The organism is Flavobacterium xueshanense (assembly GCF_900112975.1).
Taxonomy (GTDB): domain Bacteria; phylum Bacteroidota; class Bacteroidia; order Flavobacteriales; family Flavobacteriaceae; genus Flavobacterium; species Flavobacterium xueshanense.
The window spans coordinates 57,672-112,026 of record NZ_FONQ01000012.1 but is presented as its reverse complement, the minus strand read 5'-3'; the positions used below and the strand labels follow the sequence as shown (position 1 = coordinate 112,026).

43 protein-coding genes, 1 other RNA gene and 1 pseudogene (1 of these 45 running past the window's edge) are annotated in these 54,355 nt (G+C 33.9%); 25 read left to right on the top strand and 20 right to left on the bottom strand.

Annotated elements, in window-relative coordinates; genetic code table 11:
* From BMZ76_RS11755 to BMZ76_RS11745, 3 genes are all read left to right on the top strand, one after another.
* A partial coding sequence (locus tag BMZ76_RS11755) for a T9SS type B sorting domain-containing protein (protein ID WP_143071088.1) occupies positions 1–2,655 on the top strand: 2,655 nt, incomplete at its 5' end.
* Positions 2,656–2,810: 155 nt separating this feature from the next.
* Positions 2,811–3,728 carry a PorP/SprF family type IX secretion system membrane protein gene (locus BMZ76_RS11750; protein WP_091206632.1) on the top strand — a complete coding sequence of 306 codons (918 nt, stop codon included), beginning with the start codon at positions 2,811–2,813 and terminating at the stop codon, positions 3,726–3,728.
* 10 nt (positions 3,729–3,738) lie between these two features.
* Positions 3,739–5,679: an OmpA family protein gene (locus tag BMZ76_RS11745; RefSeq protein ID WP_091206629.1), complete on the top strand. Its 1,941-nt coding sequence runs from the start codon at positions 3,739–3,741 to the stop codon at positions 5,677–5,679.
* 344 nt (positions 5,680–6,023) lie between these two features.
* Here the strand turns inward: BMZ76_RS11745 and BMZ76_RS11740 are convergent, their stop codons facing one another.
* From BMZ76_RS11740 to pyrR, 6 genes are all read right to left on the bottom strand, one after another.
* Positions 6,024–6,527, bottom strand: coding sequence for a CAP domain-containing protein (locus tag BMZ76_RS11740; protein WP_091206626.1), 504 nt, complete (start codon positions 6,525–6,527; stop codon positions 6,024–6,026).
* Positions 6,528–6,691: 164 nt separating this feature from the next.
* Positions 6,692–7,336: a pyridoxamine 5'-phosphate oxidase gene (pdxH, locus tag BMZ76_RS11735; protein WP_091206623.1), complete on the bottom strand. Its 645-nt coding sequence runs from the start codon at positions 7,334–7,336 to the stop codon at positions 6,692–6,694.
* A gap of 98 nt (positions 7,337–7,434) precedes the next feature.
* Entirely contained in the window at positions 7,435–8,340 is a 906-nt protein-coding gene (locus BMZ76_RS11730) for a ribonuclease Z (protein ID WP_091206620.1), read from the bottom strand.
* A 73-nt stretch (positions 8,341–8,413) separates the two neighbouring features.
* Positions 8,414–8,746 (bottom strand): ribonuclease Z, encoded by a 333-nt coding sequence (locus BMZ76_RS11725; protein ID WP_091206616.1) that lies wholly within the window; start codon positions 8,744–8,746, stop codon positions 8,414–8,416.
* Positions 8,747–8,819: 73 nt separating this feature from the next.
* Complete coding sequence (locus BMZ76_RS11720) at positions 8,820–9,746, bottom strand: aspartate carbamoyltransferase catalytic subunit (RefSeq protein ID WP_091206612.1); 927 nt, start codon at positions 9,744–9,746, stop codon at positions 8,820–8,822.
* 46 nt (positions 9,747–9,792) lie between these two features.
* The gene (gene pyrR, locus BMZ76_RS11715; RefSeq protein ID WP_091206609.1) at positions 9,793–10,332 is read right to left on the bottom strand and encodes a bifunctional pyr operon transcriptional regulator/uracil phosphoribosyltransferase PyrR; all 540 of its coding nucleotides are present in this window, start codon (positions 10,330–10,332) and stop codon (positions 9,793–9,795) included.
* 210 nt (positions 10,333–10,542) lie between these two features.
* On the opposite strand from pyrR, the gene BMZ76_RS15915 reads away from it, so the two are divergent.
* Positions 10,543–10,716 (top strand): hypothetical protein, encoded by a 174-nt coding sequence (locus BMZ76_RS15915; protein WP_167547457.1) that lies wholly within the window; start codon positions 10,543–10,545, stop codon positions 10,714–10,716.
* Positions 10,717–10,810: 94 nt separating this feature from the next.
* Here BMZ76_RS15915 and BMZ76_RS11710 read toward each other — a convergent pair whose 3' ends face one another.
* The 3 genes from BMZ76_RS11710 to nagB form a co-directional block, all read right to left on the bottom strand.
* Positions 10,811–12,430: an ABC-F family ATP-binding cassette domain-containing protein gene (locus BMZ76_RS11710; RefSeq protein WP_091206605.1), complete on the bottom strand. Its 1,620-nt coding sequence runs from the start codon at positions 12,428–12,430 to the stop codon at positions 10,811–10,813.
* Positions 12,431–12,612: 182 nt separating this feature from the next.
* Positions 12,613–14,640 (bottom strand): beta-N-acetylhexosaminidase, encoded by a 2,028-nt coding sequence (locus tag BMZ76_RS11705; protein ID WP_091206601.1) that lies wholly within the window; start codon positions 14,638–14,640, stop codon positions 12,613–12,615.
* A gap of 24 nt (positions 14,641–14,664) precedes the next feature.
* Positions 14,665–16,602 (bottom strand): glucosamine-6-phosphate deaminase, encoded by a 1,938-nt coding sequence (nagB, locus tag BMZ76_RS11700; protein WP_091206598.1) that lies wholly within the window; start codon positions 16,600–16,602, stop codon positions 14,665–14,667.
* Between the two features lie 350 nt (positions 16,603–16,952).
* On the opposite strand from nagB, the pseudogene BMZ76_RS16515 reads away from it, so the two are divergent.
* Positions 16,953–18,614: pseudogene (locus BMZ76_RS16515) on the top strand (MFS transporter).
* A 112-nt stretch (positions 18,615–18,726) separates the two neighbouring features.
* Here the strand turns inward: BMZ76_RS16515 and fsa are convergent.
* From fsa to ffs, 3 genes are all read right to left on the bottom strand, one after another.
* Complete coding sequence (fsa, locus tag BMZ76_RS11690) at positions 18,727–19,383, bottom strand: fructose-6-phosphate aldolase (RefSeq protein WP_091206595.1); 657 nt, start codon at positions 19,381–19,383, stop codon at positions 18,727–18,729.
* Positions 19,384–19,522: 139 nt separating this feature from the next.
* Positions 19,523–20,326, bottom strand: a complete 804-nt coding sequence (locus BMZ76_RS11685; protein ID WP_091206591.1) for an SDR family oxidoreductase — start codon at positions 20,324–20,326, stop codon at positions 19,523–19,525.
* Between the two features lie 81 nt (positions 20,327–20,407).
* Positions 20,408–20,505, bottom strand: an RNA gene (ffs, locus tag BMZ76_RS11680) — signal recognition particle sRNA small type.
* 87 nt (positions 20,506–20,592) lie between these two features.
* On the opposite strand from ffs, the gene BMZ76_RS11675 reads away from it, so the two are divergent.
* The 5 genes from BMZ76_RS11675 (at position 20,593) to BMZ76_RS11655 (ending at position 29,468) form a co-directional block, all read left to right on the top strand.
* Positions 20,593–21,666, top strand: coding sequence for a glutaminyl-peptide cyclotransferase (locus tag BMZ76_RS11675; RefSeq protein ID WP_091206588.1), 1,074 nt, complete (start codon positions 20,593–20,595; stop codon positions 21,664–21,666).
* A 12-nt stretch (positions 21,667–21,678) separates the two neighbouring features.
* Positions 21,679–22,917, top strand: coding sequence for an imidazolonepropionase (hutI, locus tag BMZ76_RS11670; protein ID WP_091206584.1), 1,239 nt, complete (start codon positions 21,679–21,681; stop codon positions 22,915–22,917).
* An 814-nt stretch (positions 22,918–23,731) separates the two neighbouring features.
* Positions 23,732–24,271 carry an IS1096 element passenger TnpR family protein gene (locus BMZ76_RS11665; RefSeq protein WP_091206581.1) on the top strand — a complete coding sequence of 180 codons (540 nt, stop codon included), beginning with the start codon at positions 23,732–23,734 and terminating at the stop codon, positions 24,269–24,271.
* Between the two features lie 86 nt (positions 24,272–24,357).
* Positions 24,358–25,416 carry a nucleoid-associated protein gene (locus BMZ76_RS11660; protein ID WP_091206578.1) on the top strand — a complete coding sequence of 353 codons (1,059 nt, stop codon included), beginning with the start codon at positions 24,358–24,360 and terminating at the stop codon, positions 25,414–25,416.
* 317 nt (positions 25,417–25,733) lie between these two features.
* Entirely contained in the window at positions 25,734–29,468 is a 3,735-nt protein-coding gene (locus BMZ76_RS11655; RefSeq protein WP_091206574.1) for a metallophosphoesterase, read from the top strand.
* On the opposite strand, the gene BMZ76_RS11650 is transcribed toward BMZ76_RS11655, so the two are convergent.
* Both BMZ76_RS11650 and BMZ76_RS11645 read right to left on the bottom strand, forming a co-directional pair.
* Positions 29,451–30,326 carry an SdiA-regulated/phytase-like domain-containing protein gene (locus tag BMZ76_RS11650; RefSeq protein WP_091206571.1) on the bottom strand — a complete coding sequence of 292 codons (876 nt, stop codon included), beginning with the start codon at positions 30,324–30,326 and terminating at the stop codon, positions 29,451–29,453. The genes BMZ76_RS11655 and BMZ76_RS11650 overlap by 18 nt on opposite strands.
* 54 nt (positions 30,327–30,380) lie before the next feature.
* Complete coding sequence (locus BMZ76_RS11645; protein ID WP_091206568.1) at positions 30,381–31,445, bottom strand: hypothetical protein; 1,065 nt, start codon at positions 31,443–31,445, stop codon at positions 30,381–30,383.
* A 454-nt stretch (positions 31,446–31,899) separates the two neighbouring features.
* On the opposite strand from BMZ76_RS11645, the gene BMZ76_RS11640 reads away from it, so the two are divergent.
* The 8 genes from BMZ76_RS11640 to BMZ76_RS11600 all read left to right on the top strand — a co-directional run bounded on the left by BMZ76_RS11640 (position 31,900) and on the right by BMZ76_RS11600 (position 40,950).
* A complete protein-coding gene (locus tag BMZ76_RS11640) occupies positions 31,900–33,729 on the top strand; it encodes a sensor histidine kinase (protein ID WP_091206564.1) in 1,830 nt (609 codons plus the stop codon).
* Complete coding sequence (locus tag BMZ76_RS11635; RefSeq protein ID WP_091206561.1) at positions 33,719–34,120, top strand: response regulator; 402 nt, start codon at positions 33,719–33,721, stop codon at positions 34,118–34,120. The genes BMZ76_RS11640 and BMZ76_RS11635 overlap by 11 nt, the downstream gene beginning before the upstream one ends.
* 66 nt (positions 34,121–34,186) lie before the next feature.
* The gene (locus tag BMZ76_RS11630) at positions 34,187–35,083 is read left to right on the top strand and encodes an ABC transporter ATP-binding protein (RefSeq protein ID WP_091206656.1); all 897 of its coding nucleotides are present in this window, start codon (positions 34,187–34,189) and stop codon (positions 35,081–35,083) included.
* Between the two features lie 49 nt (positions 35,084–35,132).
* Positions 35,133–35,969 (top strand): ABC transporter permease, encoded by an 837-nt coding sequence (locus tag BMZ76_RS11625; protein ID WP_091206557.1) that lies wholly within the window; start codon positions 35,133–35,135, stop codon positions 35,967–35,969.
* 655 nt (positions 35,970–36,624) lie between these two features.
* Positions 36,625–37,932: a CPBP family intramembrane glutamic endopeptidase gene (locus BMZ76_RS11615; protein WP_091206550.1), complete on the top strand. Its 1,308-nt coding sequence runs from the start codon at positions 36,625–36,627 to the stop codon at positions 37,930–37,932.
* A gap of 206 nt (positions 37,933–38,138) precedes the next feature.
* Positions 38,139–39,554 carry a 23S rRNA (uracil(1939)-C(5))-methyltransferase RlmD gene (gene rlmD, locus BMZ76_RS11610; protein ID WP_091206545.1) on the top strand — a complete coding sequence of 472 codons (1,416 nt, stop codon included), beginning with the start codon at positions 38,139–38,141 and terminating at the stop codon, positions 39,552–39,554.
* Positions 39,555–39,635: 81 nt separating this feature from the next.
* Entirely contained in the window at positions 39,636–40,157 is a 522-nt protein-coding gene (locus BMZ76_RS11605; RefSeq protein WP_091206542.1) for a DUF6452 family protein, read from the top strand.
* Entirely contained in the window at positions 40,129–40,950 is an 822-nt protein-coding gene (locus tag BMZ76_RS11600) for a DUF6048 family protein (RefSeq protein ID WP_091206540.1), read from the top strand. The genes BMZ76_RS11605 and BMZ76_RS11600 overlap by 29 nt, the downstream gene beginning before the upstream one ends.
* 87 nt (positions 40,951–41,037) lie before the next feature.
* Here the strand turns inward: BMZ76_RS11600 and BMZ76_RS11595 are convergent, their stop codons facing one another.
* Both BMZ76_RS11595 and BMZ76_RS11590 read right to left on the bottom strand, forming a co-directional pair.
* Positions 41,038–41,274, bottom strand: coding sequence for a hypothetical protein (locus BMZ76_RS11595; protein WP_091206537.1), 237 nt, complete (start codon positions 41,272–41,274; stop codon positions 41,038–41,040).
* Positions 41,275–41,319: 45 nt separating this feature from the next.
* Positions 41,320–42,525: a THUMP domain-containing class I SAM-dependent RNA methyltransferase gene (locus BMZ76_RS11590; protein ID WP_091206534.1), complete on the bottom strand. Its 1,206-nt coding sequence runs from the start codon at positions 42,523–42,525 to the stop codon at positions 41,320–41,322.
* Positions 42,526–42,619: 94 nt separating this feature from the next.
* Between BMZ76_RS11590 and BMZ76_RS11585 the strand changes: the two genes are divergently transcribed.
* Together BMZ76_RS11585 and BMZ76_RS11580 are read left to right on the top strand one after the other, a co-directional pair.
* Positions 42,620–43,384 (top strand): class I SAM-dependent methyltransferase, encoded by a 765-nt coding sequence (locus tag BMZ76_RS11585; RefSeq protein WP_091206530.1) that lies wholly within the window; start codon positions 42,620–42,622, stop codon positions 43,382–43,384.
* Positions 43,385–44,053: a ZIP family metal transporter gene (locus tag BMZ76_RS11580; RefSeq protein WP_091206527.1), complete on the top strand. Its 669-nt coding sequence runs from the start codon at positions 43,385–43,387 to the stop codon at positions 44,051–44,053.
* Positions 44,054–44,110: 57 nt separating this feature from the next.
* On the opposite strand, the gene BMZ76_RS11575 is transcribed toward BMZ76_RS11580, so the two are convergent.
* Together BMZ76_RS11575 and BMZ76_RS11570 are read right to left on the bottom strand one after the other, a co-directional pair.
* Complete coding sequence (locus BMZ76_RS11575) at positions 44,111–46,501, bottom strand: TonB-dependent receptor (RefSeq protein WP_091206522.1); 2,391 nt, start codon at positions 46,499–46,501, stop codon at positions 44,111–44,113.
* Between the two features lie 156 nt (positions 46,502–46,657).
* Complete coding sequence (locus tag BMZ76_RS11570; protein ID WP_091206517.1) at positions 46,658–47,800, bottom strand: helix-turn-helix domain-containing protein; 1,143 nt, start codon at positions 47,798–47,800, stop codon at positions 46,658–46,660.
* A 213-nt stretch (positions 47,801–48,013) separates the two neighbouring features.
* On the opposite strand from BMZ76_RS11570, the gene murQ reads away from it, so the two are divergent.
* From murQ to BMZ76_RS11545, 5 genes are all read left to right on the top strand, one after another.
* The gene (gene murQ / locus BMZ76_RS11565; RefSeq protein ID WP_091206513.1) at positions 48,014–48,829 is read left to right on the top strand and encodes an N-acetylmuramic acid 6-phosphate etherase; all 816 of its coding nucleotides are present in this window, start codon (positions 48,014–48,016) and stop codon (positions 48,827–48,829) included.
* A gap of 59 nt (positions 48,830–48,888) precedes the next feature.
* Entirely contained in the window at positions 48,889–49,110 is a 222-nt protein-coding gene (locus BMZ76_RS11560) for a DUF6095 family protein (protein WP_091206510.1), read from the top strand.
* Positions 49,110–49,682 (top strand): pentapeptide repeat-containing protein, encoded by a 573-nt coding sequence (locus BMZ76_RS11555; protein ID WP_091206506.1) that lies wholly within the window; start codon positions 49,110–49,112, stop codon positions 49,680–49,682. Before BMZ76_RS11560 ends, BMZ76_RS11555 begins: the two co-directional genes overlap by 1 nt.
* Before the next feature lie 169 nt (positions 49,683–49,851).
* Positions 49,852–50,226: a DNA topoisomerase IV gene (locus BMZ76_RS11550; RefSeq protein ID WP_091206653.1), complete on the top strand. Its 375-nt coding sequence runs from the start codon at positions 49,852–49,854 to the stop codon at positions 50,224–50,226.
* Between the two features lie 26 nt (positions 50,227–50,252).
* Positions 50,253–51,023, top strand: a complete 771-nt coding sequence (locus BMZ76_RS11545; RefSeq protein ID WP_091206504.1) for a TerC family protein — start codon at positions 50,253–50,255, stop codon at positions 51,021–51,023.
* Between the two features lie 45 nt (positions 51,024–51,068).
* Here the strand turns inward: BMZ76_RS11545 and BMZ76_RS11540 are convergent, their stop codons facing one another.
* Positions 51,069–53,762 (bottom strand): DNA gyrase/topoisomerase IV subunit A, encoded by a 2,694-nt coding sequence (locus BMZ76_RS11540; protein ID WP_091206500.1) that lies wholly within the window; start codon positions 53,760–53,762, stop codon positions 51,069–51,071.
* Positions 53,762–54,355: the 3' portion of a PDDEXK nuclease domain-containing protein gene (locus tag BMZ76_RS11535; protein ID WP_091206497.1), read on the bottom strand. It continues 534 nt past the right edge of the window; the window shows 594 of its 1,128 coding nt (coding positions 535–1,128); the start codon falls outside the window, past its right edge; it ends in the stop codon at positions 53,762–53,764. Before BMZ76_RS11535 ends, BMZ76_RS11540 begins: the two co-directional genes overlap by 1 nt.

Below are 54,355 nucleotides of genomic sequence, written 5' to 3'. Positions count from 1 at the left end.
ACTGATAATTGTGGGGTGAAATCTGTAACCAACGATGCGCCTAACGTTTTCCCTATCGGAAACACAACCGTAACTTGGACCGTAATAGACAATGCAGGAAATACCGCTACTTGTACTCAAATCGTAACTGTAGTAGGAGAAATTATAGCTACTGATGACACAGGAATACAAATAAATGGACTAGCAGGTGGAATATCAGTAAATAATGTTTTAATAAATGATTTACTGAATTGTAAAGAAGCTAAAACAGAGGATCTAATAACAACTTTTATTTCCTCTACAAATATAGGTATAACTCTTTCTGGTACTAATGTTCTTGTTGCTTCGGGTACGCCTGCTGGTAACTATACGTTGCTATACCAAATATGTGAAATACTCAATCCAACCAATTGTGATACAGCTATGGTTAGTGTTACCGTTACAGCTCCTGCTATTGTCGCTAATGATGATACCGGAACTGCTATAAATGGCTCAAACGGCGGAACGGCTTTCACTAATGTCTTGGTTAATGATACCTTAAACGGAATTCCTGTTTTGGCTTCGCAAGTGAATACAACTTTTGTTTCTTCTTCAAATGCTGGAATCACGCTTTCTGGTACTAATGTTCTTGTTGCTCCGGCTACGCCTGCTGGTAACTATACGTTGGTGTACCAAATCTGTGAAATACTCAATCCAACCAATTGTGATACTGCTACGGTTAGTGTTACCGTTTCAACTCCTGCTATTGTCGCTAATGATGACACCGGAACTGCTGTAAATGGTTCAAACGGCGGAACGGCTTTCACTAATGTTTTGGTTAATGATACCTTAAACGGAATTCCTGTTTTGGCTTCGCAAGTGAATACAACTTTTGTTTCTTCTTCGAATGCTGGAATCACGCTTTCTGGTACTAATGTTCTTGTTGCTTCGGGTACGCCTGCTGGTAACTATTCGTTGGTATACCAAATCTGTGAAATACTTAATCCAACCAATTGTGATACTGCTATGGTTAGTGTTACCGTTTCAGCTCCTGCTATTGTCGCTAATGATGATACCGGAACTGCTTTAAATGGTTCAAACGGCGGAACGGCTTTCACTAATGTTTTGGTTAATGATACCTTAAACGGAATTCCTGTTTTGGCTTCGCAAGTGAATACAACTTTTGTTTCTTCTTCGAATGCTGGAATCACGCTTTCTGGTACTAATGTTCTTGTTGCTCCGGGCACGCCTGCTGGTAACTATACGTTGGTATACCAAATCTGTGAAATACTCAATCCAACCAATTGTGATACAGCTACGGTTAGTGTTACCGTTACAGCTCCTGCTATCGTCGCTAATGATGATACTTTTTCAATCGGAAATTGTACATCGTCTGGATTGTTAGGAAATGTATTAGTAAACGATTTAATTAATGGAAACCTCGTAGTAGCTTCAGCGGTAAATATCACTTTAGTTTCTGGACAAAATCCAAACATTCTATTGGATAACCTTGGAAACATCAAAACATTAAACGGAACAATTCCTGGAACTTACGTTTTAATGTACCAAATATGTGAAAAATTAAATCCGAAAAACTGTGATACCGCTTTAATAACAATAATCATTAAAGATAGTACTGCACCAGTCTTTGCTTCATTACCAGTGCCATCAACGATAAGTTGCAATGCTACTCCTAATTTTGCTCAAGCAACAGCAACTGATACCTGTAGTGCTGTGACGTTAAAATTCGTTGACACAATTGTTCAAGGAAGTTGTATTGGTTCCTACACTGTAACAAGAACTTGGACCGCGACAGATTTAGCAGGAAATTCGACTACTGCTTCTCAAATCATAAGTAAACAAGATACTAGTGGTCCAACTACTACAACTGAGTTTGCTGCTACTATCAATGTGAATTGTGATGCTATTCCTTTGAAACCAGAACTTATTTTTGCTGATAATTGTTCAACGGCTTCTCCGGCAATATATACTGAGACAATCACTAATAGTTCTCAGAACTCTTATTCAATTGTAAGAAAATGGTCTGTTTCAGATTCTTGTGGAAACATCTCTATATTTACTCAAACGGTTAATGTCTCTGTGGCAAATAGCGGAATATCTATTGCTAGCTCTGCTTGTAGTGGAGACTCGTCAACAATTAATATCTTTAATTTATTACCTGCCGGAACACCAACAAACGGAACTTGGGTAGATGTTGATAATACAGGAGCATTACAAGGAAACATCCTATCCCCTTTTGGATTAAGTTTAGGCAACAAAGTTTTTGAATATCAAATCAATGACGGAGATTGTCCAAGAAAAATAGTACTGACTGTAAACATAAACGATGATTGTATTGTTTTAGGATGTGGTGATATAAAAGTACATAATGCTTTTTCACCAAATGGAGATGGTATAAACGAAGTGTTTGTTATCGATAATATTGATGATACTGCTTGTTATTCTGAAAATACCGTTGAAATTTATAACCGTTGGGGTGTATTAGTTTTTGAAACTAAAAATTACAATAATCAAACTAATAATTTTGACGGAATCTCTCGCGGAAGAACAACTGTTAATCAGTCTTCTGGTTTACCTACCGGAACCTATTTTTACATCTTAAATTACAGTTCTATTGATGGGAATGGTAAAGTGGAAATCAAAAAATTAGAAGGGTATTTATACCTTACTAAATAATTTTGAATTAATTTAAATCCTGAGGACAGTTAAAAGTCCTCAGGTTAAAAAATGAATTAGCCCTATTCTTTAATATAAATAGTATTGACATTTTTCGAAACAGATCTTTTGAATCTAAAAAAAGAAGTAATTCAATCACAACAAAAAAATCTACTATGAAAACAAAAATATTTTTAATCTTGTTAATGTTTACAGCATTTACTGGTTTTGCACAACAAGATGCACAATATACTCAGTACATGTACAATACCATTAACATCAATCCCGCTTATGCAGGATCTAGAGGAGCAATGAGTATTTTTGCTATGCATCGTACCCAATGGGTAGGTTTGGATGGTGCCCCTGTAACAAATGTTGCCTCAATCAACACTCCGCTAAATGATAATAATCTCGGTTTAGGAGTTTCTTTTGTTAGTGATAAAATTGGACCTACGAATGAAAGTACAATTTCTGCTGATTTCTCCTATACCATTCCTACATCGGAAAATTATAAACTTTCATTTGGTTTAAAGGCAACAGCAAATTTATTCAATTTAGATATTTCAAAATTAAATCCTGTAAATTCCTATCCACTTGATCCATCGATGCAGAATATCGAAAATAAATTTTCGCCTAACATTGGAGCAGGTTTATATCTTCATTCTGATAAAGCATATGTTGGTATTTCCATTCCAAATTTTATTGAATCAGACCGTTATGATGATAATGAAATTGCAATCTTTAAAGAAAAAATAAATTATTATTTAATAGGAGGTTATGTTTTTGATATCAATAGTGTATTAAAATTTAAACCTGCAGTACTAACTAAAATGGTTTTAGGGGCGCCACTACAAGTTGATGTTTCTGGTAACTTTATGTTTAATGAAAAATTTGTCGTAGGAGTTGCTTACAGATGGAGTGCAGCACTAAGTGCCATGGTTGGATTTCAAGTTTCTGATGGAATGTACATCGGATATGGGTATGACAGGGAGACAACCCGATTAAGAAATTATAATTCTGGTTCTCATGAAATATTCTTGCGTTATGAAATATTTAAAAATAATGGTAAAATTATAACTCCAAGATTCTTCTAAAACAATTAATATGAAAAATAATATACTCTTTTGTATAACATTAATAATAGCGTTTTCATTTAATGTATACTCGCAAAAAGAAAAGGTAAAAGTTGCCGACAAAAAGTACGACAACTATGCCTATATTGATGCCATAAAAACCTATGAAAAAGTAGCCGAAAAAGGATATAAATCGGCAGATATGTTTAAAAAATTAGGCAATTCCTATTACTTCAATGCAGAGTTAGAAAAAGCGGCCAAATGGTACGGTGAATTATTTGCGATGAAAACTACCGACTTGGATCCCGAATATTATTTCCGTTATGCACAATCTTTGAGATCAATTGGTCAAAATGATAAAGCAAACGAACTATTGGAATTGTTCAATCAAAAATTGGGAAATGATAGCCGCGGAAGGCTTTTTATGAAAAATGTGAATTATCTTGACGCGATAAAAGCCAACTCTGGAAGATATAAAATTGAGGATGCCGGAATAAACTCTATTTATTCCGATTATGGGACGGCATTCTTTTCAAATGAAATCGTGTTTGCATCAGCAAGGGACACTGGAAGTTTAGGACAAAGAAAACATAAATGGACAAATCAATATTTCACTAATTTATATACCACCGGTTTAGGGGAAAATATGACTCCTGGAAAACCACAAAAGTTTGACGAAAAAATAAATTCTAAATTTCATGAGTCAACCCCCGCTTTCACAAAAGACGGGAAAACAATGTACTTTACCCGAAACAATTATCTTGATGGAAAAAAAGGAAAAGATGCTAATAAAATTACTTTAATAAAAATATACAAAGCCACTTTAGAAAATGGTACTTGGTCGAATATAACTGAACTTCCTTTTAATAGTGATAATTACAGTGTTGCACATCCTACGCTAAGTCCTGACGGGAAAACATTATATTTTGCATCTGACATGCCGGGAACAATTGGTCTATCCGATTTATATAAAGTACAAATAAACGAGAATGGCACTTACGGTATTCCGGAGAATTTAGGGCAGACAATCAATACTGAGGGAAGAGAAACTTTTCCATTTGTAAATGATGAAAACGAAATCTACTTTGCATCAGACGGACATCCCGGCTTAGGAGGTTTAGATGTTTTTGTTTCGACAATCAAAGCCAATGGGACTTTTGAAGAGGTACAAAATGTAGGTGCTGATATTAATTCTCCAAAAGATGATTTTGCTTATTTAATAGATACAAAATCAAGAAGAGGTTTTTTCACCTCAAACAGGGATGGTGGTCTGGGATACGATGATATTTATAAATTTTTAGAGCAAAAAAAAATCACATGTCAACAATTATTATATGGTGAGATTACTGATCTTGTTACAGCAGAATTACTTCCTGATGCTAAAGTAACTTTATTTGACAATCAATTTAATGTCGTTAACACAACTATTTCTGATGAAAAGGGAAATTATTCTTTTACTGTTGAATGTGGAAAAACATATTATGTAAGAGCTCAAAAACCTGAATATACAACTAAGGAACAGATGATTGTTATAGCGGATGAAAATGGAAAAACATACTTACCAATAGCATTAGAAAACGCGAAGTGTAAAGTGACAATTGGTGATGATTTAGGTAAATGTTTTAATATAAAAATGATTTATTTTGATTTAGATAAATCAAACATTAGACAAGAAGCAGCATTTGATTTAGAAAAAATATTAGATGTTTTAAACCAAAATCCAACAATGAAACTTGATATTCGTTCCCATACGGATAGCAGACAAACATTTAAATACAATGAAGCATTATCTGACAGAAGAGCAAAATCTACTATCAATTGGTTAATCAAAAATGGCGTAAATACAAACCGATTGACTGGAAAAGGATATGGTGAAACACAACTTGTAAATAAATGTGCTGATGATGTAGAATGTACTGAGGAAGACCACCAACTTAACAGAAGAAGTGAATTTATTATTACTGCTTTGTAAAAAACGATTATAATTAAACTTAATAGGCTGCCCGATAAAGTCAGCCTATTAAGTTTAATTATATCATAAATTAGGATTCTATTTAAGTCCACTGTCATATTAATCAAGTAATGCAAAATCTAAATTTGGAACGGGATTAAAGACTATATAAGAGCATCTTTGGTTAATCTTTGACAAAATAACAATACTAAAAAAGTCCAATGAAAAAGAATTCATTGGACTTCAAAAAAATACAAATACAATTTTTTAAATATTTAAAATAAGGTTTAATATGTGAGATATCTTAAAATATAAAAGACCGTCTTTTGGGGAGAAGACAGCCTTTTAATTATAAAAAACTCAACTTATATTTTTGCAAAAATATTTGTGTAGTACTTTTTACCAGTTGCGGGATTCTCCTTAATAGCGATTCCAAAATGTGTAAAATTACCTTCAATATTTTCTTTGTGACCAGGACTGGCTAACCATGCATTTAAAACGGCTTCCGGCGTATTGTAATTGTAAGCTATATTTTCACTTACAGAAGTAGCACCCAAGGTTAGCATTATATTTTCTGAACGGGCTGAAAAACCATTGTGGTTTACAACATTATTAGCAATCATGTAGTTATTATGTTCTTCAGATTTGTACGACATGTGATTAATATTTTGTAAAGGATTTAAACCTTTGCTAACTCTGTGTGCATTGATCAATTCCATTGTTTTTACTTCAATAGAGTTGTAAGAGTAATTAACTACTTTTTGCAGATTTGGACTACTAGTTGCAACTTCGGAACTTTCTGAAGAACAGGAACTTATAGTGCATACTACAGTAGCGAGTAATAATGCACAAAGTAATTTTATCTTCATAACTATGGTAGATTAGGTTTAAAGTAGATTGTGGGGCAAACAACTTTAATATTTAATACTATTTTTTTTATTTCCTACTCAAAAATAGTCATTCTACCGTTTAAACACCAAAAAAAATCGATGAACTACATTATAAAAATAATTAAATATGTATATATCTTACATTAAGGAGACAAACGATCAATTTTCCAAGAATAATCTTGTTGACTTGTATAACGAATTCTGTCATGTAATCGATTGGGTCTTCCTTGCCAAAACTCTACTTCTAAAGGAGTTACTAAAAATCCGCCCCAGTGTTTCGGTCTCGGAATTACAACACTCTCAAAATCTTTTTCTAATTGCTTCAGGTTTTTCTCTAAATATTCTCTGGAAGGAACTACTTCACTTTGATTAGATGCAATTGCTCCCAATTTACTTCCGTTAGGTCTGGATTCAAAATAACTGTCAGAAGTTATTTCCGAAGTATTTTTTGCAATTCCCTTAATGATAACCTGACGCTCCATGGTATACCAAAAAAAAGATAGGCAAACGTTAGGATTTTCAGCAATAGCCTTACCCTTTTCTGAATTGTAATTGGTATAAAAAATAAAACCTTCTTCATTAAACTTTTTTAACAAGACAACTCGAGACTTCGGAAAGCCATCTAAGCCAATTGTTGCCACTGTCATCGCATTTACTTCGCTGTCGCCACCAAAATCTTCTACTTCATGAAACCAGCGATTAAACAAGTTAATTGGATCCTCGGGAATATTGGATTCTAATAATTCACTCTTCTCGTATGATTTTCTGTAATTACTTAAGTCATTCATAATTTTGTTTTTTAAAATGTTTGATCATTGAATGATTCAATTTAATTAAATCAAAAAATCCAATTGGCAATTTTTACAAGCTAAATTGATTTCTGTATTTAAAACTCAAAACTTTTTCCATCATCACCCAAAAGCACTTCTGGAAAAATAGTTTCAGCTTCTTCTTTAAACAATTCGATACTTTCATATCTAGTAGAATAATGTCCTAAAATTAATTGTTTAGCATTTGCTTTCAAAGCAATGGTTGCCGCTTCTTTTGCTGTAGAATGTAATGTTTTTTTGGCCAGATTTTCCTCAGATTGAAGGAAAGTAGATTCATGGTACAATACATCTACATCTTCTATAATGGGAACCATTGCTTCATTATAAACCGTATCCGAACAAAAAGCGTAATTCTTCGGCGGAATAGGATCAAATGTTAATTTGTCGTTTGCTATGATTCTTCCATCTTCCAGCGTGATGTCTTTTCCGTTTTTTATTTTTTGGTAATAACAACTCTCTATTTCATAATTTTGAACGGCATCCAAATTTAGTTTTCGGTCACCTATTTTTTCTTGGAACAAAAAACCGTTCGTGTATACGCGGTGTTTCAATGGAATGGTTTTCACCAAAACCTTGTCGTCTTCAAAGATAAGTTCGCTCTCCAAAGACTCTAATTCATGGAAAAACAAACCGTAATTCGTCCAGGAATTGGACAATCGCAATTGCAGCTTGATAATTTCTTTGATGCCTTTTGGACCATAAATATGTAAATCCGTAGTTCGGTTCAGCAAAGTAAATGTGGACACTAAACCCACTAATCCAAAAAAGTGGTCTCCGTGCAAATGGGAAATGAAAATATGGTTTATTTTAGAAAATCGGATTTTATTCTTCCGCAATTGTACTTGCGTTCCTTCCCCGCAATCAATCAGAAAAAGTCTGTTTTTTATGTCTAAAATCTGGGAAGTAGGATTGGTAAACGTTCGGGGTGTTGCCGCATAGCAACCAAGGATTGTTAGTTTCAATTTTTTCTTATTCTTTATTGTGTATTTTGCTTAAATCAATTAAACGGTCAAAAAAATAACCAAATAAACTAACTTAAAAACCTAAATCTCTTTCAATCTCTTCCATTTCTATAATGTCATGCGCTTCTAATAATGAAGGCACTACTGTTAATTTTGCTGGAACAGCATTGTAGTCAAAATCTGAAGTGACGATAACAAATGACTTTTTAGCTTTTTTATGTTGTTTTGATAACGGCATAAATAACTTAATATCATTCGTTGACAAATCGTTATGCATCAAAAGATCGATTATTATGTTGTGTTTTTCGAATGTTTTATATTGATGGGTAACCTTCATTAAAAAAGAAGTAAAATCACCCTGCGTATCTCTAATTGATATTGTATGTCCTTTTTGATCTACTTTCATTGTATTAAATTTCAGGGACTGCTTAAAGGCAGCGTAGTTTATACGTAGCTAATTTACAAAGTTTTATGTTGATTTATTGAATTTTTGAAGCCAAAAGATAAATAACTGCCATTCTGATTGCTACACCATTTTCTACCTGGTTTAAAATCACGGATTGATTGGAATCTGCTACTTCACTTGTAATTTCGACACCGCGATTAATAGGTCCGGGATGCATGATTATAATTTCTTTATTAAGAGAATCCAAAAGCGGTTTATCAACTCCATATTGCTGCGCATATTCCCTTGTAGACGGGAAATAATTGACATCCATACGCTCATTTTGGACGCGCAACATATTCGCAACATCACACCATTGTAATGCTTTTCGTAAATTAGGTTCCACGGTAACGCCCAGTGATTCAATATATCTTGGAATAAGCGTTTTAGGACCGCAAACTTTGACCTCAGCGCCTTGCATTTGCAAAGCATAAATATTGGACAAGGCGACTCTGGAATGCAAAACATCGCCTACAATAACGACTTTTTTTCCGGCTACTTCACCTAGTTTTTCTCGAATGGAATAACTGTCTAATAAAGCTTGTGTAGGATGTTCATGTGCGCCATCTCCAGCATTTACGATACTGGCTTTTACGTTTTTGGACAAAAAATAAGCAGCGCCGGGATTGGAATGTCGCATCACAACCATATCTACTTTCATCGAAAGGATATTATTTACGGTATCTATTAATGTTTCTCCTTTTTTGACAGATGATTGCGCTGCCGAAAAGCTAATAACATCTGCTGATAAACGTTTTTGCGCTAATTCAAAAGAGAGTTTTGTTCTGGTACTGTTTTCGAAGAAAATATTGGCGATGGTAATATCACGTAACGAAGGCACTTTCTTAATGGGTCGATTGATGACTTCTTTAAAATGATCGGCAGTTTCAAAAATCAGGTTAATATCATTCTTGTTGATGTATTTTATGCCTAATAAATGATTTACGCTTAATTCTTTCATTTTTGTTTACGATTATAGTTTTTAATAGTTAGCGTTTGTTTTTAATCTAACTTGTAATTAAATACACCCCATCTTCACCTTCATTTTCTTTCCAGCTCACTTTAACTTTTTCATTATTTATTGCATCAACCTGTCTACCTCTATAATCCGGTTGAATGGGTAAATTGCGACTGAAACGTCTGTCTATCAAAACCAAAAGTTCAATTTCCGATGGTCGGCCAAAAGATTGAATAGCAGTCAACGCAGATCGAATGCTTCGTCCAGTGAACAAAACATCATCTATGAAAATGACTTTTTTATTTTCGACGATAAAATTAATTTTGGTTTTATTGGCTTCTAATGGCTTTTCGGTTCTTCTAAAATCATCCCTGAAAAAAGTAATATCCAGATAACCCAACTGAATTTCAGGAGTTTGATATTCTTTTTCTAAAATTTCTTTTAAACGCTCCGCCAAAAAAACACCTCTTGGTTGAATTCCAACTAATATTGTATCTGAAAAATCTAAGTGTTTTTCGATTAATTGACAGGCCAAACGATGTAATATGATAGTAACTTCTTTTGCAGTAAGTAATACTTTTTGACTCATAGTAATTTTATTGTTTGGTTGGACAAATATACAAATTCCAATTTATGATTTTATAATTAAAAAGAGAGAAAATGCTAATTCCAATAATTCTATAAAAACAGTATATTCATATTAAATAATTTTACAACAATCAATAAAAATTCTATAACAGAGACCCGCAGTGATACCCTAATTTTACTTTTTAACATTTAACATAAAAAACATAAAATCATGCAAAAAAGACTCACCAGATTATTGATGCTTTTTATAGTATTAATATCATTTTCAAGTTGTTCAATAATAGAGGGGATATTCAAAGCTGGAGTAGGTGTTGGTATATTTATAGTTGTTGTCGTTATCGCTATTATCATTTTTATCATTAGTAAAATTTTCGGTAAGAAATAATGATCGTTTAATTAAACTCGAAAATCAAAAACTTCTTTTAATAAAAATATCCCGCAATTGCGGGATATTTTTAGTCTTAAATATAAATTACTCTTTACACTACATACATTTTAGCTCTCAATTCCTGAACTTTTTCATCATCAAGGTAATCATCAAAAGTCATGTAACGGTCAATCGCTCCATTAGGTGTTAATTCAATTACTCTATTGGCAACCGTTTGAGAAAATTCATGATCATGAGTGGTGAAAATTACAGATCCCTTAAAGTTTTTCAAGGAATTATTAAAAGCCGTAATCGACTCTAGGTCCAAATGATTGGTAGGTTCGTCCAACATTAAAACATTAGCTCTTTCCATCATCATTCGAGACAACATGCAACGCACTTTTTCTCCTCCGGATAATACTCTACAGGTTTTCAGCGCTTCTTCACCAGAGAAAATCATTTTTCCAAGGAAACTACGAATATTTACCTCATCACGTTCTTCTTCCGTTTTTACCCATTGACGCAACCAGTCTACAAGCGTGTAATCACTCTCAAAAAATGAATGATTTTCTACTGGCAAATACGCCTGGTTTGTTGTAACTCCCCAGTCATAAGTTCCAGAATCCGCTTTTTTATTTCCGTTCAAAATTTCATAAAAAGCTGTTGTAGCACGTGAATCTTTGGAGAAAAGAACGATTTTATCGCCTTTGGCCATATTCAAATCTACGCCTTTAAACAAAACATCTCCTTCAATCGAAGCGCTTAAATTCTGCACATTCAAAATTTGATCTCCTGCTTCACGCTCTTGGTCAAAAATAATAGCCGGATAACGACGACTTGATGGTTTTATCTCGGAAATATTCAATTTACTAATCATTTTTTTACGAGAAGTAGCTTGTTTTGATTTGGCTACATTCGCACTAAAACGACGAATAAATTCTTCTAATTCCTGCTTCTTTTCTTCTGCTTTTTTGTTTTGTTGCGCGCGTTGTTTTGCTGCTAATTGACTTGATTCATACCAGAATGTATAGTTTCCGGAATAATGATTTATTTTACTGAAATCGATATCAGAAATATGCGTACAAACGGAATCCAAAAAGTGTCTGTCGTGAGAAACGACAATTACGGTATTTTCATAGTTAGCTAAGAAATTCTCTAACCAAGCAATTGTTTCAAAATCCAGATCATTGGTAGGTTCATCCATAATAAGTAAATCCGGATTTCCAAAAAGCGCTTGTGCCAAAAGGACACGAACTTTAATTTTTCCCTCAAGATCTCCCATTAAAGTATAATGATATTCCTCTGAAATTCCGAGATTTGATAACATCGATGCCGCATCGGAATCAGCATTCCATCCATTCATCTCTTCAAATTGCACCTGTAACTCGCCTATCCTGTCCGCATTTGAATCATTATAATCTAAATACAAAGCATCCATCTCTTTTTTGATCGCATAAAGGGTTTTATTTCCCATTATAACGGTTTCCAATACGGTGCTTTCGTCAAACATATTGTGGTTTTGGTTTAAAACCGACATACGTTTTCCTGGTTCCAAATGAATATGTCCCGAAGTTGGATCCATTTCACCGGCAATTATTTTAAGAAAAGTAGATTTTCCAGCACCATTGGCTCCGATAACTCCGTAGATATTACCGTGAGTGAAGGTAGTATTTACTTCGTCAAACAAAATTCGTTTGCCAAACTGAACTGATAAATTATTTACTGTTAACATGAATATTTATTTTATAAAATTTTTGCAAAAATACGAAAAAAATACTGATTTCCTGAATTCCCAAAATATCGATTTTTAACGGTTTTAATTTATGGATTAGAATTATGGTTTAAAAAGAATCCTGACAAAGTTGTCAGGATTTCAAAATTCTTATTTTGTAAAAACGATGTTACATTTCTTGTTTAAAGCAACTTTTTCAAACTACCGTAAACTGCTAATTCTACATCAGCAGGACTTCTGGTATTGCATTTTTCTAATAAATCTTCCAATACCGTTTGACTTACTTTCTGTTTTTTCTCTATCAAAAGCAATAGCTGTTCCGACAAATCACTCAAACTTTTAGACAAAGGCAATAGCGGTTGCACAAGCGGTGCATTGGAACTTAAAGCAATTAAATCGGAATTTAAGGTAATCCATTTCTTAAAAAAGTCAGTTACAACCCCTTTATTCTCCTTACTTTTATCCGATAAATAGGCATTGACTGCAACATTAAAATCTAGTGCTTCCGAAGCATCGGTATTACAAGCATCCGCAAACAGTGTTAATGGAGAATGCATGCGGTATTTCTTTCCGCCACCATTGCGTTTGTAATTTTTCAGTGGTTCACAAAGATTCGAAAAATCATTCAATGCACGCGTATCTTGATTGTTGCTGATGTTTCTTAAAATCACTTCTTTGTTTCTAATGTGAGTAATTCCGAGTTCTTCTAATCGAAAAGAAATTGTTTTCAACCTTTTGCGTAAGCTGTTCATATCTGTAACGGATTCATCAGACCATAATCGCTCGGCTATTGCGGCGGTTCGTGGCCAAATTCTGGAATCTATATTTAATGTCGTTACGAGTTCGCTCCACATTGCGGCTTCTCCTCCTAAAACCCTTGCTTTTTCCTCTGGACTAAGAATAATCTTTTTGGGTAAGGGATCATTCAAATAATGACTTTCTAAACTAAGCATCAAATCAATATAATACCCATTGGACAAAACAGTATTGTAACCGCTCTTTGCGGCTTTGATCAATGCTCCACCGGCTTCTTGCCCTTCATTAGTTCCTCTCCAAGCATGAATTATAGCATCTTTTGACATGTTTTCAGTCATTATTTCTTCCCAACCCATTAATTTTTTGTTGTATTTTTTCAAGATTGGAATCAACTTCATATTAAAATAAGTTTGCAAATCATGGTTGTTGACAAAATTATTATCTTTCTTAAATTGCTGAATAGCAGGATTTGCATTCCACTCTTTTCCATTATTTTCGTCACCGCCAATATGAAAATAACTACCCGGAAATAAAGGACACACTTCATCAAAAATCGAACTTAAAACTTCGTAGGTTTTTGGATTTGTAGGGTCTAAAGTAGCATTGAAAATTCCTGAATTTCTTTGCACTTCATACGTAATTTTCCCCTCGCCTACTTTACTTCCTATTTCCGGATAAGCATTCAGCAACGCCGATGCGTGCCCCGGAACATCTATTTCAGGAATAACCAGAATCCCCCTTTCATCAGCATATTTTACAATATTTTTGATTTCTTCCTGAGTGTAAAAATTTCCATCTGAAGCTAATTCTGTCAATTTAGGATGATTTTTCAATTCAATTCTCCAACCTTGATCATCGGCTAAATGCCAATGAAAAACATTCATTTTCATCGAAGCCATAGCGTCCAGATTTCTTTTGATAACATCTACCGGCTGGAAATGTCTTGCCGCATCAATCATCAAGCCTCTCCAGGTAAAACGTGGCGAATCCGAGATTTCAACAACCGGAAAATAATACGCCGTACTGTTGTTTTGCAGCAATTGTAATAAAGTCTCCAAGCCATGTAAAGCTCCTAAATCACTCGTAGCATTTATGGTTATTTTATTGGAGGTAATGATCAGTTGGTAACTTTCGTCTTCGTTAATTTCTATTTTTCCATTCCGAACACAATTTATTTGCAATTCCGCTTCCGGTCTTTCGTTGACTTTTGTCAAAAAACTTTGCTCCAGAAACAATCCCGTTCTGCCGTCCAATCGACGTACGAAGTTGGTTGCACCTATAAAAATTCTAGCATTAGGATTTCCAGTAATATTCACTTTAAACTTTTTGCTTAAAGCAAAAGTGCCAGCGGTCAACTTTATATTTTGTGGCCAAGGCATTAGGTTTAATTGCTCGGTGGTGATTTGAGCATTCGAAACAAAAGTTACAAATAATAGGATTAAAAAGTATTTCATAGTTTATAGGTATTCAAGATATTTTTAATAGTCAAAACGTTTAAAAGCTTCGATGGCTTCATATTCTGCCAATCCTAAATCATCATACAATTTTGCAGTATGTTTATTGCGGTCTTCGGCACGCACCCAAAATTCTCTGGAATCATTACCTTGAAACATCACGCGGTCTTTTTGCGATTGATGGTACAAAATAGCGTGTCGTTTTAACATTACTTCCTCCGGACTTAGCGGAACGGCCATGTCTATTTCATGTATCCCCCACTCATGCCAAGCGCCGCGGTATAACCATAGCCAACAATCATTCATAAACGGTTGTGGTTTCAAATCGGCCATTGCCGCAAAAATAGCGTTGAGGCAAACTTCATGCGTTCCGTGCGGATCCGCAAGATCACCGGCTGCAAAAACCTGATGCGGTTTTATTTTTTCAATAATCGCTTTTATAATAGCAATATCTTCCGCGTGGATTGGGTTTTTCTTTATTAGTCCCGTCTCATAAAAAGGCATATCCAGAAAATGGATATTCGATTCATTCAAACCAATATACCGCACTGCTGCATACGATTCTCTGCGTCTGATAAGTCCTTTTAGCTTTCTAACTTCTGGGGAATCCATTTGATTTTCTGACTTATTATTTAAAAAATCAATAACCGATTGAAAATCAATTTTTGTCGCTTCAGTGTCAACAAAATCATTACAAACTTCCGCAAATTTCAGAGCTTCTTCATTTGTAACCGCAATATTACCTGAGGTTTGATACACTACATGAATATCATGTCCTTGTCGTATCAATTTTGAAAAAGTTCCTCCCATGGAAATCACATCATCATCCGGATGCGGACTAAAAAGGATAATTCGTTTCTTTGCAGGATTTGCTCTTTCGGGTCTATTGGTATCATCCGTATTGGGCTTTCCTCCCGGCCATCCGGTTATGGTGTGTTGCAATACATTGAACATATTAATATTCAAATCGTATGCAGAACCTTCTAAAGCCAGCAAATCAGACATGCCGTTATTGTTATAATCCCTGTCGGTCAATTTTAGTATGGAGCGATTTGTCTTTAAACACAGCCAAACAATCGCTTTACATTTTAGTTCCAATGTCCAATTGCAATCTTGAACGAGCCATGGTGTTTTGAACCGGGTTAGTTCCGAAGCTGCCGATTGATCTAAAACAAAAGTGGTATTGTCATGATTTTGCAAGAAGGTTGCCGGAATATCAGGACTTCTATCGCCCTGAATAGTTCTCTTTATTATCTCAGCTTTATTTTGGCCCCAAGCCATCAAAACAATTCTTTTGGATTTAAGAATTGTTGAAACACCCATGGTAAGTGCTCTTTTTGGTACACTTTCGATTCCATTAAAATCAGAAGAAGCATCGACTCTTGTAATGTAATCCAAAGTAATTATTCGGGTTCCGGAATTGATGTGAGAACCCGGTTCATTAAAACCTACGTGACCTGTACGACCAATTCCCAGCAATTGAAAATCAAGGCCACCAGCAATTTTTATTTTATTTTCATAATCGATACAATATTGTTTGAGCGCATCAGCTTGCACTGTTCCATCAGGAATATTTATATTTTCCGGTTTAATATCAATGTGATTGAACAAATGCTCGTGCATGAAGTGATGATAACTATGGTGGTTCTCTTTCTTCATGGGATAATACTCATCCAAATTAAAAGCGACTACATTGCTAAAACTAAGGCCGTCTTCTTGATGCATTCGAACCAATTCTTCATATACCTTAATCGGAGAAGAACCAGTTGCCAAACCAAGAATACAAGCTTTGTTTTCGGTTTGTTTGGATTTAATCAATTGAGCAATTTCGTGAGCAACTATTAAAGATGCTTCCGAAGCGTTTTTGAAAATTTTATTATGAATTTTTTCAAATCGTGTTTCCTCAAATTTTCCGGCACTTTCATAACTGATATCCGTTTTTCTTTCTAGATCACTTTTCATATTGCGTTTTTTATACTGATTTATAAAGATAGGTTTTTTTAAAAGAGCAGAGAAAAATCAACACCCTACAATTAAATAATTACTTTTGGATCCCAAAATTTATTGAATCACGGAAATCATAGCCCGTTTTTACCAATTTAGAAAATATCAAACCGCATTTCTTATTTCTACTTGTTTTAGAAATAGCAAAATGTTTGAAAAAAAAGCAGGCAAATTCAACAAAAAATGGTTATTCAATAATTATAACAATATTTAGTCTAAATTATTTTTTTTTAATTTACTTAACAAATATATTTACGGTCTTACAGTTATAAAAGTATTTTACAATCATCACTAACCAATTTATACTTATGAATTCAGAACAAACAAAGTCTAACAATTCCGCGCTTTACACGCTTATAACCGTATTTTTCTTTTGGGGTTTTATTGGAGCATCAAACGGGATTTTCATTCCATTTTGCAAAGCTAAATTTGGCTTAGATCAATTTCAAAGTCAACTTATCGATTTTGCTTTTTATGGTGCTTATTACATCGGTGCATTATTGCTTTTTATTTTTAGCAGCATCGCCAAAAAAGATATTCTAAACGGTTGGGGATTCAAAAAAGGAATTATTTACGGATTATTGATAAGTACTTTTGGAGCTCTGCTTATGATTTTAGCGGTAACACAAGGAAGTTATTTGTTTATTCTTGGTGCATTATTCATTGTAGCACTTGGTTTTTCATTACAACAAACATCGGCACAGCCGTTTGCCGCTTCACTGGGTGAACCACATTCAGCATCAAGCAGGCTGAATCTTGCCGGAGGAATTAATTCATTGGGCACCACAATAGGACCGATAGTGGTTTCTATCGCCTTATTTGGCGTTATTGCTGGTGTAAATATTGAAGAATATGCTAAAAAACCAGATTCATTGGATTCAATGAGAATCCTGTATGTATTTGTTGGAGGACTGTTTTTATTGGCAGCGGCTTTATTCCATTTTTCTAAAAAGTTACCGGCTGGAAAAAGTGATTCTACTTTTGAAACCGCGAACAAAGCAATGAAAACCCTAATTGCCATCACTGTAATTTTGGTCGCTATATTTGCGTACATCTTTTCCCGTTATGAAGAACCTGAATTTATTACTCGTTTTATTGAGAATAAAGAGAAAGATTACTTATGATTAGCCTTAACAGTTTCCACACTTTTAGTGGTTGTTATCGGATTATTCTTTGCAAATACCACGGCTCAAAAAAATCCTGAAGGATGGGGAGCCATGAAATACCCACAATTAGTTTTGGGAATGTTAGCCCTTTTCGCTTACGTAGGTGTCGAAGTAACTATAGGGAGTAACCTTGGTGAATTATTGGTCACCGCTGATTTTGGTTCTATTTCTGGACCAGCTTTAGCACCTTACATGTCTATGTACTGGGGAAGTTTAATGATCGGACGTTGGGCAGGAGCCATTACGGTTTTCAACCCATCATCACAATTAAAGAAAATTTTACTGATCGTAGTTCCTTATGTAGCTTTTGGAGTGGTATTAGCTGCTAATGCTATTTCCGGACAAGATGTAACGCCTCTATATGCGTATGCATTTGTAATTTTATTTCAAATCGCTGGTTTCTTTTTAGGAAAAGACCAACCGTCTAGAACCTTAATGATTTTTGGTTTAATGGGAATGACAGCCATGCTTATTGGTTTATTTACTACTGGAACAATAGCTATTTTTGCTTTTATGAGCGGTGGATTATTCTTAAGTATTATGTGGCCTTCTATTTTCTCATTGGCAATCGCCGGATTAGGAAAATACACGTCTCAAGGTTCTGCCTTCTTGGTAATGATGATTCTGGGTGGTGGAATTATCCCACCGCTACAAGGAAAACTAGCGGATATAATCGGAATTCATGCTTCTTACTTTATTCCTGTTTTATGTTTTGCATTCATCGCATTCTACGGATGGAAAGTAATTGGAATTCTAGAAAAACAAGGAATCGGAAAAGAAATAGAAGTTGGTGGAGCACACTAATTTCAACATAAACTAATCAAAACCAAACCAACAAAAAAACTCCCATTTTGCTAAGCATAATGGGAGTTTTTATTTATACCGAAATCAACAATCGGTGATCTCAATCTTAAATCTATTTATTTCCTTTCTCAAAATCGGCCACAAATTGCGCCAATCCGATATCAGTCAATGGGTGTTTTAATAAGCCGTAAATGGCAGAAAGTGGTCCGGTGATCACATCAGCACCAATTTTCGCACAGTTTACAATGTGCATAGTGTGACGCACTGAAGCAGCAAGAATCTGAGTTTCGTAACCGTAGTTATCATAAATTAATCTTATTTCTTCGATCAAAGCCAAACCGTCTGTAGAAATATCATCTAAACGACCAATAAACGGAGAAACATAAGTAGCTCCCGCTTTAGCAGCCAATAAAGCCTGACCAGCCGAGAATACTAAAGTTACATTTGTTTTTATACCTTTCTCCGAAAAGTATTTAGCAGCCATCACTCCCTCTTTAGTCATCGGCAATTTTACCACGATTTGCTCGTGTAAATCCGCCAACTCTTCACCTTCTTTTATCATTCCGTCGTAATCCAAAGCATTTACTTCGGCACTAACATCACCATCAACAAGATTACAAATGTCAACATAATGTTTCAAAATGTTGTTTTTTCCTGTGATTCCTTCTTTTGCCATTAATGTTGGATTAGTTGTAACACCATCCAAAACGCCCAACGCCTGTGCTTCCTTAATCTGAGCTAAATTAGCCGTGTCAATAAAAAATTTCATATTATCTAATTTAATTGTGTGTTTCTAATTCTTTGGGCGTGACCCAAGGGTCGGGCTTTCCGCTTCAATCTTTTATTTTTAAAGAAAAAATAAAAGGATTTTTACTGCAATCCCTCACGCTCACAAATTTCGTGCAAAATTACAACTTATAATGGTTCATCAGCATTTTTTCATATACTTTATCAGGAAGTATTCGTTTCAAAACAATCGAAAACTTTTGCATAAAAACGCCCACTTTATAATGAATTTTAGGTTCCGGAGTTTGGATTATTTGATACACCGCTTCGGCCATTTCATTCGGATTACTACCGCTGTCCACATGTTCATCCATTGTTTTCAATGTATTTCCGTATGGAGTTTCGTAAGCCGAACCTTTTAGAACCGGAGCATGAAAACGTCCCGACGCAATATTTGTCGCAAAATCACCCGGAGCCACATTCGTAATACGAACACCAAACGACTTCACTTCCATACGCATCGCTTCCGTAATTAGTTCTAATGCTCCTTTTGAAGCGGAATAAACACTTCGATACGGTAAACCCATATAGCCGGCAATTGAAGTCACGTTGATGATTAATCCTGATTTTTGTGCACGCATTTGTGGCAACGCAGCTTTCATTACTTCAATTGGACCAAAAAGATTAGTCTCAAAATTATTCTTTATTTCATGCATCGGAATTTCTTCTAATGGTCCCGTAATCCCAACACCAGCATTGTTAATAACAACATCAAGTTTTCCGGAAGTGTCAATAACTTTGGCAACAGCCGCATGAATCGAATCCGCATCCCGAACATCTAAAGCCACTAAAGGGAAAACCGAATTTAAAATTCGTTCCGGATTTCTGCTGGTTCCGTACACAACAAAACCTTTATGGTGCAAAAATTCGCCAATAGATTTTCCAATTCCCGAAGAACCTCCTGTAATTAAAACTACTTTATTCATGATTGTTGATGTTTGCTGTACGAAAGATCCAAAAATAAAAAAATCCTCCCGAAGGAAGACTACTTTTGTAATAAATAAAAAAAATGGCAAGCGACCTACATCGCACCGCTCAACCACGTACCCTTGCTATGTTCCCATCCTGAGGGAGTCTGCAGGAGCTGGTCGTGTAGGACTTGCCGGTGCAAATATACAATCTTTTTATATTTTTACAAGAGCTTTAATCATTAAAAATAACATTGTATATTGGTACAACAAAAAAACAAATCATGAAAAATTATAACTTCCTATCTGTCATTTTATTAGGAATCACCATAGCAAGTTGCAACGAAACAAAAAAAGGTGTTAACACTTTATTCTCCTTTGATAATTCCAAATTTAAAGAACAATATAAACCACAGGAAGCTCTTTCTTTGGAAATTTTGAATTCCAATTCCAAAACTATAGATAGCGTTGTCTATTATGTAAATGACAAAAAAATTGGCTCAAAAAATGGAGTTGACAAATTAACTTTTGAATTGAAAGAGCAAAAATTGGGTTATCAAAACCTAAAAGCTTTAATCTTTTATGAAGGGCAAAACGCAGAAGCTACTACAAGAGTAGAATTAGTTTCTAATATTCAGCCAAAATTATTAAAATACACCATCGTAAATACGTACCCGCACGATATTCAAGCATACACGCAAGGATTAGAATTTTACAGAGACACGCTGTATGAAGGAACGGGAAACGGTTCAGGTCCATCAGGAAACAGAGGAATCTCCAGCTTAAGAAAAACAAATTATAAAACGGGAGAAGTTTATAAGAAAGTCGAACTAGCTGACAAATATTTTGGTGAAGGAATTACGATTTTGAACAACAAAGTATACCAACTGACTTGGCAAAATAATGAAGGGTACGTTTACAACGCAAATACTTTCAAGAAAGAAAAAACGTTTACCTATTTCAAGCCAATGGAAGGTTGGGGATTGACTAATGACGGTAAATATTTATACCAATCCGATGGAACCGAAAAAATTTGGATTATTGACCCAACCACATTTAAAGAAGTAGGTTACTTAAACGTATATTCTTTCGAAACAAAAATAAAAGCAGTCAATGAGCTCGAATGGATTGACGGGAAAATTTATGGAAATGTGTACCAAAAAGATGCTATTGCTGTCATCAATCCGAAAAATGGAGCGGTCGAAGCAATTATCAATCTTGCTGATTTGAAGAAAAAAATAACGCAGTTACCAGACACGGATGTTTTAAACGGAATTGCCTACAACCCAAAAACAAAAACCATTTTTGTAACCGGGAAAAATTGGGACAAAATGTTTGAAATCAAAGTTTCTGAGTAATTATCATAGCTAATGACAACATTAATCATCAATATTAAAGAGTTGCTTCAGGTCCGTGATTCTTCAATTTTGAAAGTGTCAGGTGCTGAAATGACGATTCTACCCACTATCAAAAACGCCTATTTAGTGCTTAAAAATGGTCTTATTTCTGATTTTGGCTCTATGAAAGATTTGCCCAACGTAAATCCAGAAAAGTGCATTGACGCAGACGGAAAAATAGTTTTGCCATCTTGGTGTGACAGTCATACGCATATTGTGTATGCGGGAAATCGGGAACAGGAATTTGTAGATCGAATCAATGGTTTGACTTATGAAGAAATCGCTAATCGTGGCGGTGGAATTCTAAATTCAGCTAAAAAACTGAACGAAACTTCTGAAGAAGAAATCTACCAACAATCGAAAGCGCGACTGGAAGAAGTCATGCGTCTGGGAACAGGAGCAGTTGAAATCAAATCGGGATACGGATTAACCGTTGATGGAGAATTGAAAATGCTTCGCGTGATTCAGCGATTATCTCAAAATTATCCAATCACCATAAAAGCAACTTTTCTGGGTGCTCACGCTTTCCCATCAGAATACTCAACAAACCATAAAGCTTATACTGATTTAATTATCAACGAAATGCTTCCTGAAATTGCAAAAGACAAACTGGCAGATTTCATAGATGTATTTTGTGAAACGGGTTATTTTACTGTTGAAGAAACCCAACAAATTATGGAAGCCGGAATTAAATTTGGCTTAAAGCCAAAGATCCATGTCAATCAGTTCAACTCCATTGGCGGAATTCAATCTGGAGTAAAATACAATGCGCTTTCCGTAGATCATCTTGAAATTATGAAGCCGGAAGATATTGAAGCGTTGAAAAATACTGAAACAATGCCTGTTGCATTACCTTCTTGTTCTTATTTTTTGAGTATTCCTTACACTCCAGCACGAGAAATGATTGCGGCTGGACTTCCAATTGCGCTCGCAAGCGATTATAATCCTGGTTCTACTCCATCCGGAAACATGAATTTTGTAGTCGCAACTGCATGCATCAAAATGAAAATGACTCCCGAAGAAGCCATAAATGCGGCTACGATAAATGGAGCTTACGCCATGGGAATTTCTGAAACCCACGGAAGTATTACCGTAGGTAAAAAAGCAAATTTAATTATCACGAAACCCATTCATTCCTATTATCAATTACCTTATGCTTTTGGCAGTAATCTGATTGATACTGTATTGATTGAAGGTGAAATTATTTTATAAAAAAAAGAGGAACAAAGCCTTTTGCCTGCACACATCTCTGTAGAGCATACAGCCTTGCATAATTAAGTAAAATTGTTGACTAACAATCCAAAAAGTTGTTACGCCGGGTTTTCTTTCAGATAGGTGAAATTTACGCCCAAGCAACCTAGAAATTTGGTATTTACACCATTTTAAGTAGACATTTAAAATGAATTTTCACTTTTGAGTTTCACCTTCTAACTGTTTTATTTGTAATTCCAAACCTTCTATTTCTTTTGCTGAAAAGCAAATCCTTGGTTCTATTTCTTCTTTCGTTGTGTAGCCTATCTGCATGATAAATAACTTGATGCTAATCTCTAACATCATTAAACATAATTTGCGTACCGCCTTGCCTTGAAAGATTCACTTTCTTATATACAAAACACTTTTTTTATAATTCTGAGAATTTCTTCTACAATCTGACAGCACTTTATTATTCCATACGATATCACGCAGAATGTAATCTTCCGTTTTTTTAGCGAGGAGTAATTTCTACTGAATCTTATTTTCAATACCATCCTTCCTTCTTTGTCCTTAAAAGCATATAATTGAATATTACCTAAAAGATTCTTGTTTGTATATTAATTGTCGATCTATGAATTATTTATGTAAAACGAAATCCTATTTTGGTAGTTTGCTTACGCATATTATTCTTCCCGTTATGATTTTTAAAAAACTTTCCTATTGTCCTATTGACTGCTTATAGACACGCAAAAATCTTATCAACAAATCGAAAATCTGAAATCTAAATCTAAAATTATATTTTACCTTTGAGCTTTCAATAAAAACAAAGATTATGGTATATAAATTTAGAGTGATTCTAGACGCGGAAGAAGATGTTTTTAGAGACATCACAATACTTGAAGACGATACTTTAGAAGATTTACACAATGCTATTTTCAATTCCTTTGGTTTTGACGGAATGGAAGTGGCATCTTTTTATACTTGTGATGAAACTTGGAACCAAGAAGAGGAAATTTCACTTTTTGATACTGGAGATGTTCCAGGCGAGCAAAAAATCATGAGCGATTATCAATTATCAGATATTTTAGATAAGGAAAACACTAAAATCTTATACGTTTATGATTTTATCAATATGTGGACTTTCCTTGTAGAACTTGCTGCTATCGAAGATCAGGTGATTGGAAATTTATATCCTGAAACTATTTTTTCTCATGGAGAAATGCCGGACGAAGCGATGGAAAAAAACTTTGAAGCCGATAATGCCGATGATTACCACAGTGGTTTTGAAGATGATTTAGACCAAGATGATTTGGATATGTTTGAAGGCGATGACAGTTTTGAGGACTACGGATTTGAGGAGAATTGGAATTAAAAAACGAGACGATAAAGAATCAAGAGCCACGATAAAAGATCTTTGCTATCTTTCATCTTGCTTCTTTTATCTTAAAAATATAAAACATGATCAACTTATATAATACACACATCGAGAACTTATCCATACACAGAGTGGGTAATAAAAGTAGAAATGAAGCTATTTTTCTATCGGAACAACCTTTTAGTTTGAATGATGAGATTGTGCCTTTGATGAAAGAATTTTTCTTTAAACCTTTTAGAGAAAAAGAAGAAAATTATTTTCAATTTGCCCATGAAATTGATTTGGATTACAACGACATGTTCAAGTTTGCAACAGAAGTTTTTGATAATCCGAGTGCTATTCATGACGTTTCTAAAAAAATCACGACGCACTTATTTGAGCAGTCTAATCATCCTCATATTAAGAATGGTGAAGTTTATGTTACGTATTTGACCAACGTAAGTATTGATAATAATGTAGTGGACGCGATTGGAATTTTCAAAAGTGAAATTCAAGCTGATTTTTTACAATTTGAAGAAAAAGCAACGCACTTGGAAATGATTTTGCAGCAAGGTGTAAGTCTGAATAAGTTGGACAAAGGTTGCATCATCTTTAATTTTAAAAAAGAAGAAGGATACAAGATCCTGACTGTTGACAGCAACCGCTACGATGCCAGATATTGGCTGGAACATTTCTTATCAGTAGATGCTTTTGAAGATGAAAACTTCATTACAAAGAAATATTTGAAATTTTGTCAGAATTTCGCGAAAGATGTCGTTTTTCCTGCAGAAGACAAGAAAGAGGAAGTGATGTTCATGAACCGTTCGGTAAACTATTTTGCCAAAAACGATCAATTCGAAGAAACTAATTTCCTAAATGAAGTTTTAGACAATCCAGACTTAATTCCTGAGTTCAAAAACTACAAAGTTGACAAAGGCGAAAAATACAGCATTGAAGATGTAACTTCTTTTCCTATTGCAAATGCAGCAGTTTCTGATGCCAGAAAATCAATCAAAAACGTTATAAATTTAGATACACACATCCAAATTAAAATGGATTTCATCAATCCTGAAAGCGCTGAAAAATATGTGGAAAAAGGTTGGGACGAGGAAAAACAAATGTATTACTACTTAGTTTATTTTAATAAAGAGGAAAAAAGTTAGTTATCAGTGTTCAGTCGCAGTTTGTAGAGCGATAATTATAAAAATATCAATCTCCAATTACGAAAGTAGTTGGAGATTTTTTTTGAATTACATTTATCATATAATGCCACTTACCCACCACAACAGCTGTAAGTTGCTATTTATAAGCTATTTAAATTATAAAGATGTTGTATTGTTTCAAAGGAAGCCAAGTGGTGTTTTTTGAGATTAAAATTATAATAATTATGCAAAGAAGAAAGTTTATCTTTGACCAATTTTTCAACAAAGTCTTTGGCATGTTTTACTAGATTTATGGACCTATTTTATACAACTAAATTATGAAACTATTTTCGGATAATTGTTTTATTGCTTTCAATAAAGCAGGTTTTATACTATTCTTGTCGGGATTAATGTTGCAATCTTGTGCCACTCATCATGCTCAATTTGGACGAAATATCAAAGAACCAGCTGTTTTAAACGCAACTGATAGTTCGCAAATTGCACACACCATTTATTTAATTGGCGATGCTGGAAATACCAATGAAAAAACGACACATCAAATGCTTGGATCTCTGGAAGACCGATTGAAAAAGGCTTCAAAAAATGCTACTCTTTTATTTCTGGGTGACAATATTTATCCAAAAGGATTGCCCAATACTAAACTTACGAACGAACGAATTATTGCCGAAAGTAAACTGACAAACCAACTAAAATTATCTAAAAATTTCAAAGGGCAAACTATTTTCATTCCTGGAAATCATGATTGGTACAGCGGAATTGAAGGATTGGAACGTCAGGCTAAATTTGTATCCGAATACCTGAACGACAAAAAGTCATTCCTTCCCAGAAAAAGCTGTGGTATTGATAATTTAGAAATAAATGAAAATCTGGTGCTAATCACTATTGACAGCCAATGGTTTCTGGAAGATTGGGATAAAAGTCCCACTATTAACGATGATTGCACCATCAAAACTCGCGAAGCTTTTTTTGTCGAGCTGGAAAATCTTTTGATTAAAAACCAAGAAAAAATAGTCGTTTTAGCCCTCCATCATCCATTAATGAGCAATGGCTCTCACGGAGGACAATTTTCAGTGGAGAAACAACTTTTCCCTTTAGAACAAAAAATTCCACTTCCGGTTTTAGGTTCGTTAGCCAATTTTTTCCGAAAAACAACTGGAGCAAGTCCTCAAGACATTCAGAACAAACAATACACCATTTTTATTAAAAGAGTAAAAACTATATTGCAAAACCAGGATAATGTTATTGTTGTTTCAGGTCATGACCACAATTTACAATACATTGAAAAAGATAATATCAAACAAATTATCAGTGGTGCTGGTTCTAAATCAGAGGCTGCAAAAGCAATTTACCCTAATGATTTTTCTTATGGCCGCAATGGATATGCCACATTAGCTGTTTATGAAAATGGTTCGGCAAAAGTTTCTTTTTATGGCAAGGAAAATGACAAAGAAAAACTGATTTATGAGCAATTGGTATTGGATCAAAAAGACGATTACATTACCAAAGTATTCCCAACCACATTTCCTAAAACGACCACTTCCAGCATTTACACAACGAAACAAACCCAAAAATCAGTATTTTATAAATTCTTTTTTGGAAATCATTTTCGAAAATATTACAGCCTTCCAATAGCGGCAAAAACAACTACCATTGACACCCTTTTTGGAGGACTGCTACCCAAACGTTCCGGAGGCGGTCATCAGTCAAATTCATTACACCTTATTGACAAAAAAGGGAAGGAATATGTGATGCATGCCATGAAAAAAAGCACTACGCGTTTCCTGCAAACGGTGGCTTTCAAAAATCAGTTTATTCAAGACGAATTTGAAGATACTTATGCTGAAGATCTTTTATCTGATTTTTACACCACTGCACACCCATACACTCCGTTTGCTGTTGGGAATTTAGCAGCAAAAATTGGCGTAGCACATACCAACCCAACACTGTATTATATTCCAAAACACAGAGCGCTAAAAAATTTCAATGCAAATTTTGGAGATGAATTGTACCTTGTTGAAGAACGACCAACGGACAGCCAGATTGGTGTGAAAAGTTTTGGAAATCCAATTGCCATTATCAGCACGGAAGATGTAATAAAAAATCTTCACAAAGACGAAAAATATTCGATTGATGAAAGTGCCTACATTAAAGCTCGACTGTTCGACATGCTCATAGGGGATTGGGACAGACATGAAGATCAATGGAGCTGGGGCGAATATAATGTAGGTGAAAAAGTAATGTACAAACCTATTCCGCGAGACCGAGATCAGGCGTTTCCGAAGTATGACGGTGCTTTGCTGTTTGTTTTAATGAAAAAGGCACAATTGCGTCACATGCAACCTTTTAAAGAAAAAATGTCAAATGTCAAATTGATGAACCGGGAACCTTATCCCCTAGATCTCGCTTTTATAAAAATTGCCGATGAAAACGAGTGGATTAAACAAGCAAAATATATTCAGGAAAACTTATCGGATGCAGATATTGATGGTGCGTTTACTAATTTGCCAAAAGAAGTTCAGGACGAGACAATCAAAGATATCAAACGCAAACTGAAACTAAGACGAAATGAATTACATCGTTCTGCTTCAGTATATTATTCCGTGTTGCAACACACTGTTTTGCTTGTTGGAACGGATAAAAAAGACAAATTTGTAATTCAAAACAACGAAAAAAATAAGCTTAAAATCCAAGTCTATCGTATTAAAAGCAGTGGCGAAGAATTGCAATACATTAAAAATTTCACCGCGAAAAAAACAAAAAAAATATGGATTTACGGCTTAGATGATGATGATATTTTTGAAGTAAAAGGAGCTTCAAAATCAGGAATTAAAGTGCGATTAATTGGAGGTCAAAACGAAGATTCCTATATTGTTGAAAATGGCAGAAAAATAAAAATCCATGATTTTAAATCAAAAAACAACACTTACACATTAGATTCTAAAAGTAAAGTTTTATTATCTGATGATTATGAAACGAATTTGTACGATTATAAAAAACCAAAATACAATTCCTTTTCAGCGCTGCCTAATATTGGTTTTAATCCTGATGACGGAATTAAATTAGGTGTTGTCAGCGGTTATGTTGTAAATGATTTCAAACAAAATCCATACACTCAAAAACACAGTGTGAAAGCCAATTATTTCTTTGCCACAAAAGGATATGAACTCATTTACACCGGTAATTTTCCAAAATTATTTGGCAAATGGGATTTAGATTTTGCAGGTCGATTCACGAGTCCGAATTTTACCGTCAATTATTTTGGGTACGGAAATGAGACCGTAAATAATGATAATACTTTTGGAATGGATTTCAATCGCGTTCGCATCAAAATGCTGAAAGTTATGCCATCCATAAAAAAAGTTGGGAAGTACGGCAGTGCAATTCATTTTCAAACCAGTTTTGAAAGAATTACCGTGGAAGAAACGATGAGTCGATTTGTAGACATTTCCGCAAATATAAATCCTGCTGTTTTTGAAAACCAACAATTTGCAGGAGCAACTTTAAAATATAGTTTTGAAAATTACGATGTTCCCTCCTTCCCGACCATGGGTATGGGATTTTCTATTGCTGGTACTTGGAAAATGAATTTAGAAGATACCAAAAGAAATTTTCCGGCAATAGAAAGTAAACTTAATTTCAACCATAAAATTGATGCAAACGGAAAACTAGTTTTAGCCACTATCTTGAGAGGAAAAATGGTATTGAACAACAATTTTGATTTTTACCAAGGTGCCAATTTAGGTGGTGACTATGATTTGAGAGGTTTTAGAAATGAACGCTTTCTAGGAAATCAATCTTTTTACCAGAGTAGTGATGTACGCTGGAATTTGGGCAAAATTAAAAGAAGCATCATACCCATGTCGTACGGAATCTTAGGTGGTTTTGATTACGGTAGAGTCTGGCTAAGAGGCGAAAATTCCGAAAAATGGCATCAGTCTATTGGTGGAGGATTATGGCTCAACGGATTAAATGCACTAACGGCACGACTGACTTATTTTAAAAGTGCCGGTGAAGAAGCGAGAATTGCTTTTGGTTTAGGATTTGGATTTTAACATTTTTATAGTGACACCATACACATTTCCTCCTACACTTTTGGTTCTTTCATCGGCAATGAACAAATGCTCATTACCGGTAAAGCAAACCGCTTCTTTTTGGGAAATATGATTCAATTCCAGTACCGTTTTTGTTCCATTAAGAAAATCATCTTCTTGAAAGTTTTCAAATAAAAAGAGTTTATCATGCGTTAAAACAGCAACTTTGGTCTCATCCGGGCTTATCGTTGCACTGGTAACAGCGCAATGATTGTACTCACCGCATGTTTTGAATTTCCCCATTAAAACGGCTTGATGAAAACCGGGCATATTGGGAATTTTATACAAAAATGCGGTTCCGTCAAACCCTTTACTACGATTTTTAGTAAAAAGATAAAAATTGTTTTTAAACTCAAAAAAACCTTCCACGTCATAAAACATTTCGGTTTTTTTAGGAGGCAAATCTTTTTGTTCCGGATAAGCAAATGAGACTTTGTAAACCGGATTTGTACTTTCAGCAGTTAATGCGTTTTTATCGATTTTATAAATACTCAAATTCGTTCTTTCATTGTCATTGTTGCCAAAATCTCCAATATATAAGTTTCCTTCGGCGTCTTTTGTAATGTCTTCCCAATCGATATTATCCGTGTTTTCAATGGTAATCGTTTTCTCGATTTTGCCATTCGAATCAATCCCATAAATTGCATTTGTATTCCCACGGTCTTCCAAAGTCCAAAGTAAATTGGTATTTGGAGTATACACTATTCCGGAAACTTCTTTTAGTTTATTGGGCAGCGCATAAAGTGTTGTTAAAGAATCCGATTCTTGCTGACAAGCAAAAAGTATAAAAACAACTAAAAAGGAAGAATATTTTTTCATGTAATAAATATTATAATTTATGTCTAAAGAGATATCATTCAAATGTAAGGTCTTTTAAATTTTTCTTTTGAATAAGTTATTACTTTTGAAATTTCGGGTAATGAATTCAAAGGCTGCACTCATGATATTTCCCATTGATTTTGCCTTTTTAAAATTCAAATCATTCGTATAACGGTAGAGTTCCATCTGTAATTGTTTCAAATGAGATTCTGGCGCAAGTTCATCTTCACCCATAATTTCCAGTAATCTGTTGATTCTGTTTTCAGCGGAAAGAATTCTTTTGGCCAGCACTGATCGTTCCTCATCTTTGTATTGTTCGATAGAACTGTTTTGAAGTTTATCTTTGACCAACTTAACCATCGGATAATTTTCTTTAAAAAACTGCGGACGATATACTTTAAAATTCCCCTCGTAACATTGTTGGTCAAAATCGATGGCGCGTATTTTATAAACGACATGATCAAAATCATGTGTGGTAACGATCACATAATTATAGGAACGCATGTCGCCCAATAATCGGATCATACAGCGCTCATTGAACTTTACGAATTCTTTTGCTATTTGCGATTTTTCCGTTTCAGTACAATCCGCAAGCAAGGTTTTTATGAATACATCGCCCGGAATTCCCATGATATGTTCTTCTATCAAAGTGTCTTGGTACACTAAAAAATTTATTTTATCGGGCGAAAGTATGTGTTCCAGCTCTAACCCATAAACGCGGGAAGCATCCGCTTTCTTAATGTAAAAATGGGTGTAATTGTCATTGAGAATATTTCTGACTTTTATTCGGAAAGGCTTAGAATTTCCAAAAGTGCAATAATCAATAGAATCTACATTTAGGAACTTAATAATTCCCAAATTACCATCAGAGTGCAACAGCGAGTAGATTTTTTTTAGATTTAAATCAATTTCTTCCCTTTCGTACTCATTATAATAAACTCTAATCCACAAGGTATCCAGATCGTTTTTATCATATACCGTTACAGAGCCTGCAAAGCGTAATAAATCATCGTAAAAAATGGAAACTTTAGATAACCTATCAAATCGTTCTAAGTACTCCAAAAGGGAATCATTTATAGGATAAGATGGTTTTTTGAAAAGCATTATTGGTTCACTCATTTGGCAAAATTTAATTCAAAATTACAATAAATTAAGCTGTTGTATGGCAATAGTTTAGAAATTTATAGTTCCATATACCGTAACAATTCTTAGAGGAAAATATTTAAAATTTATGCATAACAAAGTATATGAGCTGATTTAAACAGAATTAAACTCAGTAATTTATTTTTCTCTATAAATGTTAAATGAAATAGAAAACTTACTATTGAAAAACGGAAAATCCTTCCCATCGAGTTTCTTAATATTTAATTAATGGATAAGATTTAATCTTTTTAATCTTTGTTTAACAACAATAAAATCAATAAAAAACACAAACACTTAATTTTAAGAAAGTTCCCATAAATAATTATGACACTATCCAGAAAATATCTATATTTTTGTTAAAAAAATGGACTCCGATATACAAACTTTATATTTGAAAGCCGCACTATCTTTAAACATTTAAAATCTACAAATGACAGATAAACTTGACCTCTATTTCAAAGCTGCACAATCAGCTAAAATTGGTATTTGGAAAATGAATTTACTGACTAATCATATTTTTTGGGATGCAGTTACAAAATGTATTCTTGAAGTTTCTGATGATTTTGAACCTGTTACCGGTAGCGGAATAAATTTTTACACGGAAGGTGAAAATAGAGATAGAATTAAAAGTCTTATCGAAAGTGCTATTCATGACGGAATTTCTTTTGAAGATAAATTTCAAATTACCACAGCTAAAAATAATATCAGATATATCGAATGTATTTGCCAGGTAGAAATCATTGATGGAAAACCTGTAAATTTATTGGGCACTTTTCAGGATATTACAAATGAGCAAAATTTAATTAATGAACTTCAATTAAATGTAGAAAAATTTTCGTCTATTTTTTCCAGTGCCAATGACGCTATTTTTATCATTGATATTTCTACAGGAGTCATAACGGATTGCAATCCCAGATCTATAGAGCTTACCGGATATGATCTTTTTGAATTAAAGGGCTTACACAATTCTAAACTTTTCCCGGAAGAATTTAAAAAAGAAGTACGTTTTTTTCTAAAATATAATTTAAACAGGAATGAATATACCGTAGACGAAACATATATAAAAAGAAAATCGGGAGAATCTATTCCAGTAGAAATAGCCTCAGGAAAGAAATTTCAAGTTAAAAATATCACCTACTCCGTTTTTTATATTAGAGACATCAGCGAAAGAAAGAATGTTGAAAAAAAATTAAATTTACTTTCCCTTGCTGCTTCAGAAACTACAGATACGATTGTAATTGCTGATGAAAAAGGAGTGGCAGTATGGGCAAATCAGGCTTATTTAGATCTTACAGGTTTGAATATGGAAGAAGTAATAGGCCAAAAACCCGGTTATTTGTCTGTAGGGCCTGAAACTGACTTTAAGACCACCTTGCTAATGCAAAAAGCAATCAAGAATAAAGAAAGCATAAAAATCACGATACTCAATTATAACAAAAATAAAGAAAAATATTGGTTTGAGTTGAATATTACGATAGTATTCGACAGTGATAATAATTTCATAAACTTTGTAGGCGTAGGCCGAAATGTGACTTTAAGAATTGAAAAAGAATTAGAACTTAAAAGATTGTTAGAAATTACCAGTTGTCAAAACAATAAATTATTTAACTTTACACATATCGTTTCCCATAATATTCGGTCACATACCAGTAACCTCTCTATGATTGTAGATGTCATAGAAAATACTGACAACATTGAGGATAAACTTTCTTATTTTGATTTGTTCAAAGAAGGAACGGATAAACTGTCTGAATCAATAGAATATCTGAATGAGATTATTTGCATTCAGCAAAATACAAATATTGAAAAAAAAGGGATTCGCTTAAAACACGAAATCGAAAAAACAAAAATGGCATTAAGCTTGGCCATAAAAGAGAGCAAAATAATCATCACTGATACTATTCCGGAAGATTTAACAGTTACTGCAATTCCCGCTTATTTGGACAGTATTTTAATAAATTTGTTTACAAATGCTATAAAATACAAGTCACCCGAGCGAACTGCAACTCTTACAATAGGATTTGAAATTATTGAGGATTGTACTGTAATACATTTCAAAGACAATGGGCTAGGATTGAATTTAGAAAAAAATGGTCATAAACTCTTTGGAATGTATAAAACTTTCCACGGTAACGAAGATGCGAAAGGTATTGGATTATTTATAACTAAAAACCAACTGGAAGCTATGGACGGCAAAATTGAAGTCGAGAGTGAAGTGGGTCAAGGTTCTAATTTTAAAATTTATTTAAATGAAAAATAAATTAACATACATCATAGATGATGACAAATTAACCGTGAAACTAATGAGTATCCTCATTTCTAAAAATGATTTTTGTGAAGAAATAGAATCGTTCTACGAAGCTCAGGATGCCATTTCTAAATTAAAACAAAATGTGGGAAATAATGGAATTCTGCCGGATGCAATTTTACTGGATCTCAATATGCCTGTGATGGATGGATGGCAGTTTTTAGATGAATTTATTTCATTAATGATAGAGAAAAATATTCATATTTTCATAATGACTTCCTCCATTGACCCTGCCGATATTGAAATGGCAAAGAAATACAAAGTGGTTAAAGATTATATTATGAAACCTATAACTACCCAAAAATTAGATGTTTTATGCAAATTAATTGGTGATTTAAACTAAGTCTGATTAATTAGTAACAAAATGCTTCCTTGATCGTCCTATATAAAAAGGTAAAAGATGAACTCATTGGAAACGATACTTTCTATTAAAAATCTCAACAAACGATATGGCGCTCTTCAAGCGCTAAAAAATGTTTCTTTCGACATCCATAAAGGCAATGTGTACGGAATTCTTGGTCCTAACGGTAGCGGAAAATCAACTACTTTGGGGATTGTACTGAATGTTGTCAATAAAACTTCCGGAGAATACAGCTGGTTTGATGGTGCAATGAAAACTCATGAAGCACTAAAAAAAGTGGGAGCAATCATCGAAAGACCTAATTTCTATCCGTACATGACGGCTAAGGAAAACTTAGAATTGGTCTGTAAAATTAAAGGAATTAGGTACACTAAAGTCACCGAAAAGTTAGAGTTAGTGGGCTTAACAGATCGACAACACAGCAAATTCAGTACTTTTTCTTTAGGAATGAAACAGCGATTAGCCATAGCATCTGCCTTGCTAAACGATCCTGAAATTTTGATCCTTGATGAGCCCACAAATGGTTTAGATCCTCAGGGAATTCATCAAATTAGAGATATTATCAAACAAATTGCAGCTCAAGGAACAACTATTCTACTTGCTTCTCATTTATTGGACGAGGTAGAAAAAGTGTGTACGCATGTTTTAGTTTTAAGAAAAGGAGAGATTCTATACACGGGATTAGTTGATGGTATGTCAGCAAATGAGGGATTCTTTGAATTACAGGCTGATGACAATACGAATTTAATTGAAGTTGTTAAAATGCATCCGGCAGTTAAAAATGTTGCGAACGAGGATGGAAAAGTTTTAGTGTATTTGAAAGATAATTTAGAGGCAAAAGAATTGAATCGTTTTCTTTTTGAAAAAAACATATTATTAAATCATTTGGTTAAACGAAAAAACAGTTTGGAAGAACAATTTTTAGAATTGACGAAAAATAAATAACACCGTCTTGTTCACTCACAACCTTAAAATCATAAATATCAATCTAAAAATGAAAAGACTCCTTTCTATAGAACTTCAAAAAATCTGGAAAAACAAAGCAAGTCGGATTTTGACTTTAACTTATTTTATTCTCTTAACCTTCATTGCATTAATAGCCTCAATAAAATTTGACTTGGGCATTTTTAAGTTTCATTTAGCGGAGATGGGAATATTTAACTTCCCTTTTATTTGGCATTTTAACACTTATATCGCAGCGATATTAAAATTATTTTTGGCTATCGTAATCGTGTCAATGATGGCAAACGAATATAGTTATGGAACTTTAAAACAAAATTTAATTGACGGAATGAGTAAAAGAGAATTTATTCAGTCTAAATTTCTAACCGTCATTTTATTTGCAACAGTATCTACCCTTTTTATCTTTATAATGTCACTCCTGTTAGGATTAAGTTTTTCTTCCTACACTGAATTCAGCATTGTTTTTTCAAATTTAGAATACCTGTTGGCTTATTTCCTGAAGTTAGTTGGTTTTTTCTCCTTCTGTTTATTTTTAGGAATACTAGTGAAACGTTCCGCATTTGCGTTGGGATTTCTTTTGGTTTGGAATATTATTGAAGGAATTATCAAAGGAATTTTGACTTTCAAAATATTCCCAAATAGCAAAACTGCGGCTTCAATTATGCAGTTTTTTCCTTTAGAATCCATGTCCAATTTAATAGTTGAACCGTTTTCTCGATTGTCTGTGGTAAAAAACTTGGGAACACAAATTGGTTTGGACAACATTAAAGATTATGATGTACATTATTCCTCCGTTGGTATTGTTTTGTGCTGGACCGTGATTTTTATTTTCCTTTCCTACCGATTGTTAAAAAATAGAGATTTGTAGTATTTTTATCTCTCTACGAGCGGTGTGAAAACAATACTATTTTGTCTTTTCATTTTTTGCATTTCATTTAATGCAACCGCACAAGTTATTACAGTAACCGAGTCGTAAACAGCAACTCAATTAGTTGAAAATATTTTTTGGGGAAAAGTTCCTGTGCAGCTATTTCCAAAGCTGTAGCTTTTAGAGATGAATATTCCGGCAGTCAAAAAAGTTATGCTTATTTAAGCAGATGCCAATGATTTTCTTTTTAAAGAAGAAGCTTTTTTGAGTGCTTGGAGCAGATAGAATTCCGAATCTTATTGAAAGGTGTCAATCTAATAAAAGAAAGAAAATCTATTTTTTATATGAGGGAATTCGAACTCAAGTAGCTTCTTATTTTTTTGAGTTTGAAGATTATTTTAATATGGATAGTATGGCTTTGAAAATCTGTAAATTTAATGTCGTAACTGGATCTAAATCTACAAAAATGTGTATAAACTGATTCATCAGTAAGATTTAGTCTATCACAAAACAATTGTTTTTTTCTTTATCAACTCCACGTAGTTTGTTACGAAAGATTATAAATGCATAAAGCTCAAAACCTACTCAACAATGCAAACCAATTGCGCAATAATTAAAATATTTTTTACGAAAAACTAAAATACTAAAATTAAATATGAGCAACAATATTATGCTGGACAACATAAAAGAAACCTTTACTGATTTAATCTCTTTTCTAAAAAATCCTGTAGACGAAGCGGGTCCCGAATTATCAGCTGCTAAAAAATTTAAGACACTTATTTCTTTGTTAATTATTGAAATTCCTCTTATGGTAGTACTGATACTTCTGATAAGTGGTTTGGAAACATTGGGACTTGTTGATGCAGATAACCACAAAATTCTGGACATGATCAAATCGTCTCCAGTTGTATTGCTACTACTATTAACAGTTGTAATTGGTCCTTTAATTGAAGAATTAATTTTTAGGCTATATTTGCGCTATAAAAATAATTATGCGTTGCATTTTTTAATTTCAATAGTTTCCCTCACGGGCGTTAGGAATGAACAAAAAGCAGAAACGTTTCTGATTTCTTTTTGGAAAAAAAGATACAAGTACATATTCTATTTTTCTGCTGTAATATTCGGGTTAATCCACATCAGTAATTTTGAATTTTCGTATACAATTTTACTTTTATCACCAATATTAGTGGCACCGCAAATAATATTAGGACTCATTATCGGCTATGTAAGAGTTCGCAATGGATTTGTTTCAGGACTATTGCTCCATTCATTTCACAATGCTTTCTTTATCGGTATTCCTTTATTTTTCATGTTAAACGATACGGAAGAATTAAACGTTGAAAACAGTTTTTATTCGATAAAAATAGAAGAAACTAACGATATATCTATTCCAAGCATTCAAAAAAATTATCCTGACAGCATTGTTTACAAAAATGTAAGTCTGAAAACTACCTTAACCTATTTATTGAATACAAATGATATATTGCTGAAAACCAATGATAAAGAAATGTTGGACCAAACTCTACACTTAAACTTCAAAAACAAATCGAAAAACAGTTCTCAAACCAAAAGTATTGCCTTGAATCAATTGGCTAAAAGCTATGATTTTAAAATCAAAAAAAGTACTAAAGCAACTGAAGTATGGAATCTAGAAGTTGTAAATCCAGCATTATTATTGAAATATAAATCAAACAATAACGCTTATGGAAACATGATTATTATAAATCCAGAGGGAATCATCATCAAAAAATCCAAAATTAATGCGCTTATCCATGCTTTAATTCCAAAAAGCAATAAAATGATTTTGGATAAAACAGGTAGCAAAGACAATTATAACATTACCCTTGAAACGAAAGATTTTGAAAGTATAAAAAAGCAATTAAAAGAAAGATATGGACTTTCCTTAGTCAAACAAAAAATAAATTTAGAGCACATTATGATTGAGTTTCAAAAGCCAGAATAAACCCAATTCTCAAGTACAACTCTTTCTCCGATTACAGCGAAAAAACAAGAGTCGCCAAAGCTCTGCAACACTTTGCATTAAATAATCACTCCAAAAACTTCGTGCTTACAGCATAAAGCGTTAATGGACTCAAATAAAAACACCTAAAAGTAAAAATATTTCCCAATTTGAATTTTTAAAACCATTCAAACACTTATTTTTGCGCTATGGCAAAGAAAAATACAGACAAAGTTGTCTTTCATCAAATAAAAGTCCTTGATGCTGGTGCAAAAGGCGTTTCGGTAGCAAAGGCTCCCGATGGAAAAGTAGTTTTTATCCCGAATGTAGTTCCGGGTGATGTGGTTGATGTGCAAACTTTCAAGAAGCGCAAAGCCTATTACGAAGGTAAAGCGGTTCATTTTCATGAATATTCAGCGCATCGTGTAGAACCTATTTGCGAGCACTTTGGTGTTTGCGGTGGTTGTAAATGGCAGAATATGAAATACAGTCAACAGTTATATTACAAGCAAAATGAGGTGAAAAACCATTTGCAACGCATTGGAAAAATAGAACTTCCTGAATTTGAACCGATTCTAGGTTCAGAAAAACAGTTTTTTTACAGAAACAAAATGGAGTTTTCATTTTCGAACAGCCGTTGGTTGACTGAAAAAGAAATTGACAGCACCGAAGATTTAGGAAACAGGAATGCGCTTGGTTTCCATATTCCGAAAATGTGGGACAAAATTCTCGATATTAATAAATGTCATTTGCAGGAAGATCCATCGAATGCAATTAGAAACGAAGTGAGAGATTTTGCTAATGCAAATGGACTGACTTTCTTTAATCCAAGAGCTCATGAAGGTTTATTGAGAACTTTGATGTTGCGTACTTCTTCAACTGGTGAAATCATGGTTTTGATTCAGTTTTTTGAAAATGACAAAGCCAATAGAGAATTAATTCTAGATCATCTTTACGAGAAATTCCCTCAAATTACTTCGCTGCAATACGTAGTGAACAATAAAGCGAACGATACTTTATACGATACTGATATTAAATTATACAAAGGAAGGGATTACATTTTGGAAGAAATGGAAGGGTTGAAATTTAGCATTAATGCAAAATCTTTTTACCAAACTAACTCTGATCAAGCCTACGAATTGTACAAAATAACGCGTGATTTCGCCGGTCTTACCGGAAATGAAATTGTTTATGATTTATACACAGGAACTGGAACTATTGCACAGTTTGTTTCTAAAAAAGCAAAAAAAGTAATTGGTGTAGAAAGTGTTCCTGAAGCGATTAAAGATGCTAAACTGAATGCAGAACGCAATGAAATCACAAATTGTGAGTTTTTTGTGGGGGATATGAAAGTGGTTTTCAACGATGATTTCATCGCACAACACGGTCATCCTGATGTGATTATTACCGATCCGCCAAGAGATGGAATGCATAAAGATGTAATTGAACAAATAATGAAAATTGCTCCTGAAAAGGTGGTTTATGTAAGTTGTAATTCGGCTACACAAGCGCGTGATTTGGCTTTAATGGACGAAAAATACAAAGTGACTCGTGTACGTCCTGTGGATATGTTTCCGCAAACGCATCACGTAGAAAATGTTATACTTTTGGAAAGAAGAAAATAGTAGTCCGTTTGCAGTTTTTAGGATCCATGAAGAATATTACTGAACACTAAAAACTGGACACTGAACACTGAATATTATTATATGAAAAAGATATTTTTATTGTTATTGTTTTTTGCTTTCACGTTCTCCAGTTGTGAGAAAGACGACATTTGCGATGCAAATACTCCCACTACGCCACGATTGGTGATTGGTTTTTATGATTTTTTGAATCCTTCAGTTTTAAAAAACGTATCTAATCTGAAAGTTGTTGGTGAAGGAATGACCAATGGAATTCTTTTTAACGGCAGTCAAACGACCAGTGGAAATACTATTTCTATTCCGTTAAAAACTGTGGGAACAAGTACAACCTATAGTTTCACATTAAACTCAGGAAATCCTAATCCTGCATTGGTTGATGAAGATATTATAAAATTTAATTATACCACACAGGAACTTTTTGTTTCCAGAGCGTGTGGTTACAAAACAATTTTCACATTAGACCCCACAAATCCATACAAACATTCTGATGCGACAGCCGCAAATCAAAAATGGATAAAATTTATATCGGTCGAAAAAAGTAACATCGAAAACGAAAATGAAACACACATTAAGATCTTTTTTTAGTATTTGTCTTCTATTGTCGTTGACATTGGTACAGGGGCAAGAGACTACTTCTGTCAAAAGCGATTCAAAAACTGCCAAAACGAACCAGATCATTCCTGAAGCGCCATTACCATTGGTCAAAATTAGTCCTGAAATTATAAAGAACGATTCGATTCCTGTAAAGACAGATCGTTATGGCATACGTGTGGGTGTTGATTTATATAAACTGACACGCGCTCTTTATGACAAAGATTACAAGGGAATTGAGTTGGTGGGAGATTATCGATTGACTAAAAAATATTTTTTGGCTGCAGAATTAGGGAATGAAAATAAAACTACGGATGATGATCGCGTCAATTTCACCACTAAAGGTTCTTATATAAAAGCGGGTTTTGATTATAATGCCTACGAAAATTGGCTGGACATGGAAAATATTATTTCTATAGGAATGCGTTACGGTTTTAGCACTTTTAATCAGCAATTAAACAGTTATAGAATTTACAATGCGAATCCTTATTTTGAAGAAGCAACTGTAATTCCTTCTGGTAAAAAGTTTGATGGATTGTCCGCGAGTTGGATTGAAGTCGTGGCCGGAGTAAAAGCCAAAGTATTTGATAATGTGTTTGTGGGTTTCAGTCTTCGATTGAACCGATTGGTGACCAACAAAGAACCTGAAAATTTCTCCAACTTATATATTCCAGGATTCAACAGAACCTACGATGGTAGTTTTGGAGTTGGATTCAATTATACGGTAACTTACTTTGTTCCTATTTATAAGAAGAAAATCGTTGCGAAAAAAGTAGAGAAAAAATAACCGCCAATTCGCTAATTTTAATCTTTGGTGATAATTAGCAAATTAGCGGTCAATATTTTAAAAATAGAATATTTTAGGATCTCTAAGCTATCCAATTTCCTTAATTCCTTTCATGAAAATCCACTTCATGAATAATTTCTCTCCATCTTTGGTTTTTATCGCATGAAATTTTGGCGATAAGAGTGTCCCAATGACAAATGCGGTTAACGGAATCCAAAATCCGGTTAAATTAGTATAATGTTCCACTAAATACCTGGCAGAAATAAATAATATCGCAAAACATCCCAGTTGATATATAAATGCTCGTATTTGTAATTTGGTCATAATAAATTATAAATTGTGAGTTATGAATTATAAATTTTTAGTTGATTACTCCTGACCATCTTCTAAAGTCTGATTCGTAGTATCTGAATCCTGAACAACCTGAAACTTCGTTCTTTTACTTCCTTCATACATTTCGTATTTTACCAAACGTGCTTCTAAACCGGCATTAAAAAGTTTAATTTTTCTCGAAGGTTTCAGTCCTACATATTTCAGTGCTTCCAGATTAGCTGTAATCATCCAGGCATTTGTTCCAGGATAATTTTTCTTTAAGGTATCACCAATATTTTTGTAGAATTCTTCCATATGAATATCCAGACGCTCATCATACGGCGGATTGAAAACAATGTGCAGTTTTCCTTCCGAAGTTTTTTCAGTGTCAAAAAAGTTCTTTTCTTCAATAGAAATATATTCGTCAAGATTGGCATTTTTGATGTTGTCTTTGGCCTTTTGAACCACACTTGGTGCTTTATCGTAGCCCTTTATGGTGTAATGAAACTCACGAACTCGTTTTAATAAACTGTCGGAAATACTATCAAACAAATCATTGTCCCAATCGTTCCATTTTTCGAAAGCAAATTCTTTACGGTTGATGTTTGCCGGAATGTTGCAGGCAATCATGGCAGCTTCGGCTAAGAACGTCCCCGAACCACACATTGGATCTAAGAAATCTGTTTGACCGTCCCAACCGGAAAGCAATAGAATTCCTGCTGCCAAAACCTCGTTTATAGGAGCAATATTCGTTGCGGTTCTGTACCCACGTTGGTTCAGTGCATTTCCAGAAGTATCCAATGCAACTGAAACCTGGTCTTTATCGATATGGATGTTGATTCTTAAATCAGGATGCACTTTATCAATACTTGGACGTTGCCCAGTTCTTTCTCTGAACTGATCGACAATCGCGTCTTTACATTTTTGGGAAACAAATTCCGAGTGATTAAAATATTCCGAATGTACTGTAGTATCAATAACAAATGTCTGATTCGCATTCAGCAATTTAGACCAGTTCATACTTGAAATGCCTTTGTATAAAGCCTGTTCGTTATTTGCCTTGAAAAAATAAATAGGTTTTAGGATTTTTAAAGCGGTACGTAAAGACAAATTTGCCTTGTACATAAACCCTTTATCTCCTTTAAAACTAACCATTCTTACACCTTGCTCCACGTTTTGTGCGCCAAGGTTTTGCAGTTCTTTTGCTAATATTTCTTCAAAACCAAAAAAGGTCTTGGCAATCATTTTATAATTATTTTCCATTTGCCCCCACACCCCCGCAAAGGGGAATTGTTATCGTTATATTCGGCAAAAATACACTAAATTTGCATTAATCGAATTAATTGAAAAAGAATAAATGTCTGCAGCACAAAATCCACCAACTGAAAATCAACTGAAATCAACGAAAAACTGGTATACCTCGTGGTTTGACACCCCGTATTACCACATTCTTTATAAAGACAGAAACTACAGGGAAGCTCAGCTTTTCATGGATAATCTGACCCATTATCTTAATCTCCCTGAAAAGGCAAAAGTATTGGACTTAGCGTGTGGCAAAGGCCGTCATTCTATTTATTTGAACCAATTGGGATTTGATGTTCTTGGTGCTGATTTATCTGAAAACAGCATTGCCGAAGCTACTAAAAATACGAATGAAACCCTTCATTTCAAAGTACACGATATGCGTGAACCTTTTGAAGAAAAATTCGATGCCATTTTCAATTTATTTACCAGCTTTGGTTATTTCGAAAATGACGAAGACAATCTCACTACATTAAGGGCCGTCAAAGAAAGCCTTTCGGAATATGGTTTTGCCGTAATTGACTTCATGAATGTTGTTCAAGTCATCGAAACGCTGATTCCGGAAGAAACAAAAACGGTCGAGGGCATCGATTTTCATATCAAACGCTATTTAAAAGACGGTCATATTTACAAAGAAATTGACTTTGAAGATAAAGGCCAAAAATTTCATTTTACCGAAAAAGTAAAAGCCCTAACCTTAAAAGATTTTGAGGAATTAATGGAAGAAGCCGGAATTTATCTATTGGATATTTTTGGAGACTACAAATTAAAAAAATTCCATAAAACAGATAGTGAACGCCTAATCATGATTTTTAAGTAAATGAATTACCTTTTACCATTACTTTCCGTAATCATCGGATATATCGTCGCCTTGATTATCCGACCAAAGAACAAAATCAACCTAAAATTGCTGTTGGCTTTTAGTGGTTCTTTCTTACTTTCATTGACGGTAATGCATTTATTACCTGAAATTTATGAAAGTGCGAACCCAAACATTGGACTCTTTATCATGCTGGGAATATTGTTCCAGATTATATTGGAATTTTTTTCAAAAGGAGCGGAACACGGTCACGTTCACGGACAGGAAACAATGACGCAAATCCCTTGGTTATTATTCGTGAGTCTTTGCATACATGCGTTTCTAGAAGGATTTCCCGTAAGCCATCATCATGATTTAGCAATAGGAATTGCCATTCACCATTTACCTATTGCCATCATTCTGACTACCTTTTTCATCAATGCCAGTCTGGATAAAAAAGCCATTTTTTTCTTCATGATCACCTTTGCAGTGATGACGCCGCTGGGAACCATCTTATCTGATTATCTGCCAATTTTAAACGTATATTACACTGAAATAACGGCCATCGTAATAGGAATATTATTTCATATTTCATCCACCATTATTTTTGAAAGCAGCGAAGGACACAAGTTCAATATCGCCAAAGTTTCGATGATTGTGATAGGAATTGCGTTGGCGTATTTTATGTAATTTTATAAAACTAAGAAACAGAAATAAAGAGATTTCTGTTTCCCAGCTTTCAATTTTCTAATTACCTCCAGTTCTTTTATTCTCCTCCTTATTTCCAAAATCACGCTGTTGTACATTGATCTTTTTGTTTCCAAAATTATAAACCACAGATAAACGTACAAATCGATTACTTTCTTTCTGGTCATATACCTGTTTTACACCGTTTATAACTGAAGTAAAATCTTTTAAATAAGAGGTATTAAAAATATCATTTGCCAAAAATGCAATCTGCATGGTTTTATTAAACAAATCCTGTTTGAAACCAATATCAAAACTCGAGGCATATCCTACTTCATATAAACCTCCTTTAAAAGGCGTTGTATACGTAAAATCGATTTGCAATTTTGTCGTTTTACCTAATAAAAAAGTATTATTTGTCGAAAAATCAATTTGTAAACTGTTTGATGGTGTGGCATTGATATCTTTAATAAATTCTGTTTTTGCTCCCAAAAAGTACAATGAATTTTCACTAAACCACCAATCTGCAAAACTTGCCGAGTAACTTTCCCCTATTCCATAATTTAAGTTTTTAAAATAATTCTCACGGGTTACAATCTGTGTATTGGTTTCCGGGTTTGAGGTAAACAAAACTCCATAACCGTTTGTAATTGCATTGACAAAAACACTTGTTCTCAAAATTTCTTTGTAAGAATGTACCAACTCAAAATTATCACTAAATGAAGGTCTTAAAAACGGATTTCCTTCGGAATAACTATTGCTGTTGATGTAAATTTTGAACGGATTCAATAAGTCAAAACGTGGTCTGTTGATTCTTTTTCCATAATTCAAACTAAAAGTATTGTTTTCGTTTTTCTTGTAAGAAGCATAAAACGTTGGGAATAATTTCAAATAATTATTTTCTGTTTCCTGATTTAAAGTTTCAGAAAATCCATTTGTTTGAGTGTTCTCCAATCTTAATCCCATTTGGAAATTCCATTTTTCATTGAGTTTTTTATCCGCATTTACATAAACCGCCTGATTGTTTTCAGTGTATTTAAATCGGTTGGATTGGTTCAAATCTAATTCCGGAGCTCCTATAATTGTATTGAAATAAAGCACATCACTTACACTATTTGTAAAACTCATTTTTGCACCGTAAGACAAATTCAACGCTTGAAGCGGATGTTCCATATCTGCCTTAAAACTCCAATTGTCAATATCTTGATTCGAAATGTTTCTTCCCGACTGATTTATATCAACAAATGTCATATCTGGCGTATAATTATTAGCGACAAAATTTCTATCGAATTTTGAACTGTAATTAAAATAGTCCACATCAAAAAATAACTTTCTTTTTAAGGAATCTAGTTTGGTAATCAAATGTGCATTATAAGTTTGATTTTTTGATCCTTTATCAGTGAAGCTATTGTTCAGTGTAACATTATCCAATTCATTTTGAGTATTGTAATCCTCAATTCTAATATCCGATTTAAAATCAGGGTTATTTCTATCGTTTAAATATTGAAATCCAATAGTAGTACGTTCTGAAAGATTATAATCTAAAGCCAATTTACCGGAAAGATTTTCGGTTTTTACCTTTGTTACACTTTCCATATGCGAAAGTTCATCAGGAAAATACATTTTTAAATCATCTGTAGCATTCAAATAACCTGTTTTTGCATTAATGCTGGCAGAAAATCTAAACTTGTTTTTATTGTAAAAAAAGTTATCTCTTAAAGTGTAAATACTATATTTATTTTGATCATAAGAAACTGCAGTCGTGTTTTTCCAGGAATCACGAACTCCTTTTTTCATAATAATATTTATCAATCCACCAGTTCCTTCGGCATCATATTTAGCCGGCGGATTGCTGATAATTTCAATATTTTTAATATCAATAGCCGAAATCGATTTCAAAAAATTATTCAGTTCCTCTCCTACTAATTCAATCATTCGTCCATTTATCATAACACGGGAAGTACCTTTTCCTAATATATTAATTGTATTATTCTGAACGACAACTCCGGGAGCCGTATTAATGGCGCTTAAAGCGTCTCCGCCAACTGTTGTAACATTGTTTTCAAGATTATAAACCAAACGATCCGTTTTCTGTTCGATTGTTTTCTTTTTAGATTCAATGACAACCTCTGTCAAATTGGTAGTGCTTTCTTTTAAAATGATTATTCCTAAATCAGTATCATTTTCTATTGTAATCTCTTTATCATAATCTGTAAATCCCAAAAGACTGATTCCTATTTTATAAGATCCTTTTTTAAGGTTAATTTCAAAAGAACCATCTTGTTTAGATATTGTTCCGTCAATAATTTTTCTTTCTGAATTGGATATGAAAACATCTGCCCATTCTAATGGAATTGTTTCGTTTGCTATTTTTCCTTTTAATTTAAATGATGTTTGTGCTAAACAAAATAAAGGCAATAATAAAAAGATAAGGAGATTTGCTTTTTTCATGATTTCTAATTTTAAAACTTGTTTCGATTAATTTGAAGCAAAGTTGCCTTAGAAATTTTTAGAATTCGACCGACAAAAAAAAGTCGAACCAATTTCTATTCAGAAAATCAGTTCGACTTTATCAGGTATGAAGTACTACTTTTTACAAACCACTTATTATAAGGCGTTTCTATAAGCTGTAGGCGTCAAATTGGTGTGTTTTTTAAAAGAGGTATTAAAAGAAGATTTGGAGTTAAAACCAACTTCGTATAAAATTTCCAGAACGGTAAGCTGACTTCTAGACTGATCTTTCAAAATACCCATCGCTTTTTGAATACGATATTCATTGACAAAATCAAAAAAGTGCTGATCCATATGATGATTAATTAAAACAGATAAATCCCGAACTGGAATATCAATTTGATTGGCAAGCTCCTGAATGGTAAGCGATGGATCAAGAAAAGGCTCTCTCTCTGCCATATATTGTTTCAATCTCGAAATTTGACTGGAAATCGCATCGTCTTGAACTTTTTTAGATTCTGTTTTTTCTTCGACTTCAGGCAGAATATCTTTTGTCAATTGTATTTTAGAATTAATTCCCCTAAAAAGTTCCGGATGATTCAATGCTTTCATTACTAACCAACAGGTAATAAATAAAGCTACACTTCCTACTACTACATTTAACCAAAGAAATATTTGTCTGTAGTCGCTATAACGTAATACGTTTTTTAATGCAACCAAACAATGCGCGATTAGAAAAACAGTAGTCATCTGAAAAAGATACTTGTACGTCGATGTACTTGGATTGGTATAGTTTTCCAGATAAATTTCTCTGTATTTCTTCAAAATTAAAAATGCGCTAACAATATAAAACACATATTGAAATTCAATTAGAATCTGGATTAAGTATATTTCAGGCATATGTTCAAGATCTCCGGATAAGAGTTTCATATCTGCATCACTGGCTAAATAAAGTCTTGGAAGAAAAACTAAATTAACTAGTATAATAGGAAGTAAATGCAATAAATGCTTCCACTTTAATTTAAAATCAGAATAACAAACTGATAATACATAAAGATAAAATAAGGGCATTGCCAACAAACAGATTGTCCATCTAAAAATCATCAAATCAAGATAATCCTGAATATAAGCAATAACAAAAAAACCACTAAGATCAATAGCCGAAACAATAAAAAACCAGGCAAATAAACGGTTGGCCAATTTATTTTCCGTTTTAACAGTCAGTAAAAAAAATGCCATCAATAAAGACACAAAGACTGAAATCCGTGCAATCCCTTGCAATAAGATTATTCTATCCATTTATTTTTTAATATTTAACAAATATAATATTTTAGTTCATCTAACAAAGATTCAATAACCTTTCTCCATATGAGAAATTAAAAACTAAAAAAAGTAAATCAATATATATCAAATTTAAAGAAAATCGACAGTGAAAAACCTGAAACTAAAAATAGAAAATTTCGAGATTGTGATAAAAAAGATTAATTTTGGAGTTGTCCAATAATACGAAAAATGACCTTCACAAAAACTACCGAACAATCTTCAAAACACGAGCATTTAGAAAAAATGTCGGTTCAAGAATTGTTATCTAATATCAATCAGGAAGACAAAACCGTTCCGTTTGCCATAGAAAAAGCTTTGCCAGAAATAGAAAGTTTAGTCACTGAAATCGTTGCCAAAATGAAACTCGGCGGACGATTATTCTACATTGGCGCCGGAACGTCGGGGCGAATTGGAATTCTTGATGCTTCGGAATGTCCTCCAACTTTTGGCGTTCCTTTCGATTTAGTAATTGGGATTATTGCCGGTGGCGATACCGCAATACGTAGCGCAGTAGAAAATGCCGAAGACAACGCAACACAAGCTTGGATTGACTTGAAAGCTTTCAATGTAAATGAAAATGATATTGTTGTTGGAATTGCAGCTTCGGGGACAACACCTTATGTTACTGGAGGATTATTAGCTTGCAACGAAAATAATATTACCACTGGAAGTATTTCTTGCAATGCCGAAAGTCCGCTTTCGCAAACAGCAAAATTCCCTATTGAAGTAGTTGTAGGACCAGAATTTGTAACCGGAAGCTCTAGAATGAAAGCCGGAACAGCTCAAAAACTGGTACTTAATATGATCTCAACTGCAACCATGATTCAACTCGGAAAAGTGAAAGGCAACAAAATGGTCGATATGCAACTCAGCAACAGCAAACTCGTGGATCGCGGAGTAAAAATGATTATGAGTGAAATTCCTGTTTCCTACGAACAAGCCGCTGATTTATTAAAAAAACATGGTAGTGTACGAAACGCAGTCGATTATTTTACAGCTCAATAAACAGATTACAGGCAAACATTTTTGAGTACAATAAAAAACTTCAAACCTTAAATTAAACAATGGCAACCAACAAAGAACTATTATCTAAAGGAATCAAATATTTATCAGGAGCTTTACCGTTGATCTTTATTGGCCCGACCTTAATATATAATGCCTTTATGAACAAACAGAATGTTTGGCATTATGCGATCTTAGCAATAGGAATAATTGCTTGTCTAGGGGCAATGTATTTAATGTTTTTGGGTTTAAAAACAATTATGAAAAGCTTATTTAATGACTAATGGAAAACTTAATTCACGTTCATAAAACATTTGAAAAAATCGTTTACATCGATAAAAAAGTAAACAATAGAGAATTTGAGGATTGCATTTTTAAAAACTGTGATTTATCGAATAGCGATTTCTCATACAGCACATTTATGGATTGCGAGTTCATAGATTGTAATTTGGCTATGACCAAATTATCAGGAACTAGCTTGAAAGGTGTACAATTCAACAACTGTAAATTGCTGGGAATTCAGTTTGAAGAATGCGATGACTTCTTGTTCAATGTGAGCTTTCAGGAATGCGTTTTGGATTATTCTTCATTTGCAAACAAAAAAATGCCAAAGACAAAATTCAGTTCCTGTTCGTTAAGAGAAGTAAGTTTTGTTGGGACCAATCTTACGAGTTCCGTTTTTGACAACAGTAATTTAAATGGCGCTATTTTTAATAATACGCAACTAGCCGGAGCCGATTTTTCGAAAGCAACTGATTTTAAAATTGATCCTGAATTCAATCCGATGAAAAAAGCAAAATTTTCGACACAAGGAATTATTGGTCTTCTGGACAAATACGATATTAAAATACAATAATGCATTACCCCAGATGGAAGTGAAAACCCGCAAGGCTTAAAGCTATTTTTTCTTGACTAAAAAGAGCGACCAAAGGAAGCTCCTTTTTTGTCAATAGAAAAAAAGATTTAAGCCTTGGGAGTTGCAACGTACAGCTGGATTAGGTCCTAAAAAAATAAATAATTTGAAAATGAAAAAAATAACATTCCTCCTCCCACTATTGCTACTACTGTCATGCTATGATGCGGAGCGCAATTGCAAAGATTTTAAAACTGGTAAATTCAAATTTGATTATGAAGTTGACGGTATCAAGAAAACAACTGTTTTTGAACGTAACGAAAGTATTGAAATAGAAACTTTTGAAGGAAAGACTGACACCGCTTCGATACGATGGGTAAACGATTGCGAATATGTTTTACTGAAATTACACCCAAAAAACATGGCAGAAGAAAAAGCCATTGGCATGAAAATTTTGACAACCACAAAAAATTCCTATACCTTTGAATTTGGTATGGTGGGTTCTGATGCTAAACAAAGAGGAACGGTTACAAAGATTGCTGACTAAATATTATAAACTATAATTAAATAATCATGGAAGTATTTTTAAATCCAGATGCGTGGATTGCCCTTTTAACATTGACATTTCTGGAGATTGTGTTAGGAATCGACAATATCATTTTCATATCAATTGCCACTGGGAAATTACCTGTTGAACAACGTAAAAGAGCCACAAAAATCGGAATGTTTCTTGCCATGTTCATGAGAATTGCGCTTTTGTTTGGTATTAATTTATTAATTCAAATGAAAGAACCTTGGTTTCACATTGATTTCAGTTGGTTTTCAGCGGGAATTACAGGTCAAAGCCTTATTTTACTTGCTGGTGGATTATTCTTAATTTACAAGAGTACGAATGAAATTAGAGAAAAAGTAGACGAAAAAGGGCATGAAGAAAAAGAGTTAGGAAAAGCGGCCACAAAATCGTTTCAAAATGTACTTTTTCAAATTATAATGATTGATTTAGTTTTCTCTTTTGATAGTATTCTTACCGCTGTGGGTATGACTAACGGAGTTGAAGGTGCTTTATATATTATGATTACTGCCGTGGTTATTTCTGTATTAATTATGATGCAATTTGCTGTTCCTGTTGGGAATTTTGTCAACAAGCATCCTTCTATTCAAATACTTGGTTTATCGTTTTTGATTCTTATTGGAATGATGCTGCTTACTGAAAGTGCTCATTTATCAAATGCTTTAATCTTTGGAAGTCACGTTTCACCAGTACCAAAAGGGTACTTGTATTTTGCGATATCATTCTCATTATTAGTTGAAGTACTAAACATGAAAATGAAGAAAAATAAATAATAAAATTATTTTTTTAATAAAGAAGCTCCCGAAATGGAGCTTCTTTTATTCTAAAGATAAAGTAATCTGACCGTCATCATCTAATTGAATAGAAGCATTATTAGCGTCAGTTTCTCCTTTTACTTCTAGATCTTCAGGAATAACCTCAACAGGAATTTCATGTGGTAAAGGTTCAAGCAAGTTTACCTGCTTTAGCTTATCGGTTGTCAATTGATTTCCTAAAGCTTTAAATCCTTTTACGGAAATAAATGATTCTATGTCTACCGTCATCGGCTCTTTTTGAACTCCTTTTACTTTTGTAAAAACTAATTCTGCTACCGGACGATAATCTGTTGATACAATCTCTAATTGTGAATTAGGATGCTCCGTGATAAAACTTTCTTCTTTATTTTCGGTTTCCACCAAAAAACGTTTGATGCAATACCGCTCTTTTTCTCCATCATAATAAATAGCTGAAATTGGTTTCTTTGGAATCCATTTCTCTAAAATCACCATATCTTCATCAAAATGAGTTGTTAGTTCCGGTGTAATTACTTTCATTTTCCCGGATTGCGATATGATCAAAATTTTATCATTTGGTCTGAACTCCCCCAGTAACTCCCCTCTTGCATCAACGTTTAATCGTTGAACAGTATCGTCAAACCAAACTTTTCTTGGCAATAAAGTAGAAATTCCTTTCTCCTTCAATTCTATTTTTTTAATTGGATATTTAGTTACCAAATTTCCTTTCGAAGCCCTTCCTTTTATCGCTAAACTGGCAAAATCAATATCGAATTTCAGTTTTTTGACACTTCCTACCTGACGCAATAATATCGTAATTACTTCTGCTTCACCATTTGGATTGCAAGAAAAATACAATACCTGAGAACCTGCAGTTTCACTGGTTAAATCGTACGCTTTATCTCGGGTCACTCCAGAAACATTGAATCGTTTTATATACGAAGGCCCAGATTTTCCATCACGGTAAATCATATTGTAAATGGTACGCTTATCACTTTTGTCAAAAATAGCAATGTGTATAATATCTTTTCCCACAAAGGTTTTCGCATCTACTTTAGTAATCATCATTTTTCCGTCGCGCAGAAAAACAATTACATCATCAATATCAGAACAATCCGTAAGGTATTCGTCTTTCTTCAAGCTAGTACCAACAAAACCTTCTTCTTTATTGACGTATAATTTAGTGTTTCGCAAAACTACTTTTGTCGCTTCGATATCATCAAAAATACGAAGCTCCGTTTGACGTTCCCGACCTTTGCCGTACTTCTCTTTTAATCGAGTGAAATAGGCAATCGCAAAATCAATCAGATTTTCTAAATTGTGTTTTACTTGTTCGATGTCACCTTCCAACGATTCGATTTTATCCTGCGCTTTATTACTGTCAAATTTGGAAATACGCATAATTCGGATATCCAATAAACGCAAAATATCTTCTTCGGTAACAGCTCGTTTTAAGTGTTTTGTATGTGGTTTCAAACCATCATCAACCGCTTTGAGTACGCCTTCTCTCGTCGTTTGCTCTTCAATGTCACGATATATTTTATTTTCAATAAAAATACGTTCCAACGAAAGAAAATGCCATTGTTCTTCCAATTCACTCAATTGAATTTCGAGTTCACTTTTCAGTAATTGAACTGTTCTGTTCGTTGAAATTTTCAACATCGCAGAAACCCCAATAAACAACGGTTTATTATCTTCAATCACACAACCTAATGGTGCTACCGAAGTTTCACAAGCCGTAAAAGCAAACAATGCATCGATCGTTTTATCTGGAGAAACTCCCGGAAAAAGGTGAATTAATATCTCAACCTCAGCCGCGGTATTATCCTCAATTTTCTTGATTTTGATTTTCCCTTTCTCATTTGCCTTCAAAATACTGTCAATCAAAGTCGTCGTATTTGTAGAAAACGGAATTTGGGTAATCACCAAAGTATTTTTATCCAGCTGACCAATTTTGGCACGTACACGTACACGTCCGCCGCGCAATCCATCATTATAATTGGACACATCAGCAATACCTTGTGTCAAGAAATCCGGATATAAGGTAAATGGTTTTCCTTTTAATATTTTTATTGACGAATCAATTAATTCATTAAAATTATGAGGTAACACTTTCGTGGAAAGACCTACCGCAATTCCCTCCGCTCCAGAAGCCAATAATAATGGAAATTTTACAGGCAAATTGTTGGGTTCTGCGCGACGACCATCGTAAGAAACACCCCAATCCGTAATTTTTGGACTGTAAATAACTTCCAAAGCAAATTTAGACAAACGCGCTTCAATGTAACGGGAAGCCGCAGCACCATCTCCCGTTAGTATATTTCCCCAGTTTCCCTGACAGTCTATCAGTAATTCTTTTTGTCCAATTTGTACCATCGCATCACCAATACTTTGATCTCCGTGAGGATGATATTGCATGGTGTGTCCAACAACATTGGCAACTTTATTATAACGGCCGTCATCTAATTCCTTTAAAGAGTGCATGATGCGACGTTGAACCGGTTTAAAACCATCTTCAATCGCCGGAACTGCACGTTCCAGAATCACATACGAAGCGTAATCTAGAAACCAGTCCTTATACATTCCCGTAACTTTGGTTATAGTATCGTTTCCGTCTTCTTGATTATCGTAAAAATGCTGGCCTCCCGTAGAAATTATATCTTCAAAAGCATCTTCTCCAACTATATTTTCTTCTTCTTGACCTTCCGGTAATATGTTATCGTCTTCTTCGTCTTTCATTATCTTGATTCCGAAATTAATTGTATTAAATCTTCTCTGCTTGGCAGAATTGTTTTGTATTTACTAGCAAAAATTTGCTCATTATTTTCTGGTAAAGTATACTCTACAACCAAATTACTTTTGTTTTGGCAAAGAACAATTCCTATCGTTTTATTTTCGTCTTCCAAACGCATTTCTCTGTCGTAATAATTGACATACATTTGCATTTGTCCTAAATCTTGGTGTTTTAATTCACCTATTTTTAAGTCAATCAGCACAAAACATCTAAGAATTCTGTTGTAAAAAACCAAATCGATTCGAAAATGTTTATCGTCAAAAGTAATTCTGTTCTGTCTTGCGACAAAAGTAAAACCATGACCTAATTCTAATAAAAAATGTTCTAGTTTATTGATAATTTCTTCCTCTAATTCCGATTCAGAATACTGATGCAATTCTGGTAAACCCAAAAATTCTAAAATATAAGGATCTTTGATAAGGTCTTTTGGTTTCTCTATAATCTGACCTTGTTTCGAAAGTTTCAAAACTCCTTCTTTGTCCCGACTTAAAGCCAATCGTGTATAAAGAGCTGAATCATATTGTCGTTTTAATTCCCG

Coding starts and splice junctions, on each gene's coding strand:
- BMZ76_RS11750 (WP_091206632.1), top strand. CDS start 2,811: ATGAAAACAAAAATATTTTTAATCTTGTTAATGTTTACAGCATTTACT.
- BMZ76_RS11745 (WP_091206629.1), top strand. CDS start 3,739: ATGAAAAATAATATACTCTTTTGTATAACATTAATAATAGCGTTTTCA.
- BMZ76_RS11740 (WP_091206626.1), bottom strand. CDS start 6,527: ATGAAGATAAAATTACTTTGTGCATTATTACTCGCTACTGTAGTATGC.
- pdxH (WP_091206623.1), bottom strand. CDS start 7,336: ATGAATGACTTAAGTAATTACAGAAAATCATACGAGAAGAGTGAATTA.
- BMZ76_RS11725 (WP_091206616.1), bottom strand. CDS start 8,746: ATGAAAGTAGATCAAAAAGGACATACAATATCAATTAGAGATACGCAG.
- BMZ76_RS11720 (WP_091206612.1), bottom strand. CDS start 9,746: ATGAAAGAATTAAGCGTAAATCATTTATTAGGCATAAAATACATCAAC.
- pyrR (WP_091206609.1), bottom strand. CDS start 10,332: ATGAGTCAAAAAGTATTACTTACTGCAAAAGAAGTTACTATCATATTA.
- BMZ76_RS15915 (WP_167547457.1), top strand. CDS start 10,543: ATGCAAAAAAGACTCACCAGATTATTGATGCTTTTTATAGTATTAATA.
- BMZ76_RS11710 (WP_091206605.1), bottom strand. CDS start 12,430: ATGTTAACAGTAAATAATTTATCAGTTCAGTTTGGCAAACGAATTTTG.
- BMZ76_RS11705 (WP_091206601.1), bottom strand. CDS start 14,640: ATGAAATACTTTTTAATCCTATTATTTGTAACTTTTGTTTCGAATGCT.
- nagB (WP_091206598.1), bottom strand. CDS start 16,602: ATGAAAAGTGATCTAGAAAGAAAAACGGATATCAGTTATGAAAGTGCC.
- fsa (WP_091206595.1), bottom strand. CDS start 19,383: ATGAAATTTTTTATTGACACGGCTAATTTAGCTCAGATTAAGGAAGCA.
- BMZ76_RS11685 (WP_091206591.1), bottom strand. CDS start 20,326: ATGAATAAAGTAGTTTTAATTACAGGAGGTTCTTCGGGAATTGGAAAA.
- BMZ76_RS11675 (WP_091206588.1), top strand. CDS start 20,593: ATGAAAAATTATAACTTCCTATCTGTCATTTTATTAGGAATCACCATA.
- hutI (WP_091206584.1), top strand. CDS start 21,679: ATGACAACATTAATCATCAATATTAAAGAGTTGCTTCAGGTCCGTGAT.
- BMZ76_RS11665 (WP_091206581.1), top strand. CDS start 23,732: ATGGTATATAAATTTAGAGTGATTCTAGACGCGGAAGAAGATGTTTTT.
- BMZ76_RS11660 (WP_091206578.1), top strand. CDS start 24,358: ATGATCAACTTATATAATACACACATCGAGAACTTATCCATACACAGA.
- BMZ76_RS11655 (WP_091206574.1), top strand. CDS start 25,734: ATGAAACTATTTTCGGATAATTGTTTTATTGCTTTCAATAAAGCAGGT.
- BMZ76_RS11650 (WP_091206571.1), bottom strand. CDS start 30,326: ATGAAAAAATATTCTTCCTTTTTAGTTGTTTTTATACTTTTTGCTTGT.
- BMZ76_RS11645 (WP_091206568.1), bottom strand. CDS start 31,445: ATGAGTGAACCAATAATGCTTTTCAAAAAACCATCTTATCCTATAAAT.
- BMZ76_RS11640 (WP_091206564.1), top strand. CDS start 31,900: ATGACAGATAAACTTGACCTCTATTTCAAAGCTGCACAATCAGCTAAA.
- BMZ76_RS11635 (WP_091206561.1), top strand. CDS start 33,719: ATGAAAAATAAATTAACATACATCATAGATGATGACAAATTAACCGTG.
- BMZ76_RS11625 (WP_091206557.1), top strand. CDS start 35,133: ATGAAAAGACTCCTTTCTATAGAACTTCAAAAAATCTGGAAAAACAAA.
- BMZ76_RS11615 (WP_091206550.1), top strand. CDS start 36,625: ATGAGCAACAATATTATGCTGGACAACATAAAAGAAACCTTTACTGAT.
- rlmD (WP_091206545.1), top strand. CDS start 38,139: ATGGCAAAGAAAAATACAGACAAAGTTGTCTTTCATCAAATAAAAGTC.
- BMZ76_RS11605 (WP_091206542.1), top strand. CDS start 39,636: ATGAAAAAGATATTTTTATTGTTATTGTTTTTTGCTTTCACGTTCTCC.
- BMZ76_RS11600 (WP_091206540.1), top strand. CDS start 40,129: ATGAAACACACATTAAGATCTTTTTTTAGTATTTGTCTTCTATTGTCG.
- BMZ76_RS11595 (WP_091206537.1), bottom strand. CDS start 41,274: ATGACCAAATTACAAATACGAGCATTTATATATCAACTGGGATGTTTT.
- BMZ76_RS11590 (WP_091206534.1), bottom strand. CDS start 42,525: ATGGAAAATAATTATAAAATGATTGCCAAGACCTTTTTTGGTTTTGAA.
- BMZ76_RS11585 (WP_091206530.1), top strand. CDS start 42,620: ATGTCTGCAGCACAAAATCCACCAACTGAAAATCAACTGAAATCAACG.
- BMZ76_RS11580 (WP_091206527.1), top strand. CDS start 43,385: ATGAATTACCTTTTACCATTACTTTCCGTAATCATCGGATATATCGTC.
- BMZ76_RS11575 (WP_091206522.1), bottom strand. CDS start 46,501: ATGAAAAAAGCAAATCTCCTTATCTTTTTATTATTGCCTTTATTTTGT.
- BMZ76_RS11570 (WP_091206517.1), bottom strand. CDS start 47,800: ATGGATAGAATAATCTTATTGCAAGGGATTGCACGGATTTCAGTCTTT.
- murQ (WP_091206513.1), top strand. CDS start 48,014: ATGACCTTCACAAAAACTACCGAACAATCTTCAAAACACGAGCATTTA.
- BMZ76_RS11560 (WP_091206510.1), top strand. CDS start 48,889: ATGGCAACCAACAAAGAACTATTATCTAAAGGAATCAAATATTTATCA.
- BMZ76_RS11555 (WP_091206506.1), top strand. CDS start 49,110: ATGGAAAACTTAATTCACGTTCATAAAACATTTGAAAAAATCGTTTAC.
- BMZ76_RS11550 (WP_091206653.1), top strand. CDS start 49,852: ATGAAAAAAATAACATTCCTCCTCCCACTATTGCTACTACTGTCATGC.
- BMZ76_RS11545 (WP_091206504.1), top strand. CDS start 50,253: ATGGAAGTATTTTTAAATCCAGATGCGTGGATTGCCCTTTTAACATTG.
- BMZ76_RS11540 (WP_091206500.1), bottom strand. CDS start 53,762: ATGAAAGACGAAGAAGACGATAACATATTACCGGAAGGTCAAGAAGAA.